Annotated in this window: 52 protein-coding genes, 2 tRNA genes and 1 pseudogene (2 of these 55 only partly in view); 35 read left to right on the top strand and 20 right to left on the bottom strand. The window is 61.1% G+C overall.

Going from position 1 to position 57,512, the window contains the following annotated elements:
* The 23 genes and pseudogenes from leuC to F3089_RS04415 form a co-directional block, all read left to right on the top strand.
* Positions 1 to 422, top strand: partial view of a 3-isopropylmalate dehydratase large subunit gene (gene leuC, locus F3089_RS04525; protein ID WP_151439635.1) — the 3' portion only. 1,006 nt of this gene lie to the left of the window's left edge; 422 of the gene's 1,428 nt are visible here — the last part of the coding sequence; its start codon lies off the left edge, out of view; its stop codon occupies positions 420 to 422.
* Between the two features lie 4 nt (positions 423 to 426).
* Positions 427 to 1,071 (top strand): 3-isopropylmalate dehydratase small subunit, encoded by a 645-nt coding sequence (leuD, locus tag F3089_RS04520; protein WP_095616730.1) that lies wholly within the window; start codon positions 427 to 429, stop codon positions 1,069 to 1,071.
* Between the two features lie 139 nt (positions 1,072 to 1,210).
* Positions 1,211 to 2,296, top strand: coding sequence for a 3-isopropylmalate dehydrogenase (gene leuB, locus F3089_RS04515; RefSeq protein ID WP_151439634.1), 1,086 nt, complete (start codon positions 1,211 to 1,213; stop codon positions 2,294 to 2,296).
* Positions 2,297 to 2,365: 69 nt separating this feature from the next.
* Positions 2,366 to 3,484 carry an aspartate-semialdehyde dehydrogenase gene (gene asd / locus F3089_RS04510; protein ID WP_095616732.1) on the top strand — a complete coding sequence of 373 codons (1,119 nt, stop codon included), beginning with the start codon at positions 2,366 to 2,368 and terminating at the stop codon, positions 3,482 to 3,484.
* Between the two features lie 199 nt (positions 3,485 to 3,683).
* The gene (locus tag F3089_RS04505; RefSeq protein ID WP_151439633.1) at positions 3,684 to 6,902 is read left to right on the top strand and encodes a FimV/HubP family polar landmark protein; all 3,219 of its coding nucleotides are present in this window, start codon (positions 3,684 to 3,686) and stop codon (positions 6,900 to 6,902) included.
* Positions 6,903 to 6,908: 6 nt separating this feature from the next.
* Positions 6,909 to 7,751, top strand: a complete 843-nt coding sequence (truA, locus tag F3089_RS04500; protein ID WP_151439632.1) for a tRNA pseudouridine(38-40) synthase TruA — start codon at positions 6,909 to 6,911, stop codon at positions 7,749 to 7,751.
* Between the two features lie 57 nt (positions 7,752 to 7,808).
* Positions 7,809 to 8,441, top strand: coding sequence for a phosphoribosylanthranilate isomerase (locus F3089_RS04495; protein WP_151439631.1), 633 nt, complete (start codon positions 7,809 to 7,811; stop codon positions 8,439 to 8,441).
* On the top strand, positions 8,428 to 9,651 hold the full coding sequence (gene trpB, locus F3089_RS04490; RefSeq protein ID WP_151439630.1) for a tryptophan synthase subunit beta: 1,224 nt from the start codon (positions 8,428 to 8,430) through the stop codon (positions 9,649 to 9,651). The genes F3089_RS04495 and trpB overlap by 14 nt, the downstream gene beginning before the upstream one ends.
* Positions 9,652 to 9,654: 3 nt before the next feature.
* Positions 9,655 to 10,461, top strand: coding sequence for a tryptophan synthase subunit alpha (gene trpA, locus F3089_RS04485; protein ID WP_151439629.1), 807 nt, complete (start codon positions 9,655 to 9,657; stop codon positions 10,459 to 10,461).
* A gap of 15 nt (positions 10,462 to 10,476) precedes the next feature.
* Positions 10,477 to 11,415, top strand: a complete 939-nt coding sequence (gene accD, locus F3089_RS04480) for an acetyl-CoA carboxylase, carboxyltransferase subunit beta (protein ID WP_151439628.1) — start codon at positions 10,477 to 10,479, stop codon at positions 11,413 to 11,415.
* A complete protein-coding gene (locus F3089_RS04475; protein WP_151439627.1) occupies positions 11,402 to 12,598 on the top strand; it encodes a bifunctional folylpolyglutamate synthase/dihydrofolate synthase in 1,197 nt (398 codons plus the stop codon). Before accD ends, F3089_RS04475 begins: the two co-directional genes overlap by 14 nt.
* A gap of 65 nt (positions 12,599 to 12,663) precedes the next feature.
* Positions 12,664 to 13,248, top strand: a complete 585-nt coding sequence (locus tag F3089_RS04470) for an SPOR domain-containing protein (RefSeq protein WP_151439626.1) — start codon at positions 12,664 to 12,666, stop codon at positions 13,246 to 13,248.
* A gap of 66 nt (positions 13,249 to 13,314) precedes the next feature.
* Positions 13,315 to 13,914: a CvpA family protein gene (locus tag F3089_RS04465; protein ID WP_095616740.1), complete on the top strand. Its 600-nt coding sequence runs from the start codon at positions 13,315 to 13,317 to the stop codon at positions 13,912 to 13,914.
* Between the two features lie 9 nt (positions 13,915 to 13,923).
* Positions 13,924 to 15,444 carry an amidophosphoribosyltransferase gene (gene purF / locus F3089_RS04460; protein WP_151439625.1) on the top strand — a complete coding sequence of 507 codons (1,521 nt, stop codon included), beginning with the start codon at positions 13,924 to 13,926 and terminating at the stop codon, positions 15,442 to 15,444.
* 4 nt (positions 15,445 to 15,448) lie between these two features.
* Positions 15,449 to 16,657: an O-succinylhomoserine sulfhydrylase gene (locus F3089_RS04455; protein WP_151439624.1), complete on the top strand. Its 1,209-nt coding sequence runs from the start codon at positions 15,449 to 15,451 to the stop codon at positions 16,655 to 16,657.
* 81 nt (positions 16,658 to 16,738) lie between these two features.
* On the top strand, positions 16,739 to 19,300 hold the full coding sequence (locus F3089_RS04450; RefSeq protein ID WP_151439623.1) for a DNA translocase FtsK: 2,562 nt from the start codon (positions 16,739 to 16,741) through the stop codon (positions 19,298 to 19,300).
* Positions 19,301 to 19,960 (top strand): outer membrane lipoprotein periplasmic chaperone LolA, encoded by a 660-nt coding sequence (gene lolA / locus F3089_RS04445; RefSeq protein WP_151439622.1) that lies wholly within the window; start codon positions 19,301 to 19,303, stop codon positions 19,958 to 19,960.
* Complete coding sequence (locus F3089_RS04440; protein WP_151439621.1) at positions 19,960 to 21,315, top strand: replication-associated recombination protein A; 1,356 nt, start codon at positions 19,960 to 19,962, stop codon at positions 21,313 to 21,315. Before lolA ends, F3089_RS04440 begins: the two co-directional genes overlap by 1 nt.
* A gap of 20 nt (positions 21,316 to 21,335) precedes the next feature.
* The gene (gene serS / locus F3089_RS04435) at positions 21,336 to 22,622 is read left to right on the top strand and encodes a serine--tRNA ligase (protein ID WP_151439620.1); all 1,287 of its coding nucleotides are present in this window, start codon (positions 21,336 to 21,338) and stop codon (positions 22,620 to 22,622) included.
* Positions 22,623 to 22,699: 77 nt separating this feature from the next.
* Positions 22,700 to 23,497, top strand: a pseudogene (gene cobA, locus F3089_RS04430) (uroporphyrinogen-III C-methyltransferase); the annotation flags it as partial.
* 157 nt (positions 23,498 to 23,654) lie between these two features.
* Positions 23,655 to 24,317: a hypothetical protein gene (locus F3089_RS04425; protein WP_151439618.1), complete on the top strand. Its 663-nt coding sequence runs from the start codon at positions 23,655 to 23,657 to the stop codon at positions 24,315 to 24,317.
* A 1-nt stretch (position 24,318) separates the two neighbouring features.
* A complete protein-coding gene (locus F3089_RS04420; RefSeq protein WP_151439617.1) occupies positions 24,319 to 24,612 on the top strand; it encodes a hypothetical protein in 294 nt (97 codons plus the stop codon).
* 478 nt (positions 24,613 to 25,090) lie between these two features.
* Entirely contained in the window at positions 25,091 to 25,399 is a 309-nt protein-coding gene (locus F3089_RS04415; protein ID WP_151439616.1) for a hypothetical protein, read from the top strand.
* A gap of 37 nt (positions 25,400 to 25,436) precedes the next feature.
* Here the strand turns inward: F3089_RS04415 and F3089_RS04410 are convergent, their stop codons facing one another.
* Positions 25,437 to 26,510, bottom strand: coding sequence for a 3-deoxy-7-phosphoheptulonate synthase (locus F3089_RS04410; RefSeq protein WP_151439615.1), 1,074 nt, complete (start codon positions 26,508 to 26,510; stop codon positions 25,437 to 25,439).
* 150 nt (positions 26,511 to 26,660) lie between these two features.
* Between F3089_RS04410 and F3089_RS04405 the strand changes: the two genes are divergently transcribed.
* A complete protein-coding gene (locus F3089_RS04405) occupies positions 26,661 to 28,418 on the top strand; it encodes a DUF1631 family protein (RefSeq protein WP_151439614.1) in 1,758 nt (585 codons plus the stop codon).
* Entirely contained in the window at positions 28,418 to 28,786 is a 369-nt protein-coding gene (locus F3089_RS04400; RefSeq protein ID WP_095616750.1) for a PilZ domain-containing protein, read from the top strand. The genes F3089_RS04405 and F3089_RS04400 overlap by 1 nt, the downstream gene beginning before the upstream one ends.
* A 5-nt stretch (positions 28,787 to 28,791) precedes the next feature.
* Here the strand turns inward: F3089_RS04400 and F3089_RS04395 are convergent, their stop codons facing one another.
* The 3 genes from F3089_RS04395 to gloB form a co-directional block, all read right to left on the bottom strand.
* Entirely contained in the window at positions 28,792 to 29,580 is a 789-nt protein-coding gene (locus F3089_RS04395; RefSeq protein ID WP_151439613.1) for an enoyl-ACP reductase FabI, read from the bottom strand.
* Between the two features lie 7 nt (positions 29,581 to 29,587).
* Positions 29,588 to 31,207, bottom strand: coding sequence for a lytic transglycosylase (locus F3089_RS04390; RefSeq protein ID WP_095616752.1), 1,620 nt, complete (start codon positions 31,205 to 31,207; stop codon positions 29,588 to 29,590).
* Positions 31,208 to 31,336: 129 nt separating this feature from the next.
* A complete protein-coding gene (gene gloB, locus F3089_RS04385; protein WP_095616753.1) occupies positions 31,337 to 32,128 on the bottom strand; it encodes a hydroxyacylglutathione hydrolase in 792 nt (263 codons plus the stop codon).
* A gap of 118 nt (positions 32,129 to 32,246) precedes the next feature.
* On the opposite strand from gloB, the gene F3089_RS04380 reads away from it, so the two are divergent.
* The 4 genes from F3089_RS04380 (at position 32,247) to F3089_RS04365 (ending at position 35,960) form a co-directional block, all read left to right on the top strand.
* On the top strand, positions 32,247 to 33,035 hold the full coding sequence (locus F3089_RS04380; RefSeq protein WP_095616754.1) for a class I SAM-dependent methyltransferase: 789 nt from the start codon (positions 32,247 to 32,249) through the stop codon (positions 33,033 to 33,035).
* Positions 33,032 to 33,478 (top strand): ribonuclease HI, encoded by a 447-nt coding sequence (rnhA, locus tag F3089_RS04375; protein ID WP_095616755.1) that lies wholly within the window; start codon positions 33,032 to 33,034, stop codon positions 33,476 to 33,478. The genes F3089_RS04380 and rnhA overlap by 4 nt, the downstream gene beginning before the upstream one ends.
* A 3-nt stretch (positions 33,479 to 33,481) precedes the next feature.
* A complete protein-coding gene (gene dnaQ, locus F3089_RS04370) occupies positions 33,482 to 34,189 on the top strand; it encodes a DNA polymerase III subunit epsilon (RefSeq protein ID WP_095616756.1) in 708 nt (235 codons plus the stop codon).
* Positions 34,190 to 34,250: 61 nt separating this feature from the next.
* Positions 34,251 to 35,960 carry a FimL-related protein gene (locus F3089_RS04365; RefSeq protein WP_151439612.1) on the top strand — a complete coding sequence of 570 codons (1,710 nt, stop codon included), beginning with the start codon at positions 34,251 to 34,253 and terminating at the stop codon, positions 35,958 to 35,960.
* Positions 35,961 to 36,028: 68 nt separating this feature from the next.
* Here F3089_RS04365 and F3089_RS04360 read toward each other — a convergent pair whose 3' ends face one another.
* Entirely contained in the window at positions 36,029 to 36,343 is a 315-nt protein-coding gene (locus F3089_RS04360) for an SCP2 sterol-binding domain-containing protein (RefSeq protein WP_095616758.1), read from the bottom strand.
* A gap of 194 nt (positions 36,344 to 36,537) precedes the next feature.
* Between F3089_RS04360 and sohB the strand changes: the two genes are divergently transcribed.
* Both sohB and F3089_RS15825 read left to right on the top strand, forming a co-directional pair.
* Entirely contained in the window at positions 36,538 to 37,590 is a 1,053-nt protein-coding gene (gene sohB, locus F3089_RS04355) for a protease SohB (protein ID WP_151439611.1), read from the top strand.
* Between the two features lie 88 nt (positions 37,591 to 37,678).
* On the top strand, positions 37,679 to 37,819 hold the full coding sequence (locus F3089_RS15825; RefSeq protein ID WP_192497272.1) for a hypothetical protein: 141 nt from the start codon (positions 37,679 to 37,681) through the stop codon (positions 37,817 to 37,819).
* Between the two features lie 23 nt (positions 37,820 to 37,842).
* Here the strand turns inward: F3089_RS15825 and F3089_RS04350 are convergent, their stop codons facing one another.
* Both F3089_RS04350 and metH read right to left on the bottom strand, forming a co-directional pair.
* Positions 37,843 to 38,061, bottom strand: a complete 219-nt coding sequence (locus F3089_RS04350) for a DUF2970 domain-containing protein (protein WP_225741667.1) — start codon at positions 38,059 to 38,061, stop codon at positions 37,843 to 37,845.
* Positions 38,062 to 38,184: 123 nt separating this feature from the next.
* Positions 38,185 to 41,883: a methionine synthase gene (gene metH, locus F3089_RS04345; protein ID WP_151439610.1), complete on the bottom strand. Its 3,699-nt coding sequence runs from the start codon at positions 41,881 to 41,883 to the stop codon at positions 38,185 to 38,187.
* Between the two features lie 310 nt (positions 41,884 to 42,193).
* Here metH and nfuA point away from each other — a divergent pair, with 310 nt between their 5' ends.
* The gene (gene nfuA, locus F3089_RS04340; protein ID WP_151439609.1) at positions 42,194 to 42,778 is read left to right on the top strand and encodes a Fe-S biogenesis protein NfuA; all 585 of its coding nucleotides are present in this window, start codon (positions 42,194 to 42,196) and stop codon (positions 42,776 to 42,778) included.
* Between the two features lie 95 nt (positions 42,779 to 42,873).
* The gene (locus tag F3089_RS04335) at positions 42,874 to 44,079 is read left to right on the top strand and encodes a DUF445 domain-containing protein (protein ID WP_151439608.1); all 1,206 of its coding nucleotides are present in this window, start codon (positions 42,874 to 42,876) and stop codon (positions 44,077 to 44,079) included.
* 1 nt (position 44,080) lies between these two features.
* Here the strand turns inward: F3089_RS04335 and F3089_RS04330 are convergent, their stop codons facing one another.
* From F3089_RS04330 to F3089_RS04315, 4 genes are read right to left on the bottom strand one after another with little or no spacing between them, the layout of a single operon-like run.
* The gene (locus F3089_RS04330) at positions 44,081 to 44,356 is read right to left on the bottom strand and encodes a hypothetical protein (RefSeq protein ID WP_151439607.1); all 276 of its coding nucleotides are present in this window, start codon (positions 44,354 to 44,356) and stop codon (positions 44,081 to 44,083) included.
* Positions 44,353 to 44,685, bottom strand: coding sequence for a hypothetical protein (locus F3089_RS04325; RefSeq protein WP_151439606.1), 333 nt, complete (start codon positions 44,683 to 44,685; stop codon positions 44,353 to 44,355). The genes F3089_RS04330 and F3089_RS04325 overlap by 4 nt, the downstream gene beginning before the upstream one ends.
* Positions 44,685 to 45,050 (bottom strand): DsrE/DsrF/TusD sulfur relay family protein, encoded by a 366-nt coding sequence (locus tag F3089_RS04320; RefSeq protein ID WP_192497271.1) that lies wholly within the window; start codon positions 45,048 to 45,050, stop codon positions 44,685 to 44,687. Before F3089_RS04320 ends, F3089_RS04325 begins: the two co-directional genes overlap by 1 nt.
* A 7-nt stretch (positions 45,051 to 45,057) precedes the next feature.
* On the bottom strand, positions 45,058 to 45,747 hold the full coding sequence (locus F3089_RS04315) for a Bax inhibitor-1/YccA family protein (RefSeq protein WP_151439604.1): 690 nt from the start codon (positions 45,745 to 45,747) through the stop codon (positions 45,058 to 45,060).
* Positions 45,748 to 45,909: 162 nt separating this feature from the next.
* On the opposite strand from F3089_RS04315, the gene F3089_RS04310 reads away from it, so the two are divergent.
* Positions 45,910 to 45,999: transfer RNA gene (locus F3089_RS04310), tRNA-Ser, on the top strand.
* Positions 46,000 to 46,233: 234 nt separating this feature from the next.
* Here the strand turns inward: F3089_RS04310 and F3089_RS04305 are convergent.
* The 4 genes from F3089_RS04305 to F3089_RS04290 all read right to left on the bottom strand — a co-directional run bounded on the left by F3089_RS04305 (position 46,234) and on the right by F3089_RS04290 (position 52,207).
* Positions 46,234 to 47,202 (bottom strand): DUF6160 family protein, encoded by a 969-nt coding sequence (locus F3089_RS04305; RefSeq protein ID WP_151439603.1) that lies wholly within the window; start codon positions 47,200 to 47,202, stop codon positions 46,234 to 46,236.
* A 65-nt stretch (positions 47,203 to 47,267) separates the two neighbouring features.
* A complete protein-coding gene (locus F3089_RS04300) occupies positions 47,268 to 49,184 on the bottom strand; it encodes a choice-of-anchor D domain-containing protein (protein WP_192497270.1) in 1,917 nt (638 codons plus the stop codon).
* 313 nt (positions 49,185 to 49,497) lie between these two features.
* Positions 49,498 to 50,526 carry a helix-turn-helix transcriptional regulator gene (locus F3089_RS04295; protein ID WP_151439601.1) on the bottom strand — a complete coding sequence of 343 codons (1,029 nt, stop codon included), beginning with the start codon at positions 50,524 to 50,526 and terminating at the stop codon, positions 49,498 to 49,500.
* A 226-nt stretch (positions 50,527 to 50,752) separates the two neighbouring features.
* A complete protein-coding gene (locus F3089_RS04290; RefSeq protein WP_151439600.1) occupies positions 50,753 to 52,207 on the bottom strand; it encodes a protein adenylyltransferase SelO in 1,455 nt (484 codons plus the stop codon).
* Between the two features lie 159 nt (positions 52,208 to 52,366).
* Here F3089_RS04290 and F3089_RS04285 point away from each other — a divergent pair.
* A tRNA-Pro gene (locus tag F3089_RS04285) sits at positions 52,367 to 52,443 on the top strand.
* 219 nt (positions 52,444 to 52,662) lie between these two features.
* Here the strand turns inward: F3089_RS04285 and F3089_RS04280 are convergent.
* The 5 genes from F3089_RS04280 to F3089_RS16030 all read right to left on the bottom strand — a co-directional run.
* Positions 52,663 to 53,271, bottom strand: a complete 609-nt coding sequence (locus F3089_RS04280) for an outer membrane beta-barrel protein (RefSeq protein ID WP_151439599.1) — start codon at positions 53,269 to 53,271, stop codon at positions 52,663 to 52,665.
* Between the two features lie 783 nt (positions 53,272 to 54,054).
* A complete protein-coding gene (locus F3089_RS04275; RefSeq protein WP_151439598.1) occupies positions 54,055 to 54,741 on the bottom strand; it encodes a hypothetical protein in 687 nt (228 codons plus the stop codon).
* Positions 54,742 to 54,770: 29 nt separating this feature from the next.
* Positions 54,771 to 56,159: a phage terminase large subunit family protein gene (locus tag F3089_RS04270; protein ID WP_151439597.1), complete on the bottom strand. Its 1,389-nt coding sequence runs from the start codon at positions 56,157 to 56,159 to the stop codon at positions 54,771 to 54,773.
* Positions 56,156 to 56,515, bottom strand: a complete 360-nt coding sequence (locus tag F3089_RS04265) for a hypothetical protein (RefSeq protein WP_151439596.1) — start codon at positions 56,513 to 56,515, stop codon at positions 56,156 to 56,158. The genes F3089_RS04270 and F3089_RS04265 overlap by 4 nt, the downstream gene beginning before the upstream one ends.
* A gap of 369 nt (positions 56,516 to 56,884) precedes the next feature.
* Positions 56,885 to 57,512: the final stretch of a DUF3987 domain-containing protein gene (locus F3089_RS16030; protein ID WP_225741666.1), read on the bottom strand. It continues 1,967 nt past the right edge of the window; the window shows 628 of its 2,595 coding nt (coding positions 1,968-2,595); its start codon lies beyond the right edge, outside the window; its stop codon occupies positions 56,885 to 56,887.

Below are 57,512 nucleotides of genomic sequence, written 5' to 3'. Positions count from 1 at the left end.
CCCCGATGACGGGCATCCAGCTTGACCGGATCTTCATCGGCTCTTGTACCAATGCCCGGATTGAGGACCTGCGTGAAGCGGCGTCCATCCTCAAGGGGCAGACGATTGCATCCACGCTCAAGCAGGCGATGGTCGTGCCCGGCTCCGGTATGGTGAAAGCCCAGGCCGAGAGGGAAGGGCTGGACCGGATCTTCATTGATGCAGGGTTCGAGTGGCGGGAGCCGGGCTGCTCCATGTGTCTGGGGATGAACCCGGACCAGCTGGGTGAAGGGGAGCATTGTGCCTCCACCTCCAACCGGAACTTCGAGGGCCGGCAGGGCTTTGGCGGGCGCACGCACCTGGTGAGCCCGGCTATGGCAGCTGCCGCCGCTATTCATGGCCATTTTGTGGATATTTCCGACTACTACGACAGGGCGGGGTGAGATCATGAAGGCATTCACGAGGCACACGGGGCTGGTTGCCCCCATGGATCGGTCCAATGTCGACACTGACATGATCATCCCCAAGCAGTTCCTCAAGTCGATCAAGCGCACTGGCTTCGGGCCCAACCTGTTCGACGAGCTGCGCTATCTGGACGAAGGTCAGCCAGGCAAGGACAACAGTCAACGGCCGCTCAACCCTGAGTTCGTGCTGAACCAGGCGCGTTACCAGGGAGCGAGTGTGCTGCTGACGCGCGCCAACTTCGGTTGCGGCTCCAGCCGTGAGCACGCGCCCTGGGCGCTGGAGGATTTTGGTTTCCGGGCGATTATCGCCCCGAGTTTTGCCGATATCTTCTACAACAACTGCTTTAAAAATGGCCTGTTACCGCTTGTTCTGAAAGAGGAAGAGGTCGACGAGCTGTTCCGTGCGGTGGAGTCCGTCGAGGGCTATGCACTGACCGTGGATCTGGAGAACCAGACTGTTGCCACGCCGGACGGTAAGATCTATCACTTCGAGGTGGATGAGTTCCGGCGCCACTGCCTGCTCAACGGCCTCGACGATATCGGCGTGACACTTGAGGATGCGGATGCCATCCAGGCCTACGAGGAACGCCGGAAGCAGGAGGCGCCCTGGTTGTTTCCTGCCGGGTGAGTTCCTGGAAGCTGTTCCGGATTGCCTGCGGGGCAGGCTTCTACAGTAATACATTAGTTTTCGTATGTAGGAGCCCGCTTTGCGGGCGATTTTCGTAATAACCCTCGAAACTGGATTACTGGACAAGGATCATGATGCTATGACACAGAGAGTACTCTTCCTGCCGGGTGACGGCATCGGCCCGGATATCATCGAGCAGGCACGCGCGGTTCTTGGGCACGCCAATGAACGGCTTTCGCTGGGACTCGATTTCGATGAGGCGTTGGTCGGCGGTGCCGCCATCGAGGCCGCGGGCACTGCGCTCCCGGACGACACCATGAGCAGGGCGCGGGAAGCCGGGGGCATCCTGCTGGGCGCTGTGGGCGGCCCCAAGTGGGATCATCTGGAGATGGCCAATCGGCCCGAGAAGGGGCTGCTGGGCCTGCGCTCCGGCCTGGGTCTTTTCGCCAATCTGCGTCCCGCGTTCCTGTACCCGCAGTTGGCGGAGGCCTCCAGCCTGCGTCCGGAAGTGGTCAGCGGCCTGGACATCCTGATCGTGCGGGAGCTCACCGGCGGCATCTACTTTGGTCAGCCCCGTGGCGTTGAGACGCTGGAAAGCGGAGAACGGGAAGGGATCAATACCTATCGCTACAACGAATCCGAGATCCGGCGCATCGGGCGCGTGGCATTTGAATCCGCGCGTCAGCGCAACGGACGACTATGTTCCATCGACAAGGCCAACGTGCTGGAAGTGACCGCGCTGTGGCGTGAGGTAATGGAGGATCTGGCGAGGGAGTATCCGGACGTTGAGCTGAGTCACATGTACGTGGATAACGCCGCCATGCAGCTGGTGCGCGATCCGAACCAGTTTGACGTGATTGTCACCGGCAATATGTTCGGTGATATCCTGTCTGATGAGGCAGCCATGCTGACCGGTTCCATCGGGATGCTGCCCTCGGCGGCGCTGAACGAGAGCAAGCAGGGCATGTACGAACCCTGCCACGGGTCGGCGCCGGATATTGCGGGCCAGGACAAGGCGAACCCGCTGGCGACGATTCTGTCCGGTGCCATGATGCTGCGGTACAGCTTTGGCATGGAAGGTGCGGCGGGCGCGATCGAAAAAGCGGTGCAGGACGTGCTCGAACAGGGGCTGCGTACGCCGGATATTCATTTCGAGGGCACGCAGCTGGTTGGCACCCGCGCCATGGGCGAAGCGGTGCTATCGGCCCTGGACACGCACCTGTAGGAGCGGCCATGGCTGCGATCGCCGCAGCCCCGGCGAAAAACCCAAGACACTGAAAACAGAGGCGGCACAATGAAGCGAGTAGGTCTGGTTGGCTGGCGTGGCATGGTCGGATCCGTGCTCATGCAGCGGATGCAGGAAGAGAATAATTTCGCCGGAATCGAGCCGGTGTTCTTCACCACATCCCAGGCGGGCAAGCCCGCGCCGGACTTCGGCAAGGAGGCGCCGCCGCTCAAGGATGCCCGGGACATTGATGAACTCAAGGCGATGGACATCATCGTCACCTGTCAGGGTGGGGACTATACGAATGAGGTCTATGGCCCCCTCCGCCAGTCAGGCTGGAATGGTTACTGGATTGACGCCGCCTCCGCCCTGCGGATGGAGGATGAATCGGTGATTGTTCTGGACCCGGTGAATCGTGGCGTGATTGACCGGGCTCTGGATGCCGGGCAGCGTGATTTCATCGGCGGTAACTGCACGGTCAGCCTCATGCTGATGGGCATTGGGGCCCTGTTTGATCATGATCTGGTGGAATGGATCAGCCCCATGACCTACCAGGCCGCCTCTGGCTCCGGCGCCAAGCACATGCGGGAGCTGCTGGATCAGATGGGGGCGCTTAACGGCGCCGTATCCGATCTTCTGGCGGATCCTTCCTCGGCGATCCTGGAGATTGACCGGCAGGTGACCTCGACCATGCGCAGTTCCGAGTTCCCCACGGAGAATTTCGGTGTGCCCCTGGCGGGCAGCCTGATTCCCTGGCTCGACAAGCCCATGCCCTCCGGCCAGAGTAAGGAGGAATGGAAAGCGGGCGCGGAGAGCAACAAGATCCTCGGGCGTACTGATAACCCGATCCCGATTGATGGCACCTGTGTTCGCGTGGGCGCCATGCGCAGTCACAGCCAGGCGCTGACCATCAAGCTTCGCAGGGACGTTCCGCTCGCGGATATCGAAGCCATGCTCCGGGAGCACAGTGAGTGGTGCGAGGTGGTACCTAATGAGCAGCAGGCCAGTATGGAAAAGTTGAGCCCGGCTTATGCCACCGGCAGCCTGACGGTTCCGGTCGGTCGGCTGCGCAAGCTGGCCATGGGCGGGGAGTATCTCAACGCCTTCACCGTGGGCGACCAGCTGCTGTGGGGGGCGGCTGAACCGCTGCGGCGTATGCTGGCCATCCTGCTTGAGCGTGATGGCTGATTCCTGAATGCAGCGTCCCGGTCTGGCGTGAACCGGGGCGCATTCCCGCCAGCCGGGCGCCTCCAGTGCCCGGCGATTTATTGCGTAATTCGCAGTTATCAACAATACTTCCGCTTAACTTCATAATTACAGGTCTATTTCCGTAATCTGCGCGGAATCCGTGGACGGCTGCCTGACGAGAACGGGGAAAGGAAACGGCATGAAAGTACGCAAACTGGCGGTGGCGCTCGCCCTGGCGGGTGGGCTTGGATCAGGTCTGGCTCAGGCGCTCGGCATGGGCGAGGGTCGAATACTGACGAACCTGAATGAACCGCTGCGGGCCGAGATCGAGCTGAGTGAGCCGGGCGATCTGTCCGCAGACCAGATCCGGGTATCGCTGGCACCGGAGTCCGCATTTGAGCGGGCCGGGCTTCGTCGCATGGATGTTCTCCATGATCTGGATTTTGACGTGATCGAATCCGATGGCGGGTTCCGGATTAACGTTACTTCTGAGGACCCCATCCGGGAGCCATTCCTGAACTTTCTCGTGGAGCTTGCCTGGCCAAATGGGCGGCTGTTGCGTGAATATTCCTTCCTGGTGGATCCCCCCTCCCGTGATCCCGGCCCGGAAGCGATTGGGCCGAGTGCGGAAACCGGTGGCGGCGATACCCGGACACGTGAGCAGGCCGCTCGGGAGGCCCGGAGCGAGCGCCGACAGCCGGAAAGCGCGACTTCGGCTACGGGCGGAACCCCTGACGAATACGGGCCCACTGGTGCCAATGACACCCTCTGGGGGATTGCCGGGGAGGTCAGCCCGTCCAGCGACCTGAGCCGCCACCAGGTGATGCTGGCGATCCAGGAAGTCAATCCCAATGCGTTCAGCAACAACAACATCAACCAGCTGCGCCGGGGGCGCGTCCTGCGCATCCCCTCCGAGGAAGCCATGCGCTCCCGCTCCAGGCAGGAGGCGATCCAGCAGGTGATGGCCCAGAACAAACGGCACCAGCAGGCTGGCCAGAGCCAGGCGGAAACCGCGGCTGCGCCTGAAGCCGAGCAGGCTGGAGGAGCGGATCAATCCCAGCAACAGGCGGGCGCAACCGGGCAGCAGTCGTCATCCGGTGAGAGCGGCGATGAACTGCGGATCCTGGTAGCGGACGGTGAGAACAGTGCTGGTGACGGCACCATGGCCGGCATGGGCGACGGTGAGGGTGATGAACGCCTTGCTGCTGCTCTGGAAGAACTGGAGCGGGCGGAAAGGGATCGCGAGGAGCTGTCGGATCGCCTGAAGGATCTCGAGGAACAGCTGGATACCATGAGCCAGTTGATCGAGTTGAAGGACGATCAGCTTGCGGAGATGGAGCAGCGGCTTGCCGAGGCACGCGAGAGTGGTCAGGCGTCTGGTGATACGGAGTCGGAAGGTACCGGCGGTACCGACGGTGATGAAACCGCGGCGGATGATGCAACTGGGACCGGAAGCGGTCAGGCCTCTGGTGGACAGACCACGGAAGGGGATTCGGGCGAGGATTCGGTCGCTTCTGAGGAATCTGTCGAGGAGTCCATGGCCGAATCGGACACGGCTGAGTCAGGTTCCGGGGAAGCGGGCGCCGATGACGATGAGTCTGACCCGGCCGCAGCGGCGAGCTCCGGCGGTGAGCCGGATGATGGCGACGCTTCGGCGCAGCCTGATCCGGAACAGACCAAGAGTCAGGGTGCTCCAAGGAGTGCCGGTGATGTTGTTCAGCGCGTGATCAATGATCCCCGTTACCAGATCGGTGCGGGTGTACTGGGCATTGCGTTGCTGGCGCTGCTCTGGGGCCTGGCACGGCGCAATGCGGCGCGGGAACAGGCTTTCTACGACCAGCTGAAGGATGTCTCCGAAAACCCGGAGGAACCGGTTGAGGCTGAGGACCCACTGGATCTGGACGCGGCCGGAGATGAAACGGCCACGGAGGCTACCGGTGAAGAGGCGGCACCGCGCAGCGAGGGCAGCGAGGATGCGCTGGCTGAGGCGGATGTCTACCTGGCCTATGGTCGTCTCGGGCAGGCTGCCCGGCATCTTGAAGGGGCCATTTCATCGGAACCCAGCCGCGTGGACCTGCGGCTGAAGCTGCTCGAGGTCTATGCCGATGCCGGTGAGTCAGAGAATTTCGAAAAGCAGTATCGCGAGCTCGGGGCCTTCAATGACGATGAAGCCATCGAGCAGGCGGATGCGCTTCGCAGCCGTATGGAGGCCGCTGACGAGGACCTCAGCATTGAGGACCTGACCGAACAGCTGAAGACGGGCACCGGCTTCGAAGCGGAGACTGGCGGGCAATCCCTTGAGGATGATGCGTCGCTTGAGGACGAGGGCTTTGACTTCAGCGCCCTCGAGGACGTTGACGATCTGCTGGATGAATCCAGCGGCTCGGAAAGCAGCGATACCAGCCATGCCGAAAAGGGCGGGGATCAGGAGCAGCAGTCCGAGGAATTCAGTCTCGACTTCGATCTTGGCGAGGAAGAAACCCCGGCTGCATCCGAAACGACAGGCGCCAGCGAAGACACCGTGGATGCCTCAGAGTCAGAAGAGGATGTGGCCGATCTCGGGTTCTCCATGGATGATCTGGAGCTGGAGGACCCGGGAGAGACGGAAGAAGAGTCCGTGCCTGAGCTGGATGCGGAAGCTGAAGCCGCTGAGCAACCCGTGTCTGAAACCGGTGATAACACTGAACAGGCGAGTGATGCGGATACGGATCTGAGCCTGGACGATCTGGATGTTGATCTGGACACCGGGGAGGAACCGGCAGAAACCGCTTCCGAGGCACCATCCGGTACGGATTTTGATGACTCCTTCCTCGAAGAGCTGGATGCGGAACTTGATCGGGTGACCGATGGTGAGGCTGAAGCTGGAGAGTCCGGGGAAACAGCTGCCCCGGCCGGGGAAACCGCCGCACCGGAAGGTGATGATGAGCTGGATGACCTGAGTCTGGATGTCTCGGACGAGGATCTTGAGCTTGCTGAAGAGGTGGCTCAGGAGGGCGTTGGCGAAGAACCCGAAGCGCCCGGGGAAACCAGTGACGCTTCCGGCGGTGAGGACGAAGCCCCCGCCGATCAGCTGGAAGAGAGTCTGATGGACTCTGAGATGGAGGATCTCGGGGCCGAGAGCGCGCTCTCCGACGAGGAGCTGGCTGCTCTTGAGGGTGAGGAATCACAGGCATCCCAGGGACACCAGGAAGAGACGGGCGATATGGAGTCAGGCGACACGTCCACTGGATCGGAAGACAGTGATGATGAGTTCGACTTCCTTGAGGGCACGGATGAAGCGGGCACCAAACTGGATCTGGCCCGGGCCTATGTTGAGATGGGCGATGCGGACGGCGCACGGGACATTCTGGAAGAGGTGGCCCGTGAAGGCAGTGAAGAACAGCAGCAGGAAGCCCAGCGGCTTCTCAGCGAACTCTGATCTGCCGTGCTGCAGGACCCCGTTGAGCTGACGACTGCGATCGCGGCTGGCCCCGGGCGTATTGGCCTGGTTGTCGAATACGATGGCGGCGGCTTCCATGGTTGGCAGGACCAGAAAAGCAGTATCCGGACCATTGGGGGAACTCTGGCGGCAGCTGTCTCCAGAGTGGCGAATGAGCCTGTAGAGCCAGTCTGTGCCGGGCGTACGGATTCAGGCGTTCACGCCTGCTACCAGCTTGTGCACTTTGATACGGGGGCCTCGCGCGCCATCCGCTCGTGGGTTCTGGGCATCAACAGTGCTCTGCCGGCCGACATCCGCGTTCACTGGGCTGGCAATGTGGCATCGGATTTCAGTGCACGTTTTACTGCCCATTCCCGCCGTTACCGGTACGTGATGCTGGACACGCCAACACCTCCGGCACTGCTGCGCGGGCGCGTGGCGTGGACCCATACGCCACTCGACGCGGATGCCATGCATCAGGCCGCACAGTACCTTCCCGGTGAACAGGATTTTTCGGCCTTCCGCGCAGCCGGCTGTCAGGCCAACAGCCCCTGGCGCTGTATTGAAGCGGCCACGGTTTACCGGGAAGGGCCCTTTCTGGTGCTGGATATTGCGGCCAATGCCTTTCTTCATCACATGGTGCGCAATATCGCCGGGACCCTGATGGCTGTGGGTCACCGGGAACGCCACCCGGAGTGGGTCGCTGAGCTTCTGTGCCAGCGGGATCGTCGCCGTGCGGGTATCACTGCACCGCCACAGGGGCTCTACCTGGTGGATATCGGCTATCCGGAGCAGTGTGGGGTGCCCCGGCCCAGACTGGGCCCCTGGTGGCTTTCCGGGAATCTCTGAGACTTGGTCTGTGGGGCCGCGGGCGCTATCCTGTGCGTTTTGGCGCAGGAGGTGGTCTTGCCACGCACCCGAATCAAGATCTGCGGCATCACCCGCGAAGAGGACGCCGTAGCAGCGGCGCAGGCTGGCGTGGATGCCATCGGGCTGGTCTTCCACCCTGGGAGTCCGCGTCATGTCACCTTGGAACAGGCTCAACGGATCCGCGCGGCGCTGCCCCCGTTCGTGACCACAGTGGGGCTTTTTGTGAATGCCTCTGAGTCGCTGGTCCGGGAGGCGCTGTCAAAAGTGCCGCTGGATCTGCTGCAGTTCCACGGGGATGAATCAGCCGAATTCTGCTCGGGGTTCGGGCACCCATGGATCCGCGCGGTCAGGGTTCGGGATTCCCGGGTGGTTGCCGCAGCCGAGAGTACCTATTATAGAGCGTTCGGCCTGCTTGCCGACGCTTACAGTGAGGACCGCTACGGCGGTACCGGCAAAACCTTCAACTGGGATTGGCTGCCGGAGACACGGAAACTGCCCCTGATTCTGGCCGGTGGTCTGACGCCGGATAATGTGGGTGAGGCGGTGCGCCGTGTCCGCCCCTGGGCTGTGGATGTCAGCGGCGGTGTCGAGTCGGCGCCGGGTATCAAGAGTTCCCAGCGCATCAATGAATTCGTCCGGGAGGTTACCCTGACCCATGAAACTGACTGAACAACAGATCAAGGATAGTCCGGACGCGCGGGGCCATTTCGGCGCCTACGGGGGCCGCTTTGTCTCCGAGACCCTGATCGACTCACTGGAACATCTGGAAAGTGAATACCGGCGGCTGCGTGAGGACCCCGATTTCCTCGCCCGGTTCAACAGCGATCTGGCGGATTATGTGGGAAGACCCACCCCCCTGTACCACGCGGATCGACTGAGCAGTGAGCTGGGCGGTGCTTCCATATGGCTCAAGCGCGAGGACCTCTGTCATACCGGTGCGCACAAGGTGAATAACACCATTGGGCAGGCACTGCTGGCGAAGTTCCTGGGGAAACCGCGCGTGATCGCGGAAACGGGCGCGGGTCAGCACGGTGTTGCCACGGCAACAGTGGCAGCAAGGCTTGGTCTCAAATGCAAGATCTATATGGGCGCCGAGGATGTGCGCCGGCAGGCTGTCAACGTCTACCGCATGAAGCTTCTCGGGGCCGAGGTTGAAGCGGTCGAAGGCGGCACAAGGACTCTAAAGGATGCCATGAACGAGGCACTCCGGGACTGGGTCACCAATGTCGATGACACCTTCTACATCATCGGCACGGTGGCGGGCCCGCATCCCTATCCGATGATGGTGCGTGATTTCCAGTCAGTGATCGGCCGTGAAACCCGACAGCAATGCCTGGAAAAGAACGGGGCACTGCCGGACGCGCTGGTGGCCTGTGTCGGCGGCGGCTCGAATGCGATCGGTCTCTTCCATCCCTTCCTGGGTGACGAATCAGTGGCCATGTACGGGGTGGAAGCCGGCGGGTACGGCATCGAATCCGGTCAGCATGCGGCGCCGCTGAGCGCTGGCAGGCCCGGAGTGCTGCATGGTAACCGGACCTACCTGATGGAAGACGAGTACGGCCAGATCTCCGGAACCCATTCTGTGTCCGCGGGGCTGGACTATCCTGGCGTAGGGCCCGAACACTCCTGGCTCAAGGACATCGGGCGTGTGAACTATGTATCGGTGACGGATGACGAAGCGATGGATGGGTTCCGGCGATTGACGGCGGTGGAGGGCATCATGCCCGCGCTCGAAACCGCTCATGCCATTGCCTGGGCCATCAAGCTGGCGCCCCAGATGCGCCCGGACCAGTCCATTGTCATCAACCTTTCGGGTCGTGGCGACAAGGATATGGATACCGTCGCCCGCATGGACAACATCGAAGTGGAGGGGCGCTGACCCATGAGCCGAATCGAACAGAGACTCACGGCCCTGGGCGAGCAGGGTCGCAAGGGCTTGATTCCCTATATCACTGCCGGGGATCCGAATACCGGTGAAACCCTCCGCATCATGCACAGCCTGGTGGCATCCGGTGCGGATCTCATCGAACTCGGGGTGCCGTTCTCCGATCCCATGGCGGACGGCCCGGTCATCCAGCGGGCCTGTGAACGGGCCCTGGCAAACGGCTGTACCAGCCGTGATGTGCTGGAGGTCGTGCGCCGGTTCCGCGAGACGGATACGGAAACCCCTGTGGTGCTCATGGGCTACCTGAATCCGGTGGAAGCCATGGGTTACGAGGCGTTTGCGGAAAACGCCGCACAGGCCGGTGTGGATGGTGTCCTGATGGTGGACCTGCCGCCCGAAGAGGCCGGGGAGGTTGTGCCGTGGTTCCGTGCCCAGGGTCTGGATCTGATCTTCCTGATCTCGCCCACTACTTCGGATGAACGCATCCGGCGCATGGGAGAACACAGCAGCGGCTACGTCTATTACGTCTCGCTCAAGGGCGTCACCGGCTCAGCCAGTATTGATGCCGGGGCAGTGGAGGAACGGGTTGCCCACATCCGGGAACTCACGGAGCTGCCAGTGGGCGTCGGTTTCGGAATCCGGGATGCGGAAACAGCGGGCGCCATAGGACGGGTTTCGGATGCTATTATCGTGGGTAGTGTTATTGTTGACTGCATTGGCCGGCATCCCGAGGGCGGTGATTCACTGCACCAGGCGTTGAAATCCCTGGTGAAGCCCCTGCGGGACAGCCTTGATACACCCTGAGCCGGAGGACAGTTCATGAGCAGCTGGCTCGATAAGATCATGCCTGGGATGATCCGTTCGGACGCACAACAGCGTTCCACGGTTCCCGAAGGGCTCTGGAAGAAGTGCCCCAAGTGCAACGGGTTTCTGTACCGCCCGGAACTGGATCGCAACCTTAACGTCTGCCCGAAGTGCGAGCACCACATCCGGATCAATGCCCGTCGCCGTCTCGAGATCTTTTTTGACGGCACAGACAGCCGGGAGCTCGCGGCGGATCTGGAACCGGTGGATCGCCTCAAGTTCAAGGACACCAAGCGCTACAAGGATCGTCTGAGCCAGGCTCAGAAGAGTACTGGCGAAAAGGATGCCCTGGTGGCCATGGCTGGCACCGTTCAGTACGTGCCGGTGGTGGCTGTAGCCTTCGAATTCCAGTTTCTGGGTGGCTCCATGGGGCAGGTGGTGGGCGAGAAATTCGTCCGCGCGGTGAACTTCTGTATTGAGGAGAACGTGCCCCTGGTGTGCTTCGCGGCCAGTGGTGGGGCGCGCATGCAGGAGGCGATCCTGTCCCTGATGCAGATGGCCAAGACCGCGGCAGCGCTGCAGCGCATGCGCGAGAAGGGTATCCCCTTCATCTCGGTACTGACCGACCCGGTCTTTGGCGGCGTTTCCGCGAGCCTCGGGATGCTGGGGGATCTCAACATCGCCGAACCCTATGCCCTGGTGGGCTTTGCGGGGCCGCGGGTGATTGAACAGACGGTTCGGGAGAAGCTCCCCGAAGGGTTCCAGCGCAGTGAGTTCCTGATCGAGCACGGGGCGATCGACATGATCGTTTCCCGGCACGATATGCGTGATCGCATCGCCCATGTTCTGGCCAAGCTGCAGCGTCGCGAGCAGCCGCCGGAGGATGAACACGAGCCGCTTGCTGAGCAGCTGCCCGAAGAGGAGGGCAGCGGGGACGCCAATGCTGCGGAGTGATGCCAGCCTGGATGACTGGCTGGCGTACCTCGAATCATTGCATGCCAGCGAGATGGAGCTTGGCCTTGACCGGGTAATGATCGTCTACCGGCGTCTCATGCCGGAAGGCCTGCCCGGTCAGGTGGTGATCATCGGGGGCACCAATGGCAAGGGCAGCACCCTTGCAGCCCTGGAATCCCTGCTCCGCGCCGGGGGAGACAGCACCGGCGCTTACACTTCACCCCATATCCGTTGCTTCAACGAGCGCATCCGCATCGACGGTGAGGAAGCCACGGATGAGGCCATCTGCAGGGCCATGGCGGCCGTGGAGCGGGCGCGCCGCAATGTGCCACTGACCTATTTCGAGTTCACGACCCTGGCGGCGTTCTGGCTCTTCCAGGAGGCGGGAGTGGCGTATCCGCTCCTGGAGGTGGGCCTGGGCGGACGCCTGGACGCGGTGAATGTGGCGGACCCCGTACTGTCCATCATTACGGGCGTGGACCTGGATCATACCCAGTGGCTGGGTAATGACCGGGAACAGATCGGCTATGAAAAAGCCGGTATCCTGCGGGCGGGGCGGCCAGCGCTGTTCGGTGATCCGGATCCGCCTTCCTCCGTGACGGATCAGGCGGCCGCCCAGGGGATCCCGCTGCGCATACGCGGTCGGGATTTCGGTGGCGAGGATGGCGAGGGAGGGCTCGCGGCCTCCCAGCAGACGGCTCTGGAGGCCTATGGCATTCTCGGATTCGAGGCGGATTCCGGCTTGTTGGCAACCCTCCGCGAAGCTCCCGCACCGCCCGGGCGATTCCAGAGGCTGGAAGGTGCGCCGCCGGTGATCCTGGACGTCGGGCACAATCCCCAGGCGGCACGCTGGCTGGCCCAGCGCCTGAGCGATATTCCGGAGAAACCGGTGCAGGCCGTCTATGGCGCAATGGGCGACAAGGACATTCAGGGCGTTTCGGGTACCCTTGCCGGCGTGATTGACGGTTGGCACCTGGCCCCGCTTCCGGGACCGCGCGGGCTGACCGCGGAGCAGGTCAGTGACCGGATTTCCGGAGTCATACCGGATGACCGGATCCGGACATTCCCGTCGGTCCGGGAAGCCCTGGCTTCGGCCCGGGAGGCGGCCGGAAAGGAGGGATGCGTTCTGGTGTTCGGATCCTTCCTGACGGTCTCGGAAGCACTGGCCTTGCTGGGGTCGTAACTGGCCCCGGGCTCATCAAAGCGGTTACACTCGCGCAGAACCAAAGACAACCGAGGCGCAGGGATTTGGACGGATTCAAACAGCGGATTATCGGGGCACTGATCATTGTCAGTCTGGCTGTGATCTTCCTGCCGATGCTTTTCGACGAACCGCATCAGGCTCGCCGGGAACAGACTCTGGAGGTTCCGCCGGAACCTGAAATGGAACCGGTTGAGGTTGAGCAGCCCCGGGAACCGGCAATGCCGGAATCCGAAGAGGCGCCTGAGATCCCGACAGCCGATGAAGGCGAGGTCGAGCGTGACGGGGCGCGTGATGAGAAGATAACGGCAACCAGGGATGAGCCGGAGCCCGACCCTGTTTCCGAGGCTGAGCCCACTCCCGAGGTTGAGCAGGAAGAGAGCGGAGCGCTCAGGGGGGCATGGCTGGTACGCCTCGGTAGCTTCAGCAACCGCGACAATGCCCTGAAACTGCGTGATAGCGTACGGGATCAGGGGATGGACGCGCACAGCGAAACGGTGGAAAACGACAAAGGCACCTTTACGCGCGTATTCGCGGGGCCCTTTGTGGATGAACAGAAAGCAGTGTCCGCAATGGAGAAGCTCGAGAGCGAGTTCAATCTGGAAGCAATGGTGGTTGAAGGAGAAGAGTAACGCCGGTTTGGCGGCTTCCCGATTCCTGCTAGAATGCCCGCTTCCTGAAAGCACTGGGGCCTCCGGATGGATGCGCTGATCTGGATTGACTGGGTCATTATTGCCATTGTCGCCATTTCAACCCTGATCAGCCTGAAACGGGGCTTCGTCAGGGAAGCCATGTCGCTTGTGATCTGGGTGGGCGCCTTTGTGATCGCCCGCACCTTTCACCCCAACATGCAGATGCTGCTGGCGGATACCGTCGGCAATCCCACGGTTCGTCTCATCGCGGCTTTCGGCATACTGTTCGTGGGCACACTGGTCGTCGGTGCTGTGGTTAACAACGCACTAGGCCGTCTGGTGGAAGCAACCGGTCTCAGTGCCACCGACAGAACCCTGGGCATGTTCTTCGGGCTGGCGCGCGGTCTGGTGGTGGTGCTGGTTGCGCTGGCACTGCTGCGGATGACACCGGTCACTGGTGACACCTGGTGGCGCGAGTCGGCCACCGTCCAGGAACTCGCAAAGGTCGAGGCCTGGACGCGGGATGTGCTTGGTGACGAGATCGATGCGCTTCTGCCGGATGCAGAAGCTACCAGTGCCGCCTCCGGAGAGGCCATGCAGGAAGGCGCAAAGCGCCTTATCGAAATGCAGGAAGACCGATCCCAATCCCCAGCAACCGCGGAGTAACCCAATCCGATGTGTGGAATCGTTGGCATCGTTGGCACGACCAACGTCAACCAGTCACTCTATGATGCACTGACTGTACTTCAGCACCGGGGCCAGGATGCCGCCGGAATCGTGACCTTCGAGAATGAGCGCTTTTTTCTGCGCAAGGACAACGGCCTGGTCAAGGATGTCTTCCGGACGCGGCATATGCGCCGACTGGTGGGCAATGTGGGCATCGGCCATGTGCGCTACCCCACGGCGGGCACCTCCAGCTCCGCCGAAGCGCAGCCGTTCTACGTCAACAGTCCCTATGGCATAACCCTCGCGCACAACGGCAACCTGACCAATACCGAGGAGCTGGCGAACGACGTATTCCGCTCCGACCTGCGGCATATCAACACCAACTCGGACTCCGAGGTTCTGCTCAACGTCTTTGCCCATGAGCTCCAGAAAAAGGGCAAGCTGAATCCGACCAGTGAGGACGTGTTTGACGCGGTGCGCACCGTTCACCGGCGGTCCAGGGGCGCCTATGCCGCCATTGCCATGATTACCGGCTACGGGATTGTGGGATTCCGTGACCCCAATGGCATCCGGCCGGCCTGTTTCGGCGTACGCGAGACGGCCGAAGGCAGGGAATACATGATCGCCTCTGAAAGCGTGGCGCTGGCCTCCCAGGGTTTTGAGCTGATCCGGGATATCGCTCCGGGCGAAGCGGTCTACATCGAGACGGATGGCAGTCTCTACACCCAGCAGTGCGCGGAATCCCCCAAGCTCAACCCCTGCATCTTCGAGCATGTGTATTTCGCGCGCCCCGACTCCATCATCGACAACATCTCCGTGTACAAGTCCCGGCTGCGCATGGGCGAGGCCCTTGCCGGCAAGATCAAGCGCGATATGCCCGACCATGACATTGATGTGGTGATCCCCATCCCCGACACCAGCCGCACCTCAGCGTTGCCGCTGGCCTACGACCTGGGGGTCAAGTTCCGGGAGGGGCTGATCAAGAACCGCTACATCGGGCGGACCTTCATCATGCCCGGGCAGACCATGCGCAAGCGCTCGGTACGCCAGAAGCTCAACCCCATCGAGCTGGAATTCCAGGGCAAGAACGTGCTGCTGGTGGACGACTCGATCGTGCGCGGCACAACCTGCCAGGAAATCGTGCAGATGGTACGGGATGCCGGGGCAAGGAAAGTCTATTTCGCCTCCGCGGCGCCGCCGGTTCGCTACCCCAATGTGTACGGCATCGACATGCCGGCCGCGAAGGAGCTGATCGCACATGGCCGGACCGAAAAAGAGGTCGAGGAGCTGATCGGAGCGGACTGGCTCATCTACCAGGATCTGGACGATCTGGTGGCGTGTGCCCGGGAAGGCAACGAGGCCATCAGCGAGTTTGACTGTTCGGTGTTCAATGGCCATTACCCCACCGGGGATGTGACCGAGGAATACCTGACGCGCCTGGAAGAAGAGCGTTCGGAAGCGAAGAAGAACGAACGCAACAAGGAGCTGACGGCGGACAGCGACGTTATCGATATCCATAACGACGAGTAGACCCATGAGTGATTCCAGCAAGCAGGTGCCGCATGCCGATCTGACCGGCACACGGGTCGAAACCCGGGCCGTGCGCGCGGGTCAGCGGCGGACGCCGGAACTTGAGCACAGCGAAGCCCTGTATCCGACGTCCAGCTTTGTCTACAACAGCGCGGCCCAGGCAGCGGCACGTTTTGCCGGGGATGAGCCGGGCAATATCTATTCCCGGTTCACCAATCCCACGGTCGCCACCTTTGAGGACCGCATTGCCGCTCTGGAGGGCGGTGAACGCGGGGTAGCCACAGCCTCGGGTATGTCCGCGATACTCGCGACGTTCATGGGCCTGCTCCAGCAGGGGGATCACATCGTGTGCTCCCGCGGCGTCTTTGGCACCACTACGGTTCTGCTGCAGAAGTACATGGCCCGTTTCGGTATCGAGACCACCTTCGTGGACCTGACCAGCCAGGCGGAGTGGGAAGCGGCGATCCGGCCCGAGACCCGGATGCTCTTTCTCGAGACCCCTTCCAACCCCCTGGGGGAAATCGCCGACATGGAGGCCCTGGCGACCCTGGCGCACAGCAATGAGGCGCTGCTGGTGGTGGACAACTGCCTGTGCACGCCCGTTCTGCAGCAGCCGTTCCGCCATGGGGCGGATATTGTCATCCATTCAGCCACCAAGTACCTGGATGGTCAGGGCCGTTGCGTGGGTGGAGCCGTGGTCGGAAGCAATCAGCTGATGGAAGAGGTCCATGGTGTGATCCGGTCGGCTGGCCCGACCATGAGTCCGTTCAATGCCTGGGTGTTCCTCAAGGGGCTGGAAACCCTGTCGCTGCGGATGAAGGCCCATTCCGACAATGCCCTGAAAGTGGCCCAGTGGCTGCGTGAACAGCCGGGCATCGAGACCGTTCTCTATGCCGGCCTGCCGGATCACCCGCAGAACGAGCTGGCACGCCACCAGCAGAGTGGCGGCAGCGGCGTGGTGTCCTTCCGGGTCAGAGGTGGCCGTGAGCAGGCGTGGCATCTGATTGACCGCCTCAACCTGTTCTCGATCACCGCCAACCTGGGGGATGCCAAGAGCACGGTTACCCATCCGGCAACCACCACCCATGGACGGCTGTCTGATGAGGAAAAGGAGCGGGGAGGTATCACGGAAAACCTTGTGCGGCTGTCCGTTGGCCTGGAATCGGTCGAGGACCTGATCGAGGATCTCGAGCGGGCGCTTTCCGGCGGCTGAACGAATGGTTGCCGCTTGGACATGTTCTGGCGAATCAGGCCATTACATGTTTAACTTGGGGCAAAGGATCAAGTGGACGCTATGGCACAGGGTAAATCCGGACAGGCGCAGCAGGAGACAGCTCATCGCGGCCAGACCCGCTTCCGTGAGCTGTTGGCCCAGGGAGGGCGTGAAGGCGCGCTGATTGCCCTGATTGTGCTGTGCGTCTATCTGGTGATGGCGCTGGTCTCCCACAATCCATCCGATCCCGGCTGGGCCAGTATCGGGCATGAACTGGACGCCACCAACTATGCCGGCCGCAGTGGCGCCTGGCTCTCAAGCCTGCTGATGACCTTCTTTGGGGAACTCGCCTGGCTCTTCCCAATGCTGGCCGGCTGGTGCGCCATTGTTCTCTACCGCAATCGCGGTACCTATCCGGATTTCCACTGGCCGTTGTTCTTCCTGCGCACCGGTGGTTTTGTGCTCTTCATTTCCGCCAGCTGCGGCCTTTTCGGGCTGTATTCGTTCTTTGGGTTGGGCCCGGACTCCGGTGGAGTGCTTGGCAGCGAGATGGCCATGACCCTGGTTACCATGCTCAACAGGCCGGCGACCACACTGATCCTGGGGGCGATAGCGCTTTTCGGGCTGACGCTGGTAACAGGCCTGTCCTGGATCGCCATGATAGACCGTATCGGGCATGGTGCTGTAATGCTCGGGCGCGGCGTGACCTGGAGCGGCCGTGCCGTTAGCGGGGGGCTGGGCCGGATGCGCCGGAAAGCGGGCGAAGTGCGCCAGGCCCGCCTGGATGCCCCGAAGAAAACCGAGCCGCCCATCGTGAACCGGCGCGTGGACGAACCGTCGCCGGGCCTTCTGAAGCGTCTGGGTCAGCGGTTCAGGCGTGACCGGGCCGTATCCGGAAAGCCGGAACCGCAGCGGCGTGAACCCGTAATGAGTGACGAGGTGGAATCGGAGCAGCCGTCGCTGCCGCTGGTGGTGGATACCGTTGATGAGGCACCCGACGGGGAAGCCGATCAGCAGGCGGTGACGATCACACGCTTCCAGGGCCAAGGGGCAGGCAAGGCGCAGCCAGAGTCCGAGCAGAAGAAAGACAAAGGAAAACGGGGTCGCCGGGGTAATGGCAAGGTGGTTGATAAAGGGCAAAGTCCCGTGCCCCCAGTCAGCCTTCTGGACGAACCCGGGCCCCATAAGAAACAGGGCTATTCAGCGGATTCGCTGCAGTACATGTCGCGCCTGCTGGAGGAAAAACTGGCGGACTTCGGGGTGGCCGTGGAAGTGGTCGAGGTCAATCCCGGACCGGTGATCACCCGCTTCGAGATCAAGCCGGCGGCTGGCGTGAAGGTCAGTCGGATCTCCAATCTGGCGAAGGATCTGGCGCGGGCCCTGGCGGTTTACAGCGTCCGTGTGGTGGAAGTGATCCCGGGGAAGTCTGTGGTGGGCATCGAGATCCCGAACGAGGAGCGGGAGATGGTGAAGCTGTCCGAGATCCTGTCCTCGGCCAGCTATTCAAAATCCGGTTCCGCTCTCACTCTGGCGCTGGGCAACGACATTGGTGGTGAGCCCGTGGTGGCTGACCTGGGCAAGATGCCACACCTGCTGGTGGCCGGCACCACGGGGTCGGGGAAGTCCGTGGGCGTGAACGCCATGATCCTGAGCATGCTCCTCAAGGCCACGCCCGAGGAAGTGCGCATGATCATGATCGACCCCAAGATGCTGGAGCTGTCGATCTACGAGGGGATTCCGCACCTGCTGGCGCCGGTGGTCACGGACATGAAGGAGGCCGCCAACGCCCTGCGCTGGTGTGTTGCGGAAATGGAACGGCGCTACCAGCTGATGTCCTCCCAGGGTGTCCGCAACCTGGCCGGTTACAACCGCAAGGTGCGGGACGCCCGGGAGCGCGGCGAACCCATAAAGGACCCGCTCTGGAACCCGCAGAACGCGCTGGACCCCAGCGAGGACGCACGCCCGGAACTCGAGCCGTTGCCGTACATCGTTGTGGTTGTGGATGAGTTCGCGGACATGATGATGATCGTGGGCAAGAAGGTGGAAGAGCTTATTGCCCGCATCGCCCAGAAGGCGCGGGCGGCCGGCATCCACCTGATCCTGGCGACCCAGCGGCCCTCGGTGGATGTGATCACTGGCCTGATCAAGGCGAACATTCCCACACGGGCATCGTTCTCCGTTCAGTCCAAGGTGGACTCACGCACGGTGTTGGACCAGGGCGGTGCCGAGCAGCTTCTGGGTAATGGCGACATGCTTTACCTACCTCCGGGTTCCAGCAATCCCGAGCGGGTACACGGGGCTTTTGTGGATGATGATGAGGTTCACCGGATTGTCGAAGCCTGGAAGCAGCGCGGTGAGCCGGACTACGTGGACGATGTGCTCAGCGGCGGAGACAGTGACAGCGTACCTGGAATCGCCGCTATGGGCGGTGAAGACAGCGAGCAGGATGCGCTCTTTGACGAGGCTGTGGCTTTTGTCACCGAGAGTGGCCGGGTTTCGATCTCTTCCGTGCAGCGCAAATTCAAGATTGGATACAACCGGGCGGCCAACCTGGTGGAAGCCATGGAGTCGGCGGGTGTTGTCAGCGCCGCCGGCCAGAATGGTTCCCGCGAGGTGCTTGCTGCCCCGCCACCGAGAGACTAGATGATGACAAGACGGACCGCGATTGCACTGATCATGCTCTGCCTGGCAGCCCTTCCGGCTTTTGGTCAATCGGCTGATACAGAGGATGCCGCAGAGCTGCTCAGTAAACGCCTTTCGGATTACAGGAGCTATCAGGCGGATTTTCAGCAGACGGTGCAGAGCCCTGACGGCGAACGGCTTCAGAAGACCACGGGTGAGCTGAGCGCCCGGCGCGGCGGCGATTTCTTCTGGCATACCGATCCGCCCATGGAACAGAAGATTGTGACTTCCGGGGAGAAGGTGCGTGTCTATGACCCGGATCTGCGCCAGGTAACCATCTATCCCCTTGAAGAACGCATTGCCTCAACACCGGCCCTGCTTCTCTCCGGTGAGGTGAGCAACCTGTCGGAAACCTTCCGGATCCGGCGCGAGACAACCAGAAAGGGCGAGCGGTTCATTCTGGAACCGCTGGATAAGGACACGCTCTTCCTGGAACTGAGTATGCGGTTCGACAGCGAGGGTGTGTTGCAGGGCATGGAGCTGCACGACTCCCTCGACCAGCGCAGCGACCTGCAGTTCCGCAATGTGGTTCTCAATGAATCCATTCCCGATGAGCGTTTCGAGCTGGACGCGCCTGACGACGTGGATGTGATCCGCAGCGGAGGCAATGGGGCCCGCTGATGCAGGAGGGGCTGTTCGGCACTGACAACGGGCGGCATCAGCCCCTGGCGGCGCGTATGCGACCGCGCGGGCTGACCGACTATGTCGGCCAGCCGCACCTGGTAGGCGAGGGCAAGCCGCTGCGTCGTGCCGTGGAGGAGAACCAGCTCCACTCCATGATCCTCTGGGGCCCGCCGGGCGTCGGTAAGACGACCTTTGCACGGCTACTGGCGGAACAGACCTCGGCGTATTTCGAGACGCTGTCAGCTGTGGCCGCTGGGGTGAAGGATATCCGGAATGCGGTGGATGCGGCCCGGGAACGGCTGGAGATGAACGGCCAGGAAACCCTGTTGTTCGTGGACGAGGTCCACCGTTTCAACAAGTCCCAGCAGGACGCCTTCCTCCCGCATATCGAGGAAGGCACCGTCATCTTCGTGGGCGCTACCACCGAGAACCCGTCGTTCGAACTCAACAGCGCGCTGCTGTCACGCACGCGTGTGTACGTGCTGCGGGATCTTGAGGAAGCGGATCTTGTGGCGCTGCTGCGGCGTGCGCTCGAAGCGGAAGATGGGCTCAACCAGGCGGTGTCGGTGTCCGACGAGGTGCTTGGAATGATGGCCCGGGCGGCGGATGGCGATGCGCGGCGGGCACTCAACAGCCTCGAGGTGGGCGCGGATCTTGCTCGGGATGAGGGTGGCGAAAAACCCGTCATTGATGAAGCCGTTCTGGGGGAAGTGCTGCAGACGTCGCTGCGGCGTTTCGACAAGGGCGGCGATGTTTTCTACGATCAGATCTCCGCGCTGCACAAGTCGGTGCGCGGATCTGATCCGGATGCGGCCCTTTATTGGATGTGCCGGATGCTGGATGGCGGCTGCGACCCGTTGTATATTGCGCGCCGGCTGGTGCGCATTGCCAGCGAGGACATCGGTAACGCCGACCCCAGGGCCCTGAGCCTGAGTATGGAAGGATGGCAGGTGCAGGAGCGGCTGGGGAGCCCGGAAGGCGAGCTGACACTGGCGCAGGTGGTGACCTACCTGGCGCTGGCGCCCAAGAGCATCGGCGTCTATCGGGCGTTCAACGAATGCATGGCCCTGGTGCGCAAAGACCAGGACCGCCCGGTGCCGGTGCATCTGCGCAACGCGCCCACGAAACTGATGAAGGAACAGGGCTATGGCGCGGAATACCGCTATGCCCATGATGAACCCGAGGCGTTTGCGGCGGGTGAGAGCTACATGCCGGAAGCGCTCCACGGCACGCGCTTCTATGAGCCGGAACCGCGTGGCCTGGAACAGAAACTGGCGGAAAAGCGCGCCTATCTCGATCGGCTGAATGCCGCGAGCGACCGGCAGCGCTATCCGGAAGGAAACAACAACTGACGACTGGACAAGAGAGCATCATGCTGGATCCCAAATGGGTGCGAACCGATCCTGACACCGTGGCTGCCCAGCTGGCACGGCGCGGTTATGAGCTGGACACCGGGCGGGTGCGTGAACTGGAAACCCGCCGGCGTGACCTCCAGACGCGGACCGAGGAACTCCAGGCGGAGCAGAAACGCCGCTCCAAGGCCATTGGGGAAGCCAAACGCAACGGCGAGGACGCTCAACCGCTGATGGACGAGGTGGAATCCCTCAAGCAGCAGAAGGCGGACGCAGAACACCAGCTCAGGGAGCTCCAGGCGGAGCTCAACGCCTTCCTCGAGGGGATTCCGAATGTGCCGGATGAGACGGTGCCCGAGGGGGATTCCGACGAGGACAACGTTGAGATCCGGCGCTGGGGCGAACCCGCGGAACCGGCCTTTGAACCGGTGGATCATGTGACCCTGGGCGAAGGCCTTGGGGGGATGGACTTTGCTGCAGCCGCCACCATCGCCCGGGCACGGTTTGCGGTGATGCAGGGTGGGGTGGCGCGCCTGCACCGCGCGCTGACCCAGTTCATGCTGGATCTGCACACCGCCGAGCACGGCTATACGGAAACCTATCTGCCGTACCTGGTGAACAGCGACAGCCTCACCGGTACCGGGCAACTGCCCAAGTTTGAGGAAGATCTCTTCCGGATTGACGGTGATCGGGATCTCTACCTGATTCCCACCGCCGAAGTGCCCGCCACCAATCTGGTGCGGGACAGCATCCTGGGAGCAGAGGAACTGCCGAAGCGGATGGTCTGCCACACGCCGTGCTTCCGCAGCGAGGCCGGGGCCTATGGCAAGGATACCCGGGGCATGATCCGCCAGCACCAGTTCGAGAAGGTTGAGCTGATTCACATTGTGCGGCCCGAGGAGTCCGACGCCGCCCTTGAAGCTCTTACCGGTCATGCGGAGACCATACTGCAGCGGCTCGAGCTGCCATACAGGGTGGTTACCCTTTGCGGTGGCGATATGGGCTTCGCGGCTGCCCGGACCTACGACCTGGAAGTCTGGCTTCCCGGGCAGTCCGCCTACCGGGAGATTTCCTCCTGCAGCAACACCCGTGACTTCCAGGCGCGGCGCATGCAGGCGCGCTGGCGCAACCCGGAGACGGGTAAACCAGAGCTGGTCAATACACTGAATGGCTCGGGCCTGGCGGTCGGGCGCGCCCTGGTCGCAGTACTGGAGAACTATCAGGACGCGGACGGCCGGGTCCGTATTCCGGAGGCGCTGAAGCCTTACATGGGCGGCATTACCGAGCTTGTACCTGAAGGAGTCTGAAGCCGATGGTTACTCAGTGGGTGAAGGATCGCCTCAGAAGCCTCCTGCCTCCCGGCAGGACAACCTCCACGGAAAACCAGCGGGGAGGCGAGGTCTATCTGGTGGGGGCGGGACCCGGGGATCCGGACCTGCTTACCATCAAGGCGCTGCGTCTGCTGCGAGAGGCGGATGTGGTGCTTCATGACCGGCTGGTATCCCCGCCTATCATGGATCTTATCAACGAGGATGCGGAGATTATCCATGTGGGCAAGGCACGCTCCAATCACAGTGTGCCCCAGGACCGGATCAACGAGCTGCTGGTGGAATACGCGCAGGCCGGCAAGCGGGTCGTGCGGCTCAAGGGCGGGGATCCGTTCATCTTCGGGCGTGGCGGCGAGGAGATCGAACGCCTGGCGGAACACGGTGTGCCCTTCCAGGTGGTTCCCGGCATCACGGCAGCCCAGGGGTGTTCAGCCTATGCCGGGATACCGCTGACACACCGGGATCACGCCCAGTCGGTGCGTTTCATTACCGGCCACCTTAAGAACGACACCACGGACCTGCCCTGGCAGGACTTCGTCCAGAACCGGCAGACACTGGTTTTCTACATGGGCCTTGTCGGACTTCCTGTGATTACGCGCGAGCTGGTCGCCCACGGAATGGCGGCGGAAACACCCTGTGCACTGGTGTCCAAAGGGACCACGCCGGATCAGCAGGTGGTCTGCGGTACCCTGGAGTCCATTGTGGAGGCGGTCGAGCAGGCGGAGGTTCGGGCACCGACCATTATTATCGTGGGGGATGTGGTGAGCCTGAGAGGCCAGCTTGGCTGGCTGGAGCAGATGCCAGCCGAGCTGGAGGCGTTCAGCCCCGGTGACGGTGGGGAATCTGGTCCCTGAGTTCGGTCTGTATAGCGCCTTGGCAAGTTGGTGATCGACTATCGTTTATATGAGGTGATGGCGTTCCTGGTTTGTCTGGCAGCGGGCCTTGATCCTGTTTCATTGCGGGTGGTAATTTTCCTGTCTAGGTAAGTATTGATAAACAGGGAGGTTTAGCATGAGCACACCCGCCATTGCAGATCGTTACGTTACCAGGGATTTCAGGAACGCCCCGCTCATATCCTTGGCGGACCTTATGGGACTCAAGCGTTATAAAGATGAGATCCTGGGGGCACCAGAGGTCTATTCACCGATTCTTTCCGGAATAGCCGTTCACCGGCATCTTCCTGAGCCTCAACAGCGGCAGGTCAACAGGGCAGTTGTTAAAGGCATTCCTGGCAGCCACCTTCAAACCCAGTTGATGAACAGAATTTCCGCTCAGAGAGTCCAGCCGTACTGGTATATGTGGTCTCTCTCCGATAAGGAGCTGAAGGCGTTTTACAGCTTCAACTCGAACACGGCGGCTGTTACCAATGAATTTAACCCGATTCCCATTCCTGATTTAACCGTCACAACTGTGGCCGGTGGCCTTTACTTTATGGCCAAAGGACGCTTGCGCGAAGCGGCACTGGAAAAATTGTCCTCGTTAAAGACGAGTGAGCTGGTGACGGCTGTTGGTCGGCGTTTTGGGTTGGGGGAAGGGGCTGTAGCGGCTCTTGGTAAGACGGCTCTTCCGGCCCTGATAGTGATTTCAGGCATCAATATCATGGCGAAGAATCAGTCTGAACAAGCCAAGAAGGAATTGGCGGCCCGTGGCCTACTTGCGTACGAGGATCTGTAGAATGCTCATTCTTCTCCTTGCAAGTGGCTTAGCCGGTTCGTTTTTTTATTATGTAGGGCTGTGGACTATCAAAGAGGGAAGGCTTTCAAAGGGCTTACTAAATTGGTCGCGTTGCGTCGCCACGCCTGCCCTACTTTTGGCCGTATGCGCAACGGCAACCACTGAGTATTTTTATGAGGATGCACCCTATCTATTGACGCTGGAATTGTGGCTGCTGTTCATCCTTGCTCTTGAGCCGGCTTACCTCCTGACCGACGAGGTTGATGCGCGGCAGACGAAGGAGGGTGAGGCGTGAATCGTCAGTGTGCTGTCTGGTGATGGGCCCGGGAGTTCATGATATGACAGTTCTCTTGATTACCGGGTTGGGTGCTGTGCTTCTGCTCTACATGGGTTTGAAAGCGATTAAGAGGCGATACGTTTCGAGGGGGCTATTGACGTGGCTTGGGACCGTTGGACTCCCGGGATTGTTATTCGCCCTCTGTGCCAGTGCCATGATCGGCTGTTTTTTTGGTAACCCTCCGTATTATCTGACGCTGGCGATCTGGCCAGTGTTCATGCTTGGCTTGGAACCTGGTTATCGCCTGGTCGGGTATGCGGAAGGGTGAATCACAGGGAACGGGGGATATAGAGCAATGGATGGATGCCTCAATGCGGTTTTTCCTGACTCGCGGTACTTCAGGGCATGGCTATTCGTATTGCTGACGCCATGCTTGTACAGCCCCTCCGGATGGTCGGAAGAGTCAGGGTTCCGCTATGAGGAGCGCCTAGTTCCGGTGGCTCGTACCTATAACGATCTCCAGCTTTGTTCCAATTTTGCGTTTGAATTTGAAGGCAATGAAACACTTGCTGATCGTTACCTGAATGTTTCCCAGAGTCTCTATGAAGCGTCCGAGAGTTCCGGATGGACGCCTGACGAGTTTGCATCCGCACTCGTGGTAGTCCAAAAAGACATGAGTTCGATGAACGTTCGAGAGGGCGAGACACGAGAGAGATTCAGCCGCCGCCATTACTCCGGCGCCCCCTGCGAGGACGCTGTGGAGCGGGCTGAAGCCTATCTTGAGGGTGATCTACCCAAGCCTTGAATGGTTGGGGCGCAGATGCCCATCGATCTCGAGGCGTTCAGCCCCGGTGACGGTGGGGAATCTGGTCCCTGAGTTCGTCCCGCATCTGGCGGATGGCCCTGTCGGTGGTTTCCCAGTCGATGCAGGCGTCGGTCACGGATACGCCATATTCCATTTCGTCCATGGCGGCAAGCTTCTGCTTGCCCCAGTTGATGTTGCTCTCGACCATCAGCCCGATGATGGACCGGTTACCTTCCTTGATCTGATGGGTGACGTCCTGCATGACCAGCGGCTGAACGGCCGGATCCTTGTTGGAGTTGGCGTGGCTACAGTCTACCATGATGGCATTGCGTACATCCGCTGCCTGCAGCTCTTTCTCGCAGAGCGCGACGTTCACTGAATCGTAGTTCGGGCTGCCACCGCCACCGCGCAGTACCACGTGGCTGTAGGGGTTGCCTTTCGTCCGGGTGATGGCCACCTGGCCGTTCTGGTCAATGCCCAGGAAGCTGTGCGGGTTGGCAGTGGAGTTCATGGCGTTGACCGCCACATCCAGACTACCGTCCGTACCGTTCTTGAAGCCCACGGCCATGGACAGACCACTGCTCATCTCGCGGTGGGTCTGGGATTCCGTGGTACGCGCCCCGATGGCGGACCAGGCAATGGTGTCCTGGAGGTACTGGGGAGCCGTGGGGTCCAGGGCTTCGGTGGCCGTTGGCAGGCCCAGCTCGGCTATATCAAGCAGGAGCTTGCGTCCGATGTAGAGGCCACGCTCGATATCGAAGCTGTCATCCAGATGCGGGTCGTTGATCAGACCCTTCCAGCCAGTGGTGGTCCGCGGCTTCTCGAAATAGACGCGCATCACGAGGAATAGGGTGTCGCTGACTTCATCCGCCAGCGCCTTCAGGCGCCGGGCATAGTCCAGGGCGGCATCGGGGTCGTGGATCGAACAGGGCCCCACAACCAGGAACAGGCGCGGATCCTTGCCATCGAGGATGTTGTTGATGGTCTGGCGGCCTTCCAGCACGGTCCGGCGCGCCGCATCGGTCAATGGCAGCTGCTCCTTGAGCGCCGCCGGCGTGGTCAGTACCTGCTGTTCCTCAATGTTGACGTTCTCGATGTCGCTGCTTGCCATGACTGCCTCTTGTCCACCCATGCACGGAAACGGGCCGATATAGTGCGTCAAATCCCACAGTGATGCAATCCGGCGGGCTGCTGAGCTGGCCGGCACCGGTCGCCTGGTTTAAGGTGTATTCCAGACATCCATGACCCTGCGGGGCGACGCGTGAGCCTGATTGAATCCATCATCACCGAGCTGCGGATACCGGATCTGCCGTATCCGGTGGGGCAGTCCGTGCCGGATGAGCACTCCCTCTGGCGCCGGACTCTGTCTGAGGCATGGCAGGCCGGTAGTGACGAGCGGGTTGTGACTCATCTGCAGCGGATGGATGCTGTCTGGAGCATGCGTCAGGTCAACGCCGCCTACCTGGCGGATCGCATCATGAACGTCTTTCTGCGCCGCTCAGGTCTTCATCCCTATCTGGTGCACCGTGCGGCGCGCCTGCGTTTCTGGCTGGCGCTCGACCTTGAGGCACGCGCCGATGGGGCGGTGTCCGAACAGCGCCCGTTGCACCGCTGGCTGGACAGCCTTCAGGCACTGCGGGGCTGGAGCCGAACGGGGGGCCGTTCCGACAGACCGGTGGAAAGCCATCTTGCGGCTATGGAACAGGCGGTGGGCGAGGCGTTCCGGACCGGCGGGGAAGAGCCACTTGAGGCCTGCGTCAGTGACTGGCTGGAACAGATCAGCCACCAGGCTGAACAGGCCGAGCGTGTGGCGCAACGGCTGTGGCAGACCGAGTCCGGCGCGGCCGGCCAGCGCGCCGCGGAGCAGGCAGTGCGGGCGGCGCTTTCGCGCACCTGCCGGGGGCGGCAGCTCCCCGCCAGCCTCTGGGCCTTCATCGAGGATGACTGGCGGGTACTGATGCGTCGGGCGGCTCTGGAACACGGCATTGATTCCGAGCCCTGGCGCCATGCCTTCCGCCTTCTGGAATGGCTGATCTGGGTTGGGGATGGGAATCTGTGTGGCCAGGACCGGAACCGGCTCTATCACGTCGGGGAACAACTCACTGACAAACTGGTGCAGGTGGTCACCCTGGTGGAGGGGCGTGATCCGGATCCACAGCGCTTTGCACCGGTGGATGCGCTTCTTGCCAGGCGCCTGCGGGATGAAGCGGTGGAGCAGGAGGCCGCGAGCATACCGGAAGCGGATCCGCGCTGGCTTGAGAGACCCGATGAGGCTCAGGGGGATGAGGCCCGTAGCTGGGTGGGCAGCTGGTATCTGTACGAGGCGGATGGCCAACAGATCCGACAGTTTCTGACCGGTTTTCTGGAGGAAACCGGCGAGGTGCTCTGGACCAATGCCCGGGGCGCCAAGCTTGATATCGAGCCCTTCCGGTCGGTCAGGGAGCGATTTGAGGCCGGTGAGCTTACCCATCTGCCGGAAGCCTACCCCTTTGCCGGCGTACTCAGTGATACTCTGGACAGCCTCCAGCGAGTGCTGGAGTCCCAGAGAAAGCAGCGCGAAGAGGCGCGGGACAAAGCACGGGAGGAAGCGGAGGCTTTGCGCCGGGCCCAGGAGCAGGCGTTTGAAGAAGAGCGCCAGCGGGAGCAGGAGCGCGAGGAACGGGAGGCCCGTGAGCGGGCGGAAGCGGAAAGGGAAGCCCGGGATGAGGCCGAGACACGGCGCATCAATGACGAAGCGGAAATCCGGGAGAAGGTGTTGGCGGAAGTGGATCGTCTGGAGGCCGGAAGCTGGATCCAGCTTGGCAGCGGGGAGGAAGCGCTGCGGCTGAAGCTGGCTTTGCGTATCAGGGCTTCCGGAAAACTGGTGTTCGTGGACCGGTACGGTCTCAATCGCCGGGAGATCCTGCGCGAAGATCTGGCCACCCGTGCACGGGATGGGGAAGCGCAGCTGCTCAGTGAAGGCGCTGAGTTTGCGGATACGCTTTCCCGCGTTGTGGGACGACTGCGGGTGGGGCGCTGATGACAGGAACCTGGAAGCCGGAAGACGGAGAACAGCGGGACGAATACCGGATTGCCGGGCGTATTGTGGCGGATCTCCAGGTGGCGGACGGTGTGGGTGACGAACCACCCCGCTGGCTGCGCTGCCGCACACGGGACATCTCCGCCAGTGGCCTCAGTGTTACCGCGGACGAGCCGGTTGTGGAGGGGGCTCTGCTGAATCTGAAGGTGACGGTGGATGACAGCGCCGTTCACTCGCTGCTGACCGAGGTACGTTCGTGCCGGGAATGGGCGGATGGCTTCTGGCGGGTTGGTCTTGCGGTGCTGGATACGGGTGACGACAGCCTTCCTGCCTGGAAGGAGACTGTCGCCATCCTGCTGGAGGCCTGAGCCCTTCAGTCCTCTATCGGGTTCATGCCCATGTTGCGGAATCCGGCATCCACATAGATGACCTCGCCCGTTATACCGCTTGCCATATCGGAGGTCAGGAAGGCCGCCGTGTTGCCAACCTCCTTTGTGGTGACATTGCGCTGGAGGGGCGTGCGCTTTTCATTCTCCGCGAGCATGCGCCGGAAACTCTTGATGCCTGAGGCCGCGAGGGTCTTGATGGGGCCGGCTGAAACGGCATTCACGCGGATGCCTTCCGGACCCATGGAGGCGGCCAGGTAGCGGACGCTGGCTTCCAGGCTGGCCTTGGCCAGACCCATGACATTGTAGTTGGGCAGAACCAGCTGCGAGCCCACGTACGTCATGGTCAGGATGGAGCCGTTCCGCCCCTGCATCAGAGGCCGTGCTTCGCGGGCCAGCGCCGTCAGGCTGTAGGAGCTGATGTCATGGGCCATCTTGAAGCCTTCACGGCTGGTTACATCGGTGAAGTCGCCGTCAAGCTCTTCGCCGGGAGCGAAGCCCACCGAGTGCACCAGGATGTCGAGGCCACCCCAGTGTTCGTTGAGGGACTCGAACAGTTCCGCGATCTGCTGATCGTCGGAGACATCGCAGGGGAACACCATGTTGCTGTTCCAGCTCTCGGCAAAGCCTTCCACCCGGGATTTGAGCTTTTCGTTCTGATAGGTGAGCGCAAGCTCGGCACCCTGTTCATGCAGTGCCTGGGCAATGCCAGTGGCGATTGAGTGTTTGCTGGCGACGCCGACGACCAGCGCTTTCTTTCCGTCCAGTATTCCCATGCTGACCTCAGTGTGTGTTGCGTATGTCCACGTACAGCTTAAGCCGCTGTCCGGGCTGAAGATAGTCCTGTGTATTGATGTTGTTCCACTGGGCGATCTGGGAGACGCCCACGTTGAAGCGGTTCGCGATGTGGCGGAGGGAGTCGCCGGAGCGCACCGTATAGCCCACGCGCCGGACCATTTCACGGCGTTCGCTCCGGGGCTGCTGCTTGTCTGTCCAGATGGCGAGCGTATCCCCGGGCCGCAGGGTGTCGCCGGGCGCCAGATTATTCCAGCTGGCCAGTTTGCTGACGGCGACATCATGCGCACTGGCGATATCCCAGAGCGTGTCTCCGGCGTTGACACGGTAGTCAATGCGGTTCTGCCCCTTGTTGCCGGAGGCGGCCTGGCGTGCTGCCCTGCGGTTGGATTCGCTCAGGGTATAGGCATTGCTGGCGTTGCCGGCAGATGGGATCAGCAGGCGCTCGCCCTTGCGGATGGTGTGGCCCCGGATGTCGTTGTGCTGGCGGATCACATCGGGGGTCGTATTGAAGGAACGTGCAATGCTGATCAGGGTATCGCCACTCTGGATGGTGTAATTGCGCCAGCTCACCCGCTGGTCCTCGGGCAGGGTGGTCAGCGCTTCCCGGAACCTGTCCGCTGAATCGGCGGGTACAAGCAGTCGGTGCGGGCCGTCCGGAGCCGTCGCCCAGCGGTTGAAGCCGGGATTGAGCCGATAGATCTCGTTCACTCCGACTCCGGCCATGCTGGCAGCCTGTGCCAGATCCAGCTGGCCGCCGATATCCACCACCTCGAAGTAGGGATCATCCGGAATGGGTTCAAGCTGGATACCGTGGGCTTCCGGGTCCGCCACGATACGGGCCAGGGCTATAAGCTTGGGCACGTAATGACGGGTTTCTCTCGGTAGATGGAGGTTCCAGTAGTCCGTGGGTCTTCCCTGGCGCTCGTTGCGTCGTATGGCACGCAGTACCCGGCCGGCACCGGCATTGTAGGAGGCGAGGGCGAGTTCGTAATCGCCGTCGAATCGCCCCGATAGCCGCTCCAGGTAGCTCAGAGCGCCCTGGGTGGCGCTGATGATGTCACGGCGCCCGTCATACCACCAGTTCTGCTCCATGCCGAAAGCGCGGCCCGTGGCTGGAATGAACTGCCAGATTCCGGATGCCCGGCCATGGGAATAGGCGAACGGATCATAGGCGCTTTCGACCAGCGGCAGGAGTGCCAGTTCGCCGGGCATGTCCCGCTTCTCGATCTCGCGGATGATGTAGGGCAGGTATCGGCGGGCCCTTTCCGCAGTCCGGTCCATGTAGGACTGGTTACGGCTGTACCAGGCGAGCTGGTCGCGCACGCGCTCGTCGTTGACGTCAAGATCAAGCTTGAAGCTGTCCCGCAACCGGTGCCAGACCGTGTCATAGCCGTCATCCGTTTCGTCGGGCCCATCCTCGGCTTTTCTCTGGTGCTCGGGGCGCAGCGCTCCATCGTTGCGCACGTCGGCATCCATCCGCGCGGCCCGGGTAATGGGCGGTGGATTGCTCTCAGTACTGGCCCCCTGGGGCTGGAGACTTTCGCAGCCTGACAGCAGTGGCAGGCTGATGGCTGAAAGCAGGCATAGGAGCGGAACGTAATGCATAGGGACAGCCGGTTGGTTGAAGCCTGTGACAAACCCGGTTCACACAGCGTATCGGGATTCTAGGAAGGGCCCTGAGTACCGTCAATTAAACCGGGTAAGTTTTAATGTGGGTTCTGTTAAAAGCGGTTTTCAGCCGCGGAAACCGTCCTTCCACTCCCGGATGATGCCGAAGATGCGGTCCCCGTCGAGCCCGTGCTCGCCGGCCCTGGTTTCCGCCGAACTTACCACGGCCGGGTCATCCCAGCGCAGGAAGGGGTTAAGGCGGCGTTCCTGCCCGAGGGTGGTGGGGACCGAGGGCTGGCCGGCTTCACGCAACCGTTCAACCTTGGTCTGGTATTCCGCAAGCTCTGTGTCGTCCGGTGTGACGGCGCGCGCAAAGGCGACATTGGCGCGGGTGTATTCGTGGCCGCAGCACACCAGAGTGTTGTCCGGCCATTCGCGGAGTTTTACCAGGGAAGCGCGCATCTGTGCGGGGTTGCCCTCGAACAGCCGACCACATCCGCAGGCGAACAGGGCATCACCACAGAGGGTTATGGGTTGGCTGAGCCCCGGGCTGTCGCTGTTGAAGGCAATGTGATCACGCGTGTGTCCGGGTACGGCCAGGATCTGGAATGACAGCGCCCGCCAGCCCAGGGTGTCACCTTCACGCAGGGGGTTGGTGATGCCGCCAAAGGGTGAATCCGCAGGGCCGTGCACGGGCACGCCGCTGTCGCCGATCAGCTTGCCCACCCCCTGGGTGTGGTCCGGGTGGTGATGGGTCAGGAGAACCGCCTCAAGCGTCAGGCTGTTGCGCTCGAGGAAATCCAGGGCAGGGGCTGCTTCGCCGGGATCCACAATCAGCGCGGCTTTGCTTTCTGTATCATGGATGCACCAGATGTAGTTGTCGCTGAGTGCGGGGATGGCATCGACCTGATAGCTCATAGCGGACTCCGTTACTGGATTCACCCCCATTATAGGAAAACCAGAGCCTGTGACGAGAGCGCACTTGCCAGCTGTGGCGCAGGGCTCGACAATTGCGCTGCGGATAGGGGGAATCAGTATGAACGCAGAGGCATTCGCACACTGGCTCGGAACCGGGCTGGGTTCGGCTCTGCTGAACCAGGAACAGGCCTGTGTGGCGACGGCCATGACCCGTGTCTTCGGTACACGCCATCTTGAGGTTGGTCTGGATTCGGCACTGGCGGTCACACCACGCCTGCCGGAGGGGCAGCAGCCACAGGTGCTGCCCAAAGTGAACTCTGATACGGATCGCGGGCCGGTCATCGCCAGGCCCGAGGAGTTGCCCTTCCATGATGACTGGATGGACTCGGTGGTGCTGCACCACACGCTGGATCTGGCCGAGGACCCACGTCAGGCCCTGAGGGAAGCGGTGAGGGTAGTGCGCTCCGGTGGTCAGGTCATCGTCATCGGGTTCAACCCGGTTGGGCTCTGGGGCCTGCGCCGATTGTTCGGCCTTCGGCGTGAGGCGCCCTGGAACAGCCGCTTCCTATTGGCAAGGCGTGTTCAGGACTGGGCGCAGGTGCTCGGGTGCTGTGTGGCACCGGCACGCTACGGGTTCTTCCGCCCGCCGGTCGGTGGCCGCCGCCTGCAGACGCGGCTGGCCTTTCTCGAACCTTTCTATGAACGGGGGATTCAGGTGCCTTTCGGGGGATTCTATTGTGTTGTAGCGGAAAAACGGGATGCGGCGGGGATTCCGCTGCGGCCGGTGATGCCCGAACCCGGGGTGGCATCCATGCCGGTTGCAAATCGTAACGTGTCACCTGGGATGGGACGGGCCAGACTGAGGGTGGTGAAAACCCGCCCCGGTGACAGCGGAGAGCTTTCATGAGCCAGGTGACGCTGTACACGGATGGCGCGTGCAAGGGCAATCCGGGGCCGGGCGGATGGGGTGTGGTGCTGCGTTACGGTGACCACGAGAAACACCTCTGGGGTGGCGAGCCGGGCACCACTAACAACCGCATGGAGCTGCGGGCCGCGATCGAGGGGTTGGCAGCGCTCAGGCGCCAGTGCGACGTGGACATCTACACGGACTCGCAGTACGTGCGCAACGGCATCAACCAGTGGATGGCCAACTGGAAGCGTAATGGCTGGAAAACATCGGCACGCAAGCCGGTCAAGAACGCGGAACTGTGGCAGAGGCTGGATGAACTGGTTCAGTCACACCGGATCCAGTGGCACTGGGTACGTGGGCACAGCGGTAACGATGGCAACGAACAGGCCGACGCCCTGGCAAACAGGGGAGCGGCGGAAGTGATGGAAGGCAGGGGCTGAAGCATGCGTCAGATTGTGCTGGATACTGAGACCACGGGGCTGGAACCCGAGCAGGGTCATCGGATCATTGAGATCGGCTGCGTGGAAGTTGCCGATCGTGAGCTGACCGGCCGTCACTACCATGTGTACATCAACCCGGAACGGGAGGTGGAGGACAGCGCCATCGAGGTCCACGGGATCACCAATGAGTTCCTGGCCGACAAACCGACATTCCGGGAGATTGCGGATGAGTTCCTGGAGTTCATCCGTGGCGCCGAGCTGATCATCCATAACGCGCCCTTTGACGTGGGTTTCATGGACCATGAGTTCGGGATGCTTGACGGGGGCTACCCGCGCACTACTGATGTGTGCGGCATCCGGGACTCGCTGGTGATGGCGCGCAGCAAGCACCCGGGGCAGAAGAATAACCTGGATGTGCTGTGCCGTCGCTACGGTATCGACAACAGTAACCGGGAACTGCACGGGGCACTGCTGGATGCTGAGATACTGGCCCTGGTCTATCTGGCGATGACCGGCGGTCAGACAGCTCTGTCCCTGGGAGAGGCTGAGGACGGACAGGATGCCGGTACGGAAATCCGGCGGCTGGATCCCGGGCGATCCCCGCTGGCTGTCCCCGAGGCGGATGAAGAGGAACTGAATGCGCATCGGGCCTTCCTCGATGGCATGGCAGCCAAGACCAATGTGCTCTGGGACGAGCAGGGTATTTCTTGAGAAAACTGAAAAACCTGCTACAGGTTATTGAATATCTGACTCTATAGTGGAAGCCCCGTTTATGGTGCAGGCGTCACTGGCAAGCAAGACCCAGTCCTTCGGGCTGGTCCGCGAGGAGATCGAACAGACGATCGGTCAGGCGGAACAGAGTCTTGAGCAGTTCCAGGAGAACCGTGAAAGCGAGGAGGATCTGCAGAACTGTGTGGATTATCTCAATCAGCTGCGCGGGATTTTTTCCCTGGTGGAACTCAAGGGAGGCGCGCTGCTCTGTCAGGAAGCGGTGGTCCTGGCGAACGAGGTGCCAGTGGGGGCCACGGATGACAAGAACAACCTTCTGACCGCGCTCAGTAACGCCCTGTTCACACTGAGGCGTTACATCGAATACTACCAGCGCCAGCAGGTGGATCGGCCCGAGCTGTTGCTGCCGGTGGTCAACGAGATCCGTGAAGCACGGCGGGATACACCCTATCCGGATTCCTGGTTCTTCGGTGCCGGCCTGAGTGTGGCTCCCGATTTCTGTGGCCAGCGTCCGGTGCCGCCACTGGCGACCTCTGACGAGTCGGAATTCGAGGTGCACGCACGCCGCTTCCGCCTGATGTACCAGGTGGGGTTGCTCGGGCTGCTGCGCAATCAGGATCCCAGAACCAGCTGTCGGCTGATCTCGCGTTCGGCCCATGGTCTTGCAAGGCTTTGTGGTGAGGGCGCGATGCAGTCGTTCTGGTGCCTGGTCAGCATGACAGCCGATGTGCTGGATGAGCAGCAGCTGCCGGTTGAGCGCAACCGCAAGCGGCTGTTCATGCGCATCGAGAAGCAGGCGCGGGACCTGGTCTACAGCCGCAGTTCGGTGGCACAGCAGTCGCCGTCGGATGCACTGGTGCGCGAACTCGTCTATATCCTCTACCGCAGCGGCTCCAGCGATCCGGAAGTACGGAGTGTTCTGGATAACAGTGGGTTGGGGCAGCCGGATATCACCGAGGCAGAGCTGATTGAGCATCAGCGCCACCTGTATGGGCCTGGCGCCGACGTTCTGCGCTCCTTTGCGGCCGCGATCAATGAGGAGTTGAGCGAACTCAAGGACCGGCTGGATATTGTCGAACGGGGGATCGATCCGGACACCACGGAGCTCGCGACCATCGCTGATTCCCTGGAACGGGTGGGTAACTCCCTGCTGATTCTGGACCTCCATCAGCTCAGTTCGCTGGCTCGCCAGGAAGCCGGACGCCTCAGGGACTGGGAGCAGAAAGGCGCGCTGCCATCGGAAGGGGAGCTCTATGCAGTCGCGGATGCCGTTCTGAATATTGAGGAGGCGGCCCAGCACCTGGCCAGCCATGGCATTACGGCGGACACCGATCGTCTTGCGCACAAGGTGCGGCGGGATGAGGGGTCGGTCTACGTGCAGGAAGCGCTGATTGTGCTCAGTGACGAGGCCAGTTCAGCGCTTACCCTGGCGAAACAGGCGATTACCGCGTTTCTTGAATCCGATTTCGATAAGCTGCATCTGGCGAACGTGCCGGCCACCCTGCGCAGTATCGAGGGTGGGATGCAGCTTCTCGGAAACGAGAACGCGGCCCGTGTTGTCGCCCGTGTGACGGGGGCGATCGAGAACCAGCTTCTGAACACTCAGCAGCCACCGGAATCACGGATTCTGGAAGCATTGGCGGATGCCATCACCTCACTGGAGTATTACATCGAGGAGCTGGGAATGAATGCCGCGCCGAACCCGGAACTGCTCCGCCTGGCGGAGACATCACTCCAGGATGTGGGTCTCTAGAGGGGCAGGGAAGTACGCATCGAAGGTGGTCGGGAACGCCGGTGGGTTCGGCGTTCCCGGGTAAGGCCTCAGCCGATGTTGAACAGCTCACCCAGCTTGGTGGCCAGCATCATGTCGCCTTCAGCGCGCAGCTGCCCGGCCATGAATGCCTGCATGCCATCTGTCTCGCCGCTGACGATCCCCTGAAGGGTCTCCGAGTTCATGATCAGGGTCACGGACGGGTCGTCATGTGTGCCTTCCTTCAGATCACAGGTGCCGTCCTTGATGATCAGGTGATAGGAGGCATCGTCCTCGATGTCGAACTGGAATACCAGGTCCAGGCCGGCAGCAGCGTCCGCGTTGAAGTTCTTCTCGAGTTTTTCGAATACGGGTTGTACAGACATGCTCGAAGTCCTTGGTTGCCGTTGTTGTTTCGCCATGGGATGGCTTCGGCCGACTGTAGGTGGGGGCGTCAATGCTGTCAAGCTTGATCGAACGCTTGTTTGAATACCCGAATCACCGGGTTCTTATGCTGTGCCGTGGTGATGCGTAGAATAGTCACGGGTTGTGTATGGAACTTTCGGTAAAGGAGTGATTGGTGGAGATTCTTGCGGAATACGGGCTTTTCCTGGCCAAGATCGTGACCTTCGCAGTGGCCGCTCTGATCGTGGCGGCGATGATCATGGCGGCGGCGCAGCGTGGGCGCAACCAGGAGGATGAGGGCGAACTGCAGGTGGTCAGGGTGAACGATCGCCTGCGGGACAACCGCGAGACCCTGGAGGCCCATCTGCATGAGGGGGCCGGCCGCCGAAAGTGGCTCAGGGATCTCAGGCGCAGCCGGAAAAAGGAGAAAAAGGCGGAACGCCAGAATGAGAGTGACGGGGCGCAGCGCCGCGGGCGCCTGTATGTGGTGGATTTCCATGGGGACCTGAAGGCCAGCCAGACCGGTGGGCTGCGCCGCTGTATCACGGCCATACTCGGAGTGGCCGAGCCCGGGCGGGACGAGGTCATGATCCGGCTCGAAAGCTCCGGCGGCATGGTGCATTCCTACGGCTATGCGGCGGCGCAGCTGGACCGGGTCCGCCGCGCCGGACTGCCGCTGACGGCCTGTGTCGACAAGGTCGCCGCCAGCGGAGGCTACATGATGGCCTGTGTCGCGGACCGGATTATCGCCTCTCCGTTCGCGATTCTGGGCTCCATTGGTGTGGTGGCTCAGCTTCCGAACGTGCACCGTCTGCTCAAGCGCAATGACGTGGATTTCGAGGTTCTGACCGCGGGCGAGTACAAGCGGACCCTGACGGTGTTCGGGGAAAACACCGAGAAAGGCCGGCGCAAGTTCACCGAGGACCTGGAGCAGACCCATCAGCTGTTCAAGGACTACGTGAGTGAACACCGGCCGGCGGTGGATATCGACAGCGTCGCCACCGGGGAGATCTGGTTTGGCCGTCAGGCACTGGACGTGAACCTGGCGGACGAGCTCAAGACCTCGGACCAGGTCATGACCGAGGCCTGCGAGGAGCGTGATGTCCTGCTGGTACGCTATGAACGCCGCCGCACCCTGCCCGAGAGGCTTGGCCTCAGTGCCGCGAGTGCCGTGGAGTCGGGTATCATGAAAGGAGTTGAGTGGGTCCGGGCCGGACGTTTCCAGTGAACGGCCGCGGACGCTGGCAAGGGGGCCCAAGGCGGGTTATCATGGTCACCGTCGCCGATTGACCATAAGCATTTGTTGGGAGAAAGCAATGAGCTACGGCAACCAGAACGAAGAAGGCCGGAACGACGCGGCACCGAATGAAAGCGACGAGCGTGTCGATGCATTTGCTGCGGTCGGGCTGATCCTGCTCTTCGTGGCACTTGCGACCACCTTTGTTGCCACGCAGTAACCCTGTGTGAAACGCCGGGGCGCTCAGGCCGCCCCGGTGCTCTCCAGAACGATCTTCACAATAAGCGCGATACCCACCACGAAGACTACACCGAAGATGATCCCGCCGATGATGAATGGCCAGGGCGAAGACGCGCTGAAGTCCTTCTGACGATTGCTCTCTGAATTCACGCCCAGCGCGGCGGCGAGGATGCTGAAAACCACCTGCCAGAGTCCGGGTTTGTTCTGATCACTATGGCTCACAAAACCTCCTGTGGGCTGGTTTGATCCGACCATTATAAAGCAATAAAAAACGGGCATCAGGTGGCCTGACGCCCGTTTGCGTTCTTCTACCCGGAGCCCTCCCGGAGGAGGGCTGTGAGCGGATTACTCGTCCGGGTCGTAGGCGAGGTTGGACATCATCCAGCGCTCCACTTCGGACTTCTTCATGTCCTTGCGCTTGGCGTAGTCCTCGACCTGATCCACGCTGATCTTGCCCACCGCGAAGTATTTGGACTCCGGATGTGCGAAGTACCAGCCGGAGACCGCCGCTGCCGGCAGCATGGCGTTGCTGTCGGTAAGCTCCATGCCGGCGTTGGCTTCGGCCTCAAGCAGGCGGAACAGCTCGGGCTTCTCCGTGTGGTCCGGGCAGGCCGGGTAGCCGGCCGCCGGACGGATGCCCTGGTAGCGCTCCTTGATCAGGTCCTCGGCGCTCAGCTGCTCGTCCGTCTGGTAGCCCCAGAACTCCTTGCGCACGCGCTCGTGCATACGCTCGGCCAGGGCCTCAGCGCAGCGGTCGGCGAGGATCTTCACCATGATCGCGCTGTAGTCGTCGTTCGCCGCCTCGTATTCCTTCGCCAGCTCGTCGGCCTTGTGGCCGGCGGTGACGGCAAAGCCGCCAATGTAATCCGGAATACCGGACTCCTTGGAGGCGATGAAGTCGGACAGGCACATCATGGGCTTGTCCGGCGCCTTGTCATCCTGCTGGCGCAGGTGATGGACGCGGGTCAGAACCTTCTGGCGGGAATCATCGGTGTAGATCTCGATGTCATCGCCCACACGGTTGGCCGGCCAGAAGCCGATCACACCCTTGGCCAGGATCTTCTTCTCGTCGATGAGCCAGTGGAGCATCTTCTGGGCGTCGTCGAAGAGGTTCTTCGCGGTTTCGCCCTTTTCGGGATGTTCCAGAATATCCGGGTATTTGCCCGGCATGTCCCAGCTCTGGAAGAAGGGAGACCAGTCAATGTAGTCCAGCAGTTCCGCCAGGTTGTAGTCCTCGAAGGTCTTCAGACCCAGGAACTCGGGCTTGGTCGGGGTGTAGTTCTCCCAGTCCAGCTCCGGTGCACGGGCACGGGCCTTTTCCAGCGGAATGATCTTGGCCTTGCGGCCCTGGTTCTTGCGCCGCTCGCGGACCTTGTCGTACTCGGCCTTGGTGTTGTCCACCAGTTCCTGCTTGCCGGTCTCGCTCACCAGCTTGGCGGCCACGCCCACACTGCGGGAGGCGTCGTTCACGTAGAGCACCTGGTCGTTCTGGTACTCAGGGTCGATCTTGACCGCGGTGTGCGCCTTCGAGGTGGTAGCGCCGCCGATCAGCAGTGGCACCTGGAAGTCCAGGCGCTGCATTTCCTTGGCCACATGTACCATCTCGTCCAGCGAGGGCGTGATCAGGCCGGAAAGACCGATCATGTCCACGTCCTCTTCCTTGGCCTTCTGCAGGATCTGGTCGCAGGGGACCATGACACCCATGTCGATCACCTCGAAGTTGTTGCACTGCAGTACAACCCCGACGATGTTCTTGCCGATGTCGTGGACGTCGCCCTTGACCGTGGCCATGAGGATCTTGCCCTTGGCCTTCTGGCCTTCGGATTTCAGGGCCTCGATGTAGGGGATCAGGATGGCGACGGCCTTCTTCATCACGCGGGCGCTCTTGACCACCTGGGGGAGGAACATCTTGCCTTCGCCGAAGAGATCGCCGACGACGTTCATGCCGTCCATAAGCGGGCCTTCGATCACCTCGATGGGGTGATCGGCGCGCAGGCGGGCTTCCTCGGTGTCGTCGTCGATGTAGGTGGTGATGCCCTTGACCAGTGCGTGCTCAAGCCGCTTCTCAACCGGCCATTCGCGCCATTCCAGGTCTTCCTGCTTTTCTTCGCCACCCTGGCCCTTGTACTTCTCGGCAATCTCGAGCAGCCGGTCGGTAGCGTCTTCGCGGCGGTTCAGGATCACGTCCTCGACGTGTTCCTTGAGCTCGTCGTTGATGTCCGAATACACCACGAGCTGACCCGGATTCACGATGCCCATGTTCATGCCGGCCTGGACCGCGTGGTACAGGAAGGCCGAGTGCATGGCTTCACGCACGGCATTGTTGCCACGGAAGGAGAACGACAGGTTGCTCACGCCGCCACTGACGGAGGCGTAGGGCAGGTTCTCGCGGATCCAGCGGGTGGCTTCGATAAAGTCCACGCCGTAGTTGTTGTGCTCCTCAATGCCGGTGCCGATCGCCAGGATGTTCGGGTCGAACACAATGTCCTGGGGCGGGAAGCCGTCATTGACCAGCAGGTCGTAGGAGCGCTTACAGATCTCGATCTTGCGCTCGGCGGTGTCCGCCTGGCCCTGCTCGTCGAAGCCCATCACGGTCACGGCCGCGCCGTAACGGCGTACGGTGCGTGCCTTCTTGAGGAAGTCTTCCTCGCCTTCCTTGAGACTGATGGAGTTGACGATGCTCTTGCCCTGGATGCACTTGAGGCTGGCCTCAATGGCTTCCCAGCGCGAGGAGTCGACCATGATCGGAACCTTGGAGATGTCCGGCTCGCCGGCAACCAGGTTCAGGAAGGTGGTCATGCACTCCTTGGCGTCGAGCATGCCCTCGTCCATGTTGATGTCGATGATCTGGGCACCATTCTCAACCTGGTCCTTGGCGACTTCCAGGGCCTCCTCGTACTGCTCCTCCTTGATGAGGCGCAGGAACTTCTTGGAGCCGGTGACGTTGGTGCGCTCGCCCACGTTGATGAAGACCACGTTGTCGTCATCGGTGAACGGCTCCAGGCCGGAGAGACGGAGCCTGGGCTCGCGCTTCGGCACCTTGCGCGGCTCGTACTTGCTGACGCGCTCGGCAATGGCACGGATGTGTTCCGGCGTGGAACCACAGCAGCCGCCGATCACGTTCAGGAAGCCGTCACGCGCAAAGGTTTCGACGATGTCCGCCATCTCTTCCGGCGTCTGGTCGTACTCGCCGAATTCGTTGGGCAGGCCCGCGTTCGGGTGCGTGGTCACGTAGAAGGGGGCCTTGTTGGCAAGCTCTTCCACGTAGGGACGCATGGCGTCCGCGCCCAGGGCGCAGTTGAGGCCGATCAGCAGCGGGTTGCCGTGCTCAACCGAGTTCAGGAACGCCTCGGTGGTCTGGCCGGACAGGGTACGGCCGGAGGCGTCCGTGATGGTGCCGGAGATCATCAACGGCACTTCCTGGCCGGAGTCGATCTCGTACTGCTGGGCGGCGTAGATGGCCGCCTTGGCGTTCAGGGTGTCAAAGATGGTCTCGAGCAGGATGATGTCGACGCCACCGATGATCAGGTTCTCGATGGCCTCGTAGTAGTCCTCGTAGAGGGCATCAAAGCTGGTATTGCGGTAACCGGGGTTGTTCACGTCCGGCGAGATGGACGCCGTCTTGGACGTGGGACCCACGGCACCGGCTACGAAACGCGGCTTGCTCGGATCCTCGGCGGTCTTGGCATCGGCGCATTCACGCGCCAGCTGGGCCGCCTTCTGGTTCAGTTCGGGGACCAGATCCTCCATGTAGTAGTCGGACTGCGACACCCGTGTGGAGTTGAACGTGTTGGTCTCGATGATGTCCGCACCGGCATCCATGTACTGCTTGTGGATGTCCCAGAGCTTTTCGGGTTGGCTCAGGCAGAGCAGGTCGTTGTTGCCCTTGACCTCGTATTCGTAATCCTTGAACCGCTCACCGCGATACTGTGCCTCGCTGAGCTGAAGGTTCTGGATTTCGGTACCCATGCCGCCATCCAGGATGACGATACGTTCCTGCAGCGCCTTTCGGAGCTGCTCGAGTCGAGTTTGTCGATCACTCATTGATTCAACTACCTCATTGTCAGTTATCGAATCTTGAGACAGAAAATGTGCGCCAGGCGGTCACCCTGTGAGGCAGGGAGAGCGTCATCCTGAGCGTTGTCTGAAGGGGGATACTGTCCGTGTCCCTTTCGCGGGTTTTGCTTGAAGTAAATGAATGCTAACACAGAATCCGAAAAAGTCCTGATAGTTCATCAAATTTTTTTGATGTTGTGCAACCGCCGCAATTCCTGACCCCGTTGGTTGGTCTTTTATTCCCGGGAATGCTTCCTTACAATAGGCGCATACTTGACCATCAAGAGGGGGAACGGCATTGGATACCGTCACCGTCACCGAATCAGCCCGGCGCTACCTGGGGCAGCTCGTCCAGAAACAGGACGTTGAGGGGATGGGAGTTCGGCTGTTCGTGACCCAGCCCGGAACCCGTCACGCCGAGACCTGTCTGGCATACTGCCCACCCCATGAGGTTGTGCCGTCCGATGAGCAGCTCGACATGGGCGAATTTCCGCTCTATATCGATCACAACAGCATCACCTTCCTGGAAGAGGCGGTGGTCGATTTCCAAGAGGACCAGACCGGCGGCCAGCTCACCATCAAGGCGCCCAACGCGAAGGTACCGCAGGTGAGCGCGGACGCGCCCCTGTCGGAACGCCTGAACTACGTGCTTCAGTCCGAGGTCAATCCCAGTCTCGCGGCCCATGGCGGCGAGGTGTCACTGGTGGAACTGACCGACGACAACGTGGCCGTGCTGCGTTTCGGCGGCGGCTGCCAGGGCTGTGCCGCAGTGAGCCTTACCCTCAAGCAGGGCGTGGAGCGCACCCTCAAGGAACAGCTGCCGGAGATCAGCGGTATCGAGGATGTGACCGATCACAGCTACCGCGAGAACGCCTACTACTGATGGATTCAGCAGTGCCTCCCCGGCGCTGCTGCATACCGTTACGCGCCGGTTTCCGCTAGAGTGTCGCCCTGAATACGCGTTCAGGGACTGCATACGTGACCGTACCCGATCTACCTCTGACCATCTGGGCTCTGCCCCTGTTCACCGCTGTGGTCGGCTGGGCCACCAACCGCTTGGCCGTGCTGATGCTGTTCCATCCGATTGACCCCGTTGGCAGGCCTCCCTTCCTCGGTTGGCAGGGGGTGATTCCGCGTCGGGCGGAGGAGATGGCCCACGAATGCATTGACCGTACCCTGGCGCGCAGTGGCGACCTTACCGGTGTTTACCAGCGTCTGGATCCGGCACTGATCACTGGAGAGGTGGTGAGCCGGATCATGCCTCATCTTGAGGAGTACGTGGATGATGTGATGTATGAACATCATCCGGTGCTGTGGGATAACCTGCCGCGACGGGTCAAAGGGCGGATCTACCGCTATGTGGAGCACAACCTGCCGGAACGGGTGGATGCCATGGTCGCGGATTTCGGCGAGGAACTCGGCGATCTGGTGGATCTCAGGGCCCTGATGAGCGAGGAGCTCCGCGAGCATCCGGATTTCATGAACCGTATCCTGAAGGACGCCGGCGCTTCCACCTTCCAGTTCGTGATCCGCAGCGGCGCCGTCATCGGGCTGCTTCTGGGCGTTGCGCTTGCGGCGGGATGGACCTTCTGGTCCTCCAGCTGGCTGCTTCTCGGGGGTGGCTTCATTGTTGGCCTTCTGACCAACTGGATTGCGATAACCCTGATCTTCCGGCCACGGGAGCAGAAGCAGTGGGGGCCTTTCCGCATTCAGGGGCTGCTTATGCGCCGTCAGCCGGAGATCAGCCACATCTGGGGCCAGCGTGTCGCGCATGAGCTTCTTACCTGTGAAAAGGTGGCGCACGCCATTGTCCACGGGGAAAAGGCTGGGCGGACGCGCGCCATTATCCAGAAGCACCTGCGGCCGCTTCTGGATCAGTCCACGGTGCTGCGTGTAAGCACGCAAATGGCCGTGGGTGCCTCCGGCTATACAGAGCTCAAGAAAAGCATGAATGACCGGGCCCTGAGCGCGTCAGAGGAGGTGTTCCGGGATGATGCCTTTAACAATGACCGGGCGCGCATCGTGGCCGAGCTGATCGAGGAGCGGATTGCAGGGCTTTCTCCGGACGCGTTCCAGTCCCTTCTCCGGCCGGTATTCGCTGCCGAGGAAGGGCGGCTGATGCTGGCCGGCGGCGTATGTGGTCTGCTGGCAACCCTGGTTCCTGTGGTGTTGATGGGGCTTTGAGCTACCAGAAAACGGGCTGATGGATCGTGAGGATCTGTTCCACAAACGCGGCATGCGTCAGGGCGGTGCATCCAGGTGGCAGGGTCAGGTTTTCGGGGGATTCTGTCAGAGCCATGATCCTGCCCGCCTGGATACCGTCCAGCGGTTCGTTCTGCGACAGGCGCTCCAGGGCGGCCGCTGTGAGCACCAGCGTGTCTTCGGGGCCCAGCATCGCCAGGCACCGATGATGCCTCGGGTGGCCGGGTGTTCTGGCCAGAACGTGTATGCGACCGCTCATGGGTGCAGAATCCTCGGTACCTGTGCGTAAAGATCCCGGATCTGCCGGTCATCCACTGTGATGGCGGATTCAGGCAGCTCTCCGTGCGCGTTTTCCGTAACAGGCCATTCCACCATGAGCTGCTGCAGTCCCATATCCGGAAACCGGGCCAGGGGCATTCCCCGGTGCTCCGAGGCCAGCGCAGTGACACCGGATCCCACCAGCAGAAGCCTGGCACGGATACCAAAGGTGCAGAGGGTGAGCAGCATGTCCAGAAACTCTCCGGTGTCCTCGTCCCGGTCAAGCACGAAGAGCTGGTCAGGCAGGGGGGTGGGGGCCTTCTCCGTCATTACCGTTCCCCCGTGAACTGGAGAATACGGTCCGCCTCGGTGCAGGCCATAACCCAGTCCCCGAGGCCGCCGGTCAACCAGCCGCCCCTCAGATGGGTATCCTCAAGACCGCGCTGCTGCGCCGAACCAATGCATACGGTTGCCGGAAGCGACCATTTTTCAATGAGTTTTTCCCACTGTGCTCCGCTTTCGTTACAGAAGGGGGAATGGGAGGCCGCGGTTGCAGCAAGAAAAACCGCATCCCCCTGAAGAAAGATACGGTTGATGCCGTGGTTGGCATTGAGGAGGGCATTGGCAAAACACCAGGCGGAATGGATCGCCTGGTGTTCGTTGGGAGCCGCCGTTATGTGAAAGGCCGCTTTCAACGCCGGATCAGTTGTCGCCGGCAAACGCCATCAGCAGGTGCAGCAGGCTGATGAAGAGGTTGTAGAGCGATACATAGAGGCCGATGGCGGCCATGATGTAGTTACGCTCGCCGCCGTTGATGATGGCGCTGGTCTGATAGAGGATGCAGGCCGAGGCAAAAAGGGTGAAGCCGGCTGAGATCGCCAGGTGCAGGTTCGGCAGGTTGAACAGGAAGGCGATCAGCATGCCGCCCATCAGAACCAGGGCACCCGCGAAGATGAAACCACCCAGGAAGCTGAAGTCCTTGCGGGTGATCAGTGTGTAGGCGGACAGAGCCAGGAAGATCGTGGCCGTCAGCCCAAGCGCGGTGGTCACCAGGTGCCCGGCGCCGTTGGCGACAAAGGTGTTCAGGATTGGGCCCAGGGTCATGCCCATGAAGCCCGTGAGGGCGAAGGTGGTCACCAGGCCCCAGACGCTGTTCTGCAGCTTATGCGTAGCAAACAGGAGCCCGTAGAAACCGACAAGGGTCAGGATCAGGCCCGGATGAGGCAGGTTCAGCGCCATGCTGGTTCCGGCTGTGACGGCGGAAAACGCCAGGGTCAGACCCAGCAGCATGTAGGTATTGCGCAATACCGTCGTGACCTCGGTGCTCAGCCCTTCGCGGACCCCGCCCTGGGCCCGGCTCTGGGCGGCATTGGGGAAACGGTTGTCGGCCATGTGCGGAATCTCCTTGATGGACTCTTGACTGTGTACCCAATCATAAAGCGTCCAGGGGCCAGTGCAAAGCCTTTCCGTGTGCTTTTGGGAAGCTCAACACTTTGACATGACGCCGATTTAAGGTAATATTCCGGCTGCTGTCGGTTCCGGCAGCACCTACCCGGTGGGCTGGCAGAGTGGTCGAATGCAGCGGTCTTGAAAACCGCCGAGGGTTAACGCCCTCCCGGGGTTCGAATCCCTGGCCCACCGCCACTTTTATTTCCCTTTCCTGCGTAACGTCTCGCCTGTGTTGACGGAATCGTCTCGCTCCTGTCTACCAGTTCCGATAGCTCAAAAATCAGCAAGGGAATAAGCCGCATCCCCGCAGAAGCTTGAGTTCAAGAGGAGAGGATCAGGTTCTGCTGCCTGTATATGGACTGAAAAAGGGGGAGGTTAGCTGAAGAGGGGGAGAACAGGGACCGGAATGACCGGCCCCTGTGGTCACGTTTACTCGCGACCGTAGACAGCCATCTGCGTATCAACAACGTTCAGGTTGCTGATACCGACGGAGCCGATGCTGGCATTGCCGTCGTCACCGCCACTACCAACGTTGATGGTGGGCAGCCACATGTCGGCCGAGAGCTCAGCAATGTTCACGCGGAGCGTCTCTTCCGGTGCCGATGTGCTCTGCTTGCCAGCTGAAATTGCCGGCCCTTGCCCAACTTCCAGTACGACGTTGACCGGATTAAGCAGGCCCACCTGTGTTGCAAAGTCCTCCTCGTTTGCAGTCTTCAGAAGCTCCATGCTGCCTGCCCCGCCCATGCGGGCGTCGACCAGGGAGACGGCTGCAACGTCGAAGTCGGCGCTCAACTCAGCTGCAAAGTCATTCTCGATTCTCAGTGAACCAATGGAGTTGTCGGCGCCTACGATGTTATCCGTCTTGGCAGTGATATTGAGCTTGGACACGTACATGTCCAGGTCCAGATTGGAGATCAGCGTTGCAGAACTGTCGGCGCTGCCCGGATCGGTGATGGTGCCATCACTGGACATCAGACCGAGAGAGTCCATGTCTACGCCGACTTCCACTGGTGCAAGCTCGTTACCGAGATTGCGCACGTTGATGACCGCATCCCCGTCTTCCAGGTTTGCATCATCGGGAGCTCCTCCCACAGCATTGCTGATTGTGCCGGCATCGTTGACCAGGTCAACATAGACATCAACTTCCAGCTTTTCGCCATCTTCGTGGCCACCAACGCGAATACCCTCCATGAGTACGGAGCCAGTGCTTGAGTCAGCAGTGTCCTGATTGTACTCAATGGCACCAATGGTGGCTGCCGTTGACAGCTCGATAGTCACCCCGGCCTGACCGGTAACGCCGCCCATTTCATTGTCGTTCATGGGCTGCAGGTCAGCGGAAGCGGCCATCGGCATGGCTGCGACGGAGAGGGCCAACAGGCTTTTCTTCATTGTCATCATTGTGATTTCTCCTCTTTGGTTATTCGGGCGACCCGCCATGGCGGGCCGCCCCTTCTGTTCCCCCGTTACTCCTCGAAACGGGGCGACAGCTCAAGCTCAATGGTGTTACCCGGACCTTCGAAGAACTCGTTGAGCACGCCGGTCAGCAGACCGCAGTTCTCAAGTTCCGGTGCAACATAGGTACCGGTAACGGTGCCGCCCTGGAGCGGATCAAACTCTTCGCCTTCCGGGCTCGAGAGGTTGATGGTGGCTGGTTCCTTGGTCTGGCAGGACGTTCCGCCGCCGATCCGGATGCCATCGGAACCGAAGCCGAAGCCAATGACGGAGACCCGCGCTTCGGGAATCTTGATCGTCAGTTCGCTTTCCGCAGTCAGCTGGCCGGACTCGAGGTCGAGGGAACCAGTTGTTTCACCCACCGGCTCGAACTCGATGTCTGCACGGCCCTGGATCTTGTGGAACAGCTTGGAGATCTGGAACTGGGCCTGGGTCGGATCGAGCTGCAGGTCTGCAGTGAAATCACCGGTAGTCAGGTTGATCGAGCTGTCGATCTGACCATTCAGCGGTACATCCGAGTCGTTGGCTGCAACATTGGTGATCCCTTCAAGGTCAAAGGTGACATCCACGTTGTTGTCACCATTGCCGTTATCGCCGTCCCCGTTGTCACCGTCGCCGTTGTCGCCGTCATCACCATTGCTGGTGTCTTCGGCTGAGCCGGACAGCGTTACAGTCTCCGGGGAACCATCAAGGTTGGTCGCAATCTCAAGGTTTGCGCTGTAGGAATCCACCTGCGACGGCTGGAATGTAGCGGTAACCGTGCAGGACTGCTCCGGTGAAAGGGCGCTCGGGCAATCGTTGGTCTGGGTAAAGACACCGTCCGGGTTGTTGACGAGGTTCAGACCATTGATCTCAAGGTCCGCCTCACCCGTGTTGGTCAGATCCAGTGTCTGTTCAGCACTGGTGGTATTGGCGAGGTCAATGGTGCCGAAATCAATTTCCGGGGAGCTGAGTTCAAGCGCAGGCTTGGGCTGCTCTGTCGCCTCGGCACTGAGGTCAACCACCTTGGGCGAATCCTCGGCATCCGGATCAGTGGAGTCGATCTGGACGCTGGCACTGTAGGTGCCCGGTTCGCTTGCCTGGAAGTTCACACCCACGGAGCAGCTCTGACCCGGCTCAAGCGTGGTGCAGTCGTTGCTCTGTGTGAACAGGTCGGCATTGGCACCAGCGATAGTCACGCTGTTGATGTTCAGTGTCTGGCCGCCGTTGTTGCCCACCGTGATGCTGCCTTCAAGCGGGCTGCCGGCCATTGAACTGCCGAGGTCCAGCTCATCTTCAGGATCAACGGTGATATTGGCGGGTGTGTCCGCCGGAACGACATCAAAGGTGTGCAGGACCATGTCCTCCTGGTTGCCCACGAGGGTGCAGTCGGAGGTGAACTCGCCCACCGGATCCGGAGCGATATTGCCGTTGCCATCACGCACGACCTGATTCAGCTGCAGGTCGCCAACGGTGATGGTGCCCTGTCCGGGGTTCTCAAAAGTGAGCGGATCAACGGTTGCGCTGGAATCCACTGTGAAGGAACCGCTTTCCGTGGGGATAGGTTGCTGCGGAATCTCCAGGGTCACCGAAAGCGGCTGGTCACCTTCCGGAAGCGCGATGTTGTTCTCCGCCGTGGCGGTGCCCTCGAGGCTAGCGCCACCGGCGAGGGACAGTCCCTGACGAGCCCTGTCGGTGATTGTGGTCACCGCGTTGATGTTCAGCTCGCCGGTTGACTCACCTGCGGTTATCTCGGCGGGCAGGTCAGCACTGATCTCGGACACCAGCGGGTCCTCGCCGATGATCGGCAGCGGGCAACTGTGTTCGACGGTCAGTGAGACCTGTTCGGCGTTGACTGTGGTTGCGCCCGTTGCAAGCAGCGCCGCAACGGCACTGCTGAGCAGCAGGCGCCCGGGCTTACTTGTAGGCTTTTCGGTTATGGCGTTCATCAACGTCATCCTCATTGTTTGTTGTATTCATGGCGCCGGGACCAAAGACGCATCCTGGAACGGTCCCGGCACCTCCAACACTCGCGCGCCCCGTGGGTTCTGGTCATTGCTCAAAAAGGAAACAGGCTTGTTAAAAGCGGTTATCCGGGCGGTTGTTTGTTGAATTCGTGATGAACGTCAATCGGGGCTTGTGAACGCAGAATGAGCGGCTGTTCATTTCCGCTCATGGTCAGGGGAGAGTTGAGTCGCGCGGATCGACCCCTCATAAGCCGAAACAAGGGGCCGGAGAATGACCGGGGAGGAAGGGCTGTGATCAGATGCGGCGGCGGGTCTGCCCCGGTGTGCGGCCTGTCCAGGAACGGTAGGCGCGGGTGAAGCTGGCCTGGTCACTGAAGCCGAGCTTGTAGGCGATGGTGCTCAGTGGCATCCGGGTATCGGCCAGGTAGCGGTCGGCATAGTGGCAGCGGATCTCATTGCGCAGATCACGGAAGGAGCAGTCCTCGGCCTGCAGATGACGGCGCAGTGAACGGGGCGTCATCTGGAGGTTCTGGGCTACGCGCTCCAGTGTGCAGCTCAGACCCGGGTCATCGAGGATCTGGCGACGGACCCGCTCGGTGACGCTGCTGTTGTCATCGGACGCCTTCAGGTCCTGGCGTGAACGGTGTCGTGCCAGGAACGAGGACAGCTCCTGTCCGAGATTGGCGCCTGCATGCTGGGCTGGGTGCAGTGTCGCGCAGGCCGCCCCCGCATTGAATCGGATGATCGCCTCGGGGGCCGCCTGCTGCCATTGCTCGGCGGTCAGGTTCGTGGGGGTATCGAACTCGAGCAGCATGTCCCTGCAGATGTGGCGCGACAGTTCGTAGATGCTGCCCATATAGATCCGGATCATGAACGAGCGCAGGTCGCCAAGATCCCAGATGTCATGGAGCTGGATCTGTACGGTTTCGTCCTTGAGCGTCAGGCGCAGGTCGTGGATCGGCAGGCAGACCCGCTCGTATTCGATGATCATCTCCACGAGGCGGAAATAGTCGTTCTGCCAGAGCACAGCCGCGCCTACCAGGCCGTGCGCATTGATGTCGAGCTGCTTGCCGAATTCGAAGGGCAGGCGTTCATCTTCCGACAGTTCACTGGCATGCCGGAGCAGTATGAGCAGCTCATTCATGGTCATGCCTTCCTCGCTGCTTTCCAGCTCGGCGGCATCAAGACCGGTTCCTTCGAGAAGCGCTGGAGGACGGATACCGTACTGTTCCATGAAGCGCAGAAAATGGGTTACATACCGCGTAGGCAGTATGGGGACATCGTAGGCCTGAGTATCCTGAACTGAGCGGGTCGGCACATCCATGCTGGGAGCCCTCCGGATTCCGTCTTTCCCGATAATGTAATTGTTCGGCAATCCTATGGAATTGGCCGGTTATTCGTTAATTAATGTCAAATTGACGAATCGAATTCCGGCGTACAGCTGTGGGCACTATACAGAGGCAGTCTTGCGTGCCAAGCCGGTTGGCCGCAAATGAGAAAGAATGGCCGTTTTGATAATAACGGCCATTCAGGAATGTGAACTGTGCAACTCAGGTTCCACAGAAGGTTCTTGCAACCTGTTCTTCCGGTGCAGGCGGGTGCCGGTATGCGGAGGCGTCAGCGTTAGCTGAGAAGGGTGATTCCAGTGCTGCCATTAGATCATGGAAATGCCGCAGATCCCCCTGGCGGGCAGCGCTGATGGCCGCCTCCACCTGATGGTTGCGGGGGATGATGGCGGGATTTGCCTGCCACATCGCTTCGGGGGTGTCGAGCAGCGCGATCCAGCGTGCACTCCAGTCTCGCGCCTGCTGTGTGTCGCCCAAAAGCGCGGCTGCGGCCTCCTGCGCGTCGTCCTGATGGGCAAGCCGGGTCAGCTCTCGGAAAGTAGCGGTGAAGTCACTGCCGGTCTGCTGCATGAGCTCCAGCAGTTCGTGCACCACTGTTTCATCTTCCTGGGCAAGGCTCCTGATGCCGAGCTTGCGGCCGAAACGTTCACGCCAGGCGCTGTTGTAGTGTTCCCGGTATTCACCAAGGATGGCTTTTGCGGTTTCGACAACCTCTTCCTTGTTCCCATCGAACAGTGGGAGCAGGCATTCAGCAAAGCGGGCAAGGTTCCAGTATCCGATCTCGGGCTGGTTGTTGTAGGCGTAGCGCCCCATGGCATCTATGGAGCTGAATACCGTGTTGGCGTGGTACTGGTCCATGAAAGCACAGGGGCCGTAGTCGATGGTTTCACCACTGATGGCCACGTTGTCCGTATTCATGACGCCGTGGATGAAGCCAATGCTCATCCAGTCCGCAATCAGCTCGGCCTGGCGTTGCGCCACGGCCCTGAACAGTGCCTGGTAGGGCTGATCCTCGAACATCAGGGACGGATAGTGCCGGGAAATGGCGTAGTCGGCCAGGGTGCGGATGGCATCGGTATCCTGCCGGTAGGCGAAGTATTCAAAGGTGCCCACCCGGATATGGCTGGCAGCCACCCGGGTCAGTACCGCGGCGGGTTCGGGGCGCTCACGCATGACCGCATTGCCCGTAGTGACAGCCGCGAGCGCACGCGTCGTGGGAATGCCCAGTGCGTGCATGGCTTCGCTGATGATGTATTCGCGGATCACCGGGCCTATGGGAGCCTGCCCGTCACCGCCACGGGAGAATTCGGTACGCCCTGCGCCCTTGAGCTGGATGTCGCGACGTTTCTGGTACTGGTCGATGACCTCACCGATCAGAATGGCGCGGCCGTCGCCCAGCTGGGGCACGAAGTTGCCGAACTGATGACCGGCATAGGCAAGGGCAGTGGGCTCGGCGTTCTCAGGCAGGCTGTTACCGGAGAAAACCGCGGCAAGCTCGTGTTCATCGGACTCGTTGACGTCAATGCCCAGCTCCTCGGCGAGCTGACTATTGAAACGGATCAGCTCCGGGTCAGGAGCCTGGGCCGGCTGAGCAGGCCGGTGGAAGTGTTCGGGAAGCCGTACATAGCTGTTGTCAAAAGGGAAGGGGGGTAGGGGCATGCAATCCTCTGGCGGTTGAACACATAATCCATTCTAGATGCGGAACACTACGTTTTGCATTCGGGATCGGACTTATTGGCCAGTCCAGCTTGACAGAAGTACGTCACAATCCTGATAATTCGCCCCCGTTGCGGCGAGTCCGCATCCCAGCCCTGATAACGGCGTGTGGCGCAGTTTGGTAGCGCACTTCCTTCGGGAGGAAGGGGTCGCAGGTTCGAATCCTGCCACGCCGACCATAATCTCCCTAGAATCAGCATCTTGCAGACCTCCCGGTCTAGTCGGAATTACCCCTCGTCACACTTTCGGCCTTTCTGTCACCAATCTGTAACCAGTCCACGCGAACAACGGCGGGCCATTTTGCCCACTTTTTAGCCTAGCTGTCGTGGATGGTCTGCCGACTTGTGGGCACAAAAAACCCCGCTCGGTGGCGGGGCTCGGTGCAGTATCGTGACCGGCTAGAATTGAAGCCGGAAACCGCCTGCATAGGTCGTTTCGTCATCTACGGTCGATACTCCCAACGATAGACGCGCCTCATCAGGGCTGAACCACCAGCCGATATTAAAGCCCACTGACGTATCAGCGTCGTCCAATGTGGTACGGGCGATTCGTGCCCCGATCTCTAGCCGGTCGCGGGTCAGCCAGGCGCGGGTTTTGAGGGCCGCAAGCCCGCCGCTGTCGGAGGTGTCGGCACACGTTCCCCGGAAACAAACTTCAGCCGACGATCGCAAAAAGCCAATTTGTGGGTAAATATCAATGCTGTCTGTTACGGCGAACGGGTAGCCGCCCGCTACGCTGACTTCGGTGGCGTTGATCTCGCTATCATCCCCCTCATTGATGCCCCGGTTAACAGACGCTTCTAGAGTGACGTTTTCCTTAGATTGGTAGGAGCCGGTGCCACTGAAGTACAGCAGGCCGTCATAGGTTTCATTTCCAATCGTTATAGAGTCGTCGAACTCGGTTGATCCAATGTTCCCCTCTAGGAAGGTGTAGGAAAAGTTGCTGGCCTGGGCGCTGGAGCCCAGAAGCGTAAACGCGAGGGCCAAGGCGGCTTTGCGTGCATCCATGAGAACTCATCCTTCAATGATGTATTTATGCCGTATGGGCAAGGTAGTTCATGAGAGCGGCCACGGAAAGGAAGGCGACTGCGCTGCGGCTTATCGTCTGCCATACTTCACGCCAATACGGTGATTGGGGGCTATATGGCAAACCGCATTCTTTTAGGCGTTGCGTTCTTGGTTATGCTAGCTGGCTGTGCCGCCACGGGGCCTAACGGGGTACCGAAACCTACCGTAGCCACAAATCCTGTTTCCTACCTCAAAGGGTTTCCTCTGGATTCCGTGACAAAAGATGAACTAATGCAGGACTTGGGTATGCCCGACAAGTCGATGACTTCTGACGGTCGAACTTATTTATCCTATGAGCTAGGGCAAGGGTGGGGTGAACGTGAATACACCTATGTTTTAGAAGATGGGGTGGTAACTAACGTCAGGTACAACGATCAGGGGCCATACAACGGAAGCAGCGCTAAGGGTGTAAGAAACAAATAGCAGTTAATCAAACGGGTCTGCTAAAGCTCTTCACAGTGCCGGATGAACTGGCGTGAAACCTCCTCCGGTTCAACATCCAGGGCAGAGCACACCCGCTGTGTCATCGGCCCGGCTCTGCAAATGTCATCGAATGCGGCTTCCAGCTCCACGGGGGTAGGGTTCCCCGGTTGTCCGCGCCCGCGCCAGTAGGCAGAGGCGTCCCGGATCAGTTGACCCAGTGCCTCCGCCCACAATCGGCGTTCCGGGCTTTCGGAGTCAGCCTGGTAGGCGGTTGAAGTCTCCAGCCTTGCGGGGCCAGGATCAGGCGCTGTCATCTTCTGCCGTCGCGCTCAGGAGCTGGGCCTCTGCGTTATTGGCACGATCCCTGGCCGCAATGGCGCTGTCCACGTCCTCGATACTGAGCGCCGCCTCCGCAATCTGTGAGGCCATATCAATCGCGCTCTGTGCGGCCTCTACGTCTGCGTTGAAAGTCTGGCGTTTGGCGGCAATGTCGGGTGTGTGCTTTTCCTCCATCACGCCTCTAAACTCCGCCAGGGTGTCACGGTCAAGGCCGGTGACAAATTCGGGCGCTTCATAGAGCGCAGCCAGCGAACGTCCGTCGCAATCCTCGGCAATCCTCGAAAGCCACTGGATACGCTGCCCTTGGTCAGCGCGTCCGAAAGTCTGGGCTATTTCGTTGGCATATCGGTCGGCCTGGAGCCCTACGCGCTGCGAGAACTCCTCAGACAATGCCGCCTTGCCACCAACCTCGCGGGTCTGCAAATCGCCCTTGGTGCGCTTGATGGCATCCAGGTAACGCTTTGACGCATCCGAAAGGCGGCGGGCGCGTTCCGCTGATCCATCGTTAGAGGTTGCGATGGTGTGCAGGGCCTCAGCGGCGCTGTGCAGCTTGCGCACCTGATTCCGAGCGAAGGACTGTTCCGAAAGCCGCTCTTTTAGGGCTCCGAGTCCAGCAATTTGATTTTGAAGTGTGCGTTCGTCTGCCATTGGTTTCACCTTGGTAGGTTATTGGGTGTTCAGTAGCCCACTACCAGCCGTGGGGCTTTATAGGGGCGTTTCGTCAGATCCACCACCAGCCCGGCTACCGCGTTGGCGCGGTCGTCGTGGCCGTTGGGCGGGTGGTCGATGGAGTCTTTACCGGCGCGGCTTGTCCGCCGCTCCAGTTCAATAAACTGCTTGGTTAGCCGCTCATCCGGGGGGAGCTGAACGCGGCCACTGTTAAACGCCGCCAGCGCCTCTTGGTACAGCTCGCTTTTAGGTTTCGCTGACGCCTCCACGGTGACGCCGTGGCGGGCGAACTCATCACGCGGCCAGCTTCCGCCGTATCGGTCGGATTGGGCTTTGCTGACGCCGTATTCACGCATCAGCGCGGCATACTCGGCGGCGATCTCTGCCGGTGTGCCCTTGCGCGCCCTCAGTACGTCAACAACGGCGGTATCATCCTCGGTGTGACCAATCGCCAGACAGAACTCATCCGCACCACCGCCAGCGGGGTCGATGAACGCCTGATAGTTCACGGTGTCCAGGTGGGGCATTTCCAGCGGGGCGGCGCGGGTGGCGTCCTCCACCGTCTCGCGAGTGAGGAAGGCTTCAACGTCGCTGCGGAACTCCGCCCCGTACTCGGCCTTAGCTGTAGCGGGGTCGCGTTCATACGCTTCACTGACCACGCGTTCAGGTAGTGCAGGGTTCATCGTGCGGCTTGCGGCCTGAGCCACCAGAATGGGCGACTCTTGCCCATAGTGGCGGCGGTAGTTCTCCCAAAGCTCGCCACGGCGGCTGTAAGGCGAGGAAAGGGCAATCAGCGGCCCCTGTAGGGTTGCCAGTCCAGGGCGCACCGCGTTGATGATCTCGGAATCGGGGTTCGCGCTGTCCTCTGAACGCCAGAAGGCAAGCTCATCTGCCAGAACGGCGGCAAAGGTGTAGCCGCGTGTGCTGCGGTAACTGGCCGTGGTGATCTCGATTGCCGTGCGGTTCACCAGCTCCAGGGTTTCGCGATCCTCTTTCACGATGAGCTGTTCGGTCATGGGATTGGAGCGCAGTAGGCCGGAAACGTAACGGAACACTGTCCGGGCCTGCTTCCTGTCAGCGGCCAGAACTGCCACGGTCGCAACCTCACCAGGGGATAGCCGGTCTGTGTGGTCACGGAATGCGGCTTCATATACGGCCAGCAGGGCTGCGCACTGGCTCTTTCCGCCACGCCTGCCAACGACCAGCCACAGCTCATCATGCGGCTGTGTGGGCTCTGTGCGGCCAGTGAGTGCCTGCCAGTGATCCTGTTCCGCCTCGTTCAGAGGAAGGCCGTAGAAGCCTGCCAGTAGGGCGCGCCATGCGCTCCAGGATTCCCCGGAGAATTGACCACCGAATAGGGCTTCATCGGTCATTGTGTCCCGAATCGTGACGCTCATGCCGTGGCCTCGCGCTTGCGTAGGTAGGTGGCAAGGTCGGGGACATCACGGGCGGCGCGTTCCAGCCCTAGGGTTTTCCAGAGCCCGGAAAGGGTGTTCACGGCCTGGGTTAGCTTCCCCTGGTCAACTTCCTCGCCACGGGCTAGGGCGGCTTCCTGCTGTTCGATAATGGCCTCCATCCATATTGCCCGCTTACAGATAGACCGCTTCTGGTAACTAAGGGCATCGATCCCGCCTAGATCCGCCGCCAGGGTTTCGTACCGCTCATTAACGGCACGGGCCAGGGTGGTGCGACCATCCAGCTTTTCTAGCCAATCGTGGCTGTAGCGGTTGGGGATCTCGTTCTGTTTCGCCATTATCGAGGCCGTTTCTGTCGTGTAGTTTTGCCGCTAATCAGCGGCTTATGACTCCATTATAAGGCCGAAAGGGTCACAGATTGATGACACGAAACGGAGTAAGGCGAACGAATACGGAACAAAAACAATCGGGTAGTGTGTTAAATTGACGCCTAACAAGGGCAGGGGTCTAATGTTCTGGCGGGATTCAGAGGGGTACGGGGGCTAACAGGGCCGGGATTCGTGGCTAGGTATTTAGCCTGTCTGGTTCCTCAAATGTAGAGGATGTAGTACGCGCGCCCGTGCTAAAAAAGAAAATCCCTTTTCCCCTTCTTTACTCCATCCGTGGACTCATTACCGTTACGCGCGCGCATACTACATTTACTACATTCACCCGCTTTCTTTCAGATCCGCCATGATCCGGGCGACTTCCTGCCGTCTCTCGCGTTCCTGCTCTGCGTGGTCCTGGTACATGGTGTGAATCTGCGGGTTTACCAGATAGGCGCTTGGGCGGCCTCGTTCATTCAGCCGACAGCCGGGCTCCGGGCCTATCCAGTTGTACGCCTCCAGCCGGTCTAGCATTTCCTCGCGCTCCCATTCCTTCATCTTGCGATACGCGAGCATGTAGTTATGAAGGTCACGCTTAACGGTGAACCTGCCCCACTGGCGAGCCAGCACCAGCCCGGCTAATTGCCTGGCCTGATCCTCGGTTGGGTCCATGCCGTCATAGAACTGAATCGCGTGCGGAAGCATGGCGTTCCATAGGAAGCGGTCCACCTTCTGAGCGGTTTCCCTGCTGACCTGGTGGGCGGTCGGGTGCTCCATCCAATGCGCGCATTCAGCCGCGTGAAACGCCAGACAGACGCGGGAAAACAGCCCTTCCCACTTGCCCAGCATTGCCGTTAGGTGGCGGTTGGGCATGGTCGTGACAGCTCTGTGAAGGCGGTCGTTGAACGCCTCGCGCACCTCGTGGGCTTCTGGTGACAGAGTGACGGGTTCATTGCCCGCCTGAGTGCCC

The organism is Halospina sp. K52047b (assembly GCF_008709855.1).
Classification (GTDB): Bacteria; Pseudomonadota; Gammaproteobacteria; order Pseudomonadales; family Oleiphilaceae; genus Halospina; species Halospina utahensis_B.
Note: the sequence above shows the minus strand (reverse complement) of the source record. Positions and strands in the feature narration are given on the sequence as shown.

Coding starts and splice junctions, on each gene's coding strand:
- leuD (WP_095616730.1), top strand. CDS start 427: ATGAAGGCATTCACGAGGCACACGGGGCTGGTTGCCCCCATGGATCGG.
- leuB (WP_151439634.1), top strand. CDS start 1,211: ATGACACAGAGAGTACTCTTCCTGCCGGGTGACGGCATCGGCCCGGAT.
- asd (WP_095616732.1), top strand. CDS start 2,366: ATGAAGCGAGTAGGTCTGGTTGGCTGGCGTGGCATGGTCGGATCCGTG.
- F3089_RS04505 (WP_151439633.1), top strand. CDS start 3,684: ATGAAAGTACGCAAACTGGCGGTGGCGCTCGCCCTGGCGGGTGGGCTT.
- trpB (WP_151439630.1), top strand. CDS start 8,428: ATGAAACTGACTGAACAACAGATCAAGGATAGTCCGGACGCGCGGGGC.
- trpA (WP_151439629.1), top strand. CDS start 9,655: ATGAGCCGAATCGAACAGAGACTCACGGCCCTGGGCGAGCAGGGTCGC.
- accD (WP_151439628.1), top strand. CDS start 10,477: ATGAGCAGCTGGCTCGATAAGATCATGCCTGGGATGATCCGTTCGGAC.
- F3089_RS04475 (WP_151439627.1), top strand. CDS start 11,402: ATGCTGCGGAGTGATGCCAGCCTGGATGACTGGCTGGCGTACCTCGAA.
- F3089_RS04465 (WP_095616740.1), top strand. CDS start 13,315: ATGGATGCGCTGATCTGGATTGACTGGGTCATTATTGCCATTGTCGCC.
- purF (WP_151439625.1), top strand. CDS start 13,924: ATGTGTGGAATCGTTGGCATCGTTGGCACGACCAACGTCAACCAGTCA.
- F3089_RS04455 (WP_151439624.1), top strand. CDS start 15,449: ATGAGTGATTCCAGCAAGCAGGTGCCGCATGCCGATCTGACCGGCACA.
- F3089_RS04450 (WP_151439623.1), top strand. CDS start 16,739: ATGGCACAGGGTAAATCCGGACAGGCGCAGCAGGAGACAGCTCATCGC.
- lolA (WP_151439622.1), top strand. CDS start 19,301: ATGATGACAAGACGGACCGCGATTGCACTGATCATGCTCTGCCTGGCA.
- F3089_RS04440 (WP_151439621.1), top strand. CDS start 19,960: ATGCAGGAGGGGCTGTTCGGCACTGACAACGGGCGGCATCAGCCCCTG.
- serS (WP_151439620.1), top strand. CDS start 21,336: ATGCTGGATCCCAAATGGGTGCGAACCGATCCTGACACCGTGGCTGCC.
- F3089_RS04425 (WP_151439618.1), top strand. CDS start 23,655: ATGAGCACACCCGCCATTGCAGATCGTTACGTTACCAGGGATTTCAGG.
- F3089_RS04420 (WP_151439617.1), top strand. CDS start 24,319: ATGCTCATTCTTCTCCTTGCAAGTGGCTTAGCCGGTTCGTTTTTTTAT.
- F3089_RS04410 (WP_151439615.1), bottom strand. CDS start 26,510: ATGGCAAGCAGCGACATCGAGAACGTCAACATTGAGGAACAGCAGGTA.
- F3089_RS04400 (WP_095616750.1), top strand. CDS start 28,418: ATGACAGGAACCTGGAAGCCGGAAGACGGAGAACAGCGGGACGAATAC.
- F3089_RS04395 (WP_151439613.1), bottom strand. CDS start 29,580: ATGGGAATACTGGACGGAAAGAAAGCGCTGGTCGTCGGCGTCGCCAGC.
- F3089_RS04390 (WP_095616752.1), bottom strand. CDS start 31,207: ATGCATTACGTTCCGCTCCTATGCCTGCTTTCAGCCATCAGCCTGCCA.
- gloB (WP_095616753.1), bottom strand. CDS start 32,128: ATGAGCTATCAGGTCGATGCCATCCCCGCACTCAGCGACAACTACATC.
- F3089_RS04380 (WP_095616754.1), top strand. CDS start 32,247: ATGAACGCAGAGGCATTCGCACACTGGCTCGGAACCGGGCTGGGTTCG.
- rnhA (WP_095616755.1), top strand. CDS start 33,032: ATGAGCCAGGTGACGCTGTACACGGATGGCGCGTGCAAGGGCAATCCG.
- dnaQ (WP_095616756.1), top strand. CDS start 33,482: ATGCGTCAGATTGTGCTGGATACTGAGACCACGGGGCTGGAACCCGAG.
- F3089_RS04365 (WP_151439612.1), top strand. CDS start 34,251: ATGGTGCAGGCGTCACTGGCAAGCAAGACCCAGTCCTTCGGGCTGGTC.
- F3089_RS04360 (WP_095616758.1), bottom strand. CDS start 36,343: ATGTCTGTACAACCCGTATTCGAAAAACTCGAGAAGAACTTCAACGCG.
- F3089_RS15825 (WP_192497272.1), top strand. CDS start 37,679: ATGAGCTACGGCAACCAGAACGAAGAAGGCCGGAACGACGCGGCACCG.
- metH (WP_151439610.1), bottom strand. CDS start 41,883: ATGAGTGATCGACAAACTCGACTCGAGCAGCTCCGAAAGGCGCTGCAG.
- F3089_RS04330 (WP_151439607.1), bottom strand. CDS start 44,356: ATGAGCGGTCGCATACACGTTCTGGCCAGAACACCCGGCCACCCGAGG.
- F3089_RS04325 (WP_151439606.1), bottom strand. CDS start 44,685: ATGACGGAGAAGGCCCCCACCCCCCTGCCTGACCAGCTCTTCGTGCTT.
- F3089_RS04315 (WP_151439604.1), bottom strand. CDS start 45,747: ATGGCCGACAACCGTTTCCCCAATGCCGCCCAGAGCCGGGCCCAGGGC.
- F3089_RS04305 (WP_151439603.1), bottom strand. CDS start 47,202: ATGATGACAATGAAGAAAAGCCTGTTGGCCCTCTCCGTCGCAGCCATG.
- F3089_RS04300 (WP_192497270.1), bottom strand. CDS start 49,184: ATGAACGCCATAACCGAAAAGCCTACAAGTAAGCCCGGGCGCCTGCTG.
- F3089_RS04295 (WP_151439601.1), bottom strand. CDS start 50,526: ATGGATGTGCCGACCCGCTCAGTTCAGGATACTCAGGCCTACGATGTC.
- F3089_RS04290 (WP_151439600.1), bottom strand. CDS start 52,207: ATGCCCCTACCCCCCTTCCCTTTTGACAACAGCTATGTACGGCTTCCC.
- F3089_RS04280 (WP_151439599.1), bottom strand. CDS start 53,271: ATGGATGCACGCAAAGCCGCCTTGGCCCTCGCGTTTACGCTTCTGGGC.
- F3089_RS04275 (WP_151439598.1), bottom strand. CDS start 54,741: ATGGCAGACGAACGCACACTTCAAAATCAAATTGCTGGACTCGGAGCC.
- F3089_RS04270 (WP_151439597.1), bottom strand. CDS start 56,159: ATGAGCGTCACGATTCGGGACACAATGACCGATGAAGCCCTATTCGGT.
- F3089_RS04265 (WP_151439596.1), bottom strand. CDS start 56,515: ATGGCGAAACAGAACGAGATCCCCAACCGCTACAGCCACGATTGGCTA.